Raw genomic sequence first — 57,671 nt, forward strand, 5'->3', positions numbered from 1 at the left:
CAGATGAATCTGAAATGATAAACGATGTATCCCAAAGCGTCTGTCTAGTATCCACTAAGCCAATTTGTTGTAATTTAGTTAGGCCTTGAGTGGCTATACCAGCTAAATATGAAGCCCAAAAGGTATAGCTTAACCATTCTAGTTTATTGACTGTGCCTTTAAACAGTAAAGCTAACAATGTACTAAAACTAATACAAATACCTAAACCAAATACAGTGCCAGTTATTGTTGTTGCAAGTGATTGTTGATTAATAATTATTGTGAAAAAATATAAAAAAAACTCACTTAAATGAAGAGTGGCGAACATAGACACTGATGCAAATAGAGCTAAACCTAGTGGTAAGTTTAGCGATTTTTTTGTCATGATAAGGCAGCTAGAAGCGAGTAATATGAAGTAAAGACTAAAATGTATAACACTGGCTAAAATTTCGATACCGTCGCCATCATACCAGCCACTTATATTCTCTAAATTTGTAAAAATTAAGCTTATAAATGTGATAGATATAATCAATAGACGAGTGAGATTGGCGCGGTTTACAAAATGAGACGAGACAAACGCACTAACAAAGCATAGTAAAATAAACACAGGTAAAATTTCTTTAATAAATAATATAACAGTGTTAATCAACATGCTTTGCCTCCACAATGACAATGCCTCTTGCTGTATGGGGAAAGTATTCTCCAAAATATTCGTATCGCCCTGGGAGTAGTGGGCCAATAAAAACTCTTCCTATCTTTTTTGGAAAAAGTACTTTTTCGCGGTTTAAATCAAAGCTGTCAAACTCTTCTATGGTATTATCTTGATTGATGATAAGTAATTTCACCTTAGTGTTAGCTGGGATGATAATTTCTGATGGGGTAAAAATATGATTCTTCAGCGTTAGACGGAATTCTTGTGTCGCCGCCTTTGTTTTATGGGTTATAATAAGCATTAATATTAAGGCAAATAAATTTATAGTTTTAAGTAGCATCGGATTTCTCCAAAGCCATTTGCGGGAAAGTAATTAATACTTTTAAGCCACCTAAAGATGAGCGCATCAATTCGAATTTACCGCCATGAAGTTCAACTATATGGCCTACAATTGAAAGCCCTAAACCACTACCCGTTTCAGTATGTTGCTTTATTCGATAAAACCTTTGTAGTGCATTAGTCAACTGAGAATCGTCAATACCAGGGCCTGAATCTTCTATTACTAGGATTATTTCTTTATTTTGTTTACTTGCGGATACTTGTATTTGAGAAGCTACTCCACTGTATTTGATCGCATTTTTTAACAAATTGTCTAGCATGGTTTCTAGCGAAAATTCATCAGCATTAATCATAATATTTGAGGTATTAAGAGAGATTGATTGTTGATTAATTTCTATTTGGTCATAGTTGTTGGCAATCACTTCTTGTAGTAAAGAGGTCAATTTAAAGTCAACTTTGGTAGCTATAAAATTTTCTGGTGAAGTCCTATTTAACGTGATTACTTGCTCTATAACATGTGCCATTCTATCTGTATTAGCTTCTAATTCATCTATGTGATTTTGTTCAACTGAATTTAGTTTGAAAGCAGTTTTAAGATTGTGAGCATTGAGTTTTAGTACACTAATAGGCGTTCTTAGCTCATGTGCTGCATTACTCGCCATCGTCTGTTCTCTATCAAATGCAGCGGCTAAGCGTGTCAATAATCCATTGATAGTCTCAGTTATTGGCTCTAATTCTTTAGATCTATTTTTTAGTTTGATAGTGGTTAAGTCTGATCCATCTTTGTGCTTTAAATTTTCTGATAGTTCTTTGATTGGAAATAAACTTTTATTTATCGATAATGTAACAATTATACCGATAATTGGGATTACAAATACTATAGGTAGAATCGCTTCAAGTAATACAGCCTCAATTGATTCTATGCGCTGACTAACAGGTTGTGCGACAATAACTTGAATTTCTGCTTCTAGGATTGAATAAAATCGCCACCTGTCTTCCAGAAAGCTTGTGTAGCCGAAACCAGTGACTGCATTGGCAATAGCTTGCTGTGGAGCATTTTTACTTTTGAGTATGAGTTTATTATTTTTCCATATTTGAAACGCAAATGAAGTACGGGTATCAACCTGAATATTTGATGGCTTTATCGGGCTGTTTTTTAGAGTGGTAGCGATTGATAACATTTCATCATCAAATACCTTGTTTAATCTTTTATTACTTGCTTTAAATCCTTGTAAAGCCGCACTAAATGTCGCCAAAATCACAACAGATAAGATTACAGTTAGCAAGTATCGTTGAATCGACATCTAGTTTTTACTCACCACGTAGCCAACACCTCGAACAGTTTTAATAAAATTAATTGGAAGCTTTTTTCGAATATTGCTAATGTGTACTTCAATTGTATTTGATGCGATTTCCTCACCCCATTCATATAGTTTGTTTTCCAATTGTTCCTTAGATAATATTCGACCTATATTTTCCATTAGAGATTTAATAATCATGTATTCTCTGCGCGATAAGCTAATAGGTTGTTGGTTCACTTCAATAGTGTGTGATCTAGTATCTAACGTCACCTCTTTATGGCAAATCATGAAAGATGAATGAGTACCTAATCTGCGTTCTATTACTCTGAGTCGAGCGAGTAACTCTTCCATATTAAATGGTTTTGAAAGGTAATCATCTGCGCCTAAATCTAACCCTGCTACTTTGTGTTCAACACCATCTCTAGCAGTTAAAATAAGTACAGCAGTTGAGTATTTTTGACGTTTAAGCTGTTTTAACACATACAAGCCATCTAAATCAGGCAGCCCTAAATCCAGAATAATACAGTCATATGGATTGAATTTAGCTGCTGAAAGTGCGAGTTCACCAGTTTCAGCGAGATCTATAGTGTATCCTCCATGCTTTAATGATGCCTTTAATCCATTTGCCAAATGGAAGTCATCTTCAACTAATAAAATTCTCATTTTTACTCAACTTATATAAAAGGTTTATTTTTTATTATGTCTATTTGGGATAATTGTATATTCCGATGTTTTACGCATAAAAATTATGAGCCTAATCACAGATTCATAATAAGTCATAGATAATTCGGTATCTCTATCTTTTATTTTATTTAATAAAGATTAAGTCTTCCTTAAGGTTTATTAAATATATTGATTATTAATATGAATTAGCGAGTTTAATTTTATGCTCCATAACTGTCGAATTTTAAAATATATACTGTGTTTTATCTTAACAAGCTCTTCGTTACAAGCAGAAGATATGGCCGATTCAAAAAAGGAATTAGCAGCACTTCTTGAAAAGCATCAATCTAAGGTAATTTATTTGGATTTTTGGGCTTCGTGGTGTCTACCTTGTCGTAAATCCTTCCCTTGGATGAATCAAATTCAACAAAAATATCAAGATAATAATTTCACTGTCATTAGTGTTAATTTAGATCAAGATAGGAAGTTAGCAGATGAATTCTTGTCGAAAAATGAAAATGATTTTCCTGTGGTATTTGATCCTAATGGAGAATTAGCAAAAGAGTTTAAGCTTAAAGGAATGCCAAGCAGTTTTATTTTTGATAAATCTGGACAAATAGTTAGAAGCCATGTCGGATTTTTTAACGATAAAACGGTAAGTTATGAAAAAGAATTAACCTCATTAATTTTTAAAAATGAATATTAATAAACCAAGGTACAAAATAGGAGTGTAATTATGAATAAATATGTTCAACTTTTCGTTGTTAGTTTTGTTCTTCTTTCCACAACCGCTTGCTCGTCATTAGGTGTGAAGCCTTGGGAAAGAGATTTACTGGCCAAAAAAGAAATGTCACTTAATTCGTCTCCCATTGATGCTGCTTTAGACGAGCATATTTATTTTTCGAAAGAAGCATCTAGTGGCGGGCGTAGTTTTGCTGGAGGAGGTTGCGGATGCAATTAAAAACAAAAAATATACAGCAATTATTGACTGTAGCGACATGTAGTTTATTAGGCAGTGCTGCAAGTGCGGAAGAATCAAATGCTTGGTCTTTTGATACAGCTTTAATGTATTACGGTGAAACTGACCGCGTTAGTGCTGTTGAGGGTATTATATCTGGCACTAAAGAGTATTCAGATGGACACTTTCTAAATCTTAAATTAACTTTAGATACACTTACAGGCGCTTCAGCTAATGGGGCTGTGCCTCAGGATAAAGTTCAGACTTTTACTCGCCCTTCAGGCAAGGGATCATATGATATTGGTGCCGGACAAACACCACTAGATGATACTTTTCAGGATACTCGGGTACAGTTAAACGCACAATGGACACAGCCATTAGCAGAAAATTACCTTGGCAGTGCAGGTGTGCATTTTTCTAAAGAGTATGATTATTTATCACTTGGTTTTAATGGCAATATTGCTCGTGAGCTTAATCAAAAGAATACAACATTATCTTTAGGTGTTGCTTACTCTTACGATTCTATTGATCCTGAAGGTGGTGTACCTATCGCATTTACGCCTATGTTACATAAAGGCACTGAGCCTAATCGCTTGTCTGGCAGTGAAAATAAAACAACTATAGATATGTTATTTGGTGTAACACAGATTATTAACCGACGGATGTTGATGCAGCTGAATTATTCTTACTCACAAGTGGATGGTTATTTATCTGATCCTTTTAAGGTGGTTAGTGTTGTTAATGATAATGGCGAAGCTTTAACCCATTTATATGAAAATCGCCCAGATTCACGCACAAAACAGAGTGTTTTTTGGCAAACTAAATATCATTTAACAGATTCAGTGATCGATTTTTCTTATCGTTATATGTGGGATGATTGGGATATAAGTTCTCATACTTTTGATTTAAGATATAATATCCCTTTAAGCGGAAGTTATTTCGAACCGCATGTTCGTTATTATATACAAAGCGCAGCCGAGTTTTATCGACCTTTTATGATGGAAAATGAGGCGCTAGATTTTGCAAGTGCGGACTATCGAATTGGTGAAATGGATGGTTTAACCTTAGGCGTAAAATATGGAATGCCGTTAGAAAATAATACGGAAGTGTCATTTCGATTTGAGTTGTTTAAACAAACGCCGACTAACCCCGGCTATGAAAAACCTGGAATATTGGCTAATTTAGAGCTTTATGAAAGTATTGATGCAGTCATTTTCCAAATCAATTATTCATTTTAAAATATGATAGATAGAAGTTTTAAAATTAATTCTACTCCTCATTGCCATAGTATTGTTTTTGATGCTATGGCTAGTCCCTGCGAGGTCATATTTGACGAAATCAATGAGTTAGAGTTGCATTTACTTGCAAAGCTAATTACCAAAGAAGTATGGCGTATAGAAGACAAATACAGTCGTTACAATCCGTTAAGTTTATGTTCCAAAATTAATAATAGTGGCGGAAAAAGTATATCTATTGATGAGGAAACGTCCGCGTTACTTACTTTTGCTGATCAATGTTATCTCATTAGTGATGGCATGTTTGATATCACTTCGGGGATATTAAGAAAAGCATGGCATTTTGATAAATCAGATAATCTGCCATCCAAGCAGCAAGTTGATGAACTTTTACCTTTGGTTAATTGGCAAAAGGTTCGTTTTGATGACAAAAGCATTGAATTGCCTAGCAAAATGGAAATCGATTTTGGTGGCATAGGTAAAGAATATGCAGTTGATAAAATTGCTGAATTGATAAAAACGCAAACCAAACAACCAGCCTTAATAAATTTTGGTGGAGATTTACTCGCGACTAAGCCCCGTAATAACAAAAAACCTTGGTGTGTTGGTATAGAACACCCTGCGTTTAAAAATAAAAGCAGTACTGTTATTTCATTCTACCAAGGGGGAATAGCGACAAGTGGAGATACAAATCGTTTTTTAATAAAAAATGGTAAACGATATGGCCACATTTTAAATGTCAAAACGGGTTGGCCCATTGAAAATTCCCCAAGGTCGGTTACCGTTGCAAGTCACTCATGTATAAAAGCGGGTATGGTTGCAACTTTAGCTATGCTTCAGGGAACTGATGCTGAATCTTTTTTAACGGGGAATGAATTTAAGCATTGGATACATAGAGATTAATATTTTTATCGTTTATTTCTTCTCCTAGCCGTATTACTTCTTTCAGCTCAAACTATAAATAAGTCGAATTAGTTCCGAACTGTACATCTTTATACCCAAACTACTTTAGATTTAACTATTGTATATATGATTTTTTGTATATAAAATATTTCATATGTTGTTTAGGGTGTTTAAAATGAAGAATCTTAAAAAGCAAAGTGTCCTTTTTCTCTGTACGGGTAATTCGGCTAGATCGCAAATGGCGGAAGCTTTACTCAGACATAAAGCGGCTGATATGTACGAGGTTTATAGTGCAGGCACTGAACCTGAGAGCGTTGATCCGCGTGCGATTCAAGCTTTAGAAACATTTGGCGTTGCGACAAAAAATTTAGTCGCCAAACACCTGTCTAAGTTTGAAGGTCAGTCGTTTGATTATGTGATTACCCTGTGTGATAAAGCGAGTAATGAATGCAGAAGTTTCCCCAATGCGTCGACACAGTTAGCTTGGGATTTTCCCGATCCTAAAGCTCGAGGTGGACATAATCCATTTTCGACTACGCTAGGTGAATTGAATGATCGTTTAGCAATGTTTGTGTCTGTGGAAGGAAATAATGCCAAGCAGAATATTGATAGCCCACAGATGCCGGCTAGTAATGGCAATGAACTCACTTTAAGTTTTCAACCAATCGATTTTTATAAATGTTTAACAGATGAAATACGCTTGAAAACCTTGATGCTCGCTCATTATCACGGTGAGTTATGTGTATGCGAGTTAATGGCTGCAATGGCGGAAGATAGCCAGCCAAAAGTGTCACGTAACTTAGCTGTATTGAAAAAAGCTCAAGTAATAACCGATAGAAAACATGGGCAGTGGGTATTTTATCGTATTAATCCTGCACTCCCTTTGTGGGCCAAAGCCGTGATTGCTCAAACAACAGAAAATAATATTCCGCTGATTAGTTCAGAGCTTGAACGTTTATCCCGGATGCAAAATAGGCCGGATAAAGCCAGTTTTTGCAGTAAATAAGTTTAGAAGCAGTAATAAAGGATCTCATCATGGGTATTTTTGAGCGATATTTATCACTCTGGGTTGGTTTGAGTATTGCGCTAGGTGTGGGGTTAGGCCTATGGCAGCCAAGTGTTTTCCAAACCATTGCTGGGTTAGAAATTGCAAAAGTAAATCTAGTGGTTGCCGTATTTATTTGGGTAATGATTTATCCCATGATGGTTCAAATTGATTTTTCTGCAATTAAAGATGTAGGTAAAAATCCTAAGGGTTTGATGCTAACCATTATCATCAATTGGTTGGTTAAGCCTTTTACTATGGCTGGTCTAGGTTGGTTATTTTTTACTATATTCTTTGCCGATTGGGTTGATCCCGCCTCAGCGCAAGAATATATCGCCGGCATGATTTTATTGGGTGTTGCTCCCTGTACCGCTATGGTTTTTGTATGGTCACAGCTGACCAAAGGTGATCCCAATTATACCTTGATTCAGGTCTCGGTGAACGATGTCATTATGATATTTGCTTTTGCACCGCTTTCTGCGTTTTTACTCGGGGTGAGTGATATTCAAGTGCCATGGGAAACCTTGCTTATTTCAGTTTTACTTTATGTTTTACTCCCATTAATTGCGGGTATCTTGACTCGAAAAATACTGAATAACGGCAAGCAAACACAGGTAATTAATCAATTTTTGACCAAGTTGAAACCTTGGTCTGTGGTTGGTTTATTAGCCACAGTTGTTTTATTGTTTGGCTTTCAAGCCAATACGATTATCTCGCAACCTGAAACCATAGGTTTAATTGCGATCCCATTGATCATCCAAACTTATGGCATTTTCATCATTGCTTATTTAGCGGCTAAATGGTTGCAACTGCCACATAAGATTGCAGCACCAGCCTGTTTAATCGGCACTTCTAACTTTTTTGAACTCGCAGTTGCCGTGGCTATTTCGCTTTTTGGCTTAAATTCAGGTGCGGCGCTAGCAACCGTCGTTGGCGTGCTAGTTGAAGTGCCAGTGATGTTGTCTCTAGTTTACCTAGTCAACCGGACCGGACACTGGTTTCGAACCCAAGCTTAACTTTTTAATGAACAAATTAACGGAAAAAATAATGTCACATCCTTTTGATACTTTACCGCTTGATAATGGCGCTAAGCTGATTTTTACCCCTTGCCCAGGTACCAAGGAAGCAAGTTTAACTGAATCCATTGAGGCACTTAAACAAGCCGGCACTAACATGCTACTTACTCTGATGTTTGATGAAGAAATGGCTAAAAATAAAGCCACATCTTTACCGCAGGAATGCGAAAAACAAAACATTGAATGGCTGCAATTACCTATTTTAGACGATGCTGCTCCTAATCAAGCTTTTGAGGACAGCTGGCTAGCTCAAAAGCAAAATATACTCGCGGTAATCAATAATCAGGGCACGATTGCCGTTCATTGTAAAGGCGGCTCGGGTAGGACTGGTTTAGTGATAGGACTCATACTGTTAGCTTTAGGTTACACGGGCGAACAGGCGATAAATTCAGTTCAGAAAATACGCCCTAATTCGCTTAAAAATCAAGCTCAGCTCGATTACTTTAATTCATATTTATAAACTTTAATACACAGTTCAAAGCAGATACAGACAATTAAAAATTTAGGACACATTTATGACAATTAAAATTGGTATTAACGGCTTTGGCCGTATGGGCAGGCTATCAATGCGGGCTGCATATGATTGGGATGATATTGAAATTGTGCACATTAACGATCCGGCTGGTAATGCAGAAACACTTGCGCATTTATTAGCGTTTGATTCAGTACATGGCCGCTGGCATCATGATGTGACGCATACTGGCGATGAGATTGTCATTAATGGCGAGCATATCCCTTGCACGCAAAATAAAGCGATTCAAGATACAGATTGGTCTAAGTGCGATGTCGTAATTGAAGCGTCAGGCAAAATTAAAACCAAAGCTTTACTACAAGCTTATTTAGAGCAAGGTGTTAAAAGGGTTGTGGTGACAGCACCAGTGAAAGAAGAAGGTGTACTAAACATTGTTATGGGGGTTAATGAGCACTTATACGATAAAACAATTCACCCGATAGTGACAGCAGCATCCTGTACAACTAACTGTTTAGCGCCTGTCGTGAAGGTAATCCATGAAAAAATTGGGATTAAACATGGCTCAATGACAACCATTCATAATATTACCAACACCCAAACTATTATTGACTCGGCACATAAAGATCTACGCCGAGCGCGTTCATGTGGCACAAGCTTAATTCCAACGACAACCGGATCTGCAACGGCTATTACACATATTTTCCCTGAGCTTAAAGGCAAGCTAAATGGCCACGCGATTCGAGTCCCGTTAACAAATGCATCTATTACTGACTGTGTGTTTGAAGTTGCACGTAGCACGACAAGTGAAGAAGTAAACCAATTACTAAAAGAAGCTGCTGAGAGCGAATTAAAAGGCATATTAGGCTACGAAGAACGCCCGTTAGTGTCTATTGATTATAAAACTGACCCTCGCTCAAGCATTATTGATGCATTATCTACGCTGGTGGTAAATGATACACAATTGAAAATATATGCTTGGTATGACAACGAGTGGGGATATTCGAACAGAACTGCCGAGCTTGCACGTATGGTTGGTTTAGCAGACAAAGGTTAATTGTTATGGCGCTTTTATCACTCAACAGTTTATCACCTGCGATTAAACAATACTTGGTGGTGACTGGCAATTACTGGGCATTTACGCTGACAGATGGCGCACTTAGAATGCTGGTGGTGCTGTATTTTCATCAGCTAGGCTACAGCCCGCTCAATATTGCCATGCTGTTTTTATTTTATGAAATCTTTGGTGTAATCACTAACCTAGTGGGCGGTTGGCTAGGTGCAAGGCTAGGTTTAAATAAAACCATGAATATAGGTTTAGCCATGCAAATCATTGCGCTGGCTATGTTAGCTGTACCAACTGAAATGCTGACTGTACTTTATGTGATGATTGCTCAAGCATTATCAGGCATTGCTAAAGATCTTAATAAAATGAGTGCTAAAAGCTCGATAAAACTACTTGTGCCAGCAGGTGCTGAGGGCAAGCTTTATCAATGGGTGGCCATACTAACTGGGTCTAAAAATGCGCTTAAAGGTGTGGGTTTCTTTTTAGGCGGATTATTACTGACATTAGTTGGTTTTAAAGGGGCTGTCATATTGATGGCTGCGGCATTGGCTTTAGTTTGGTTGTTTAGCTTAATCGCTTTAAAACAAGATTTAGGCAAAGCTAAAAACAAGCCTAAATTTAATGAGATTTTTTCGAAAAGCCCATCCATTAATATTCTCTCTGCTGCCCGTATGTTTTTATTTGGCGCTAGAGATGTTTGGTTTGTGGTTGCCTTGCCAGTATTTTTAGCCGCAACATTTAATTGGAATCACTGGTGGGTTGGTGGGTTTATGGCGAGCTGGGTGATTGGCTACGGCATAGTCCAGTCTTTTGCACCTTATTTTACCGGAAAAAAACAAGGTAAAACCCCAACAGGAAGAGCGGCTTTTTTATGGGCTGGATATTTAACCTTAATCCCTGCGGTTATTGCCCTAACTTTGCATTTTGACTTTTACATACAAACGTCAATTATTCTGGGTTTGCTTATTTTTGGCGCTGTGTTTGCCGTTAATTCATCATTACATAGCTACCTTATAGTGAGCTACGCGGGCAATGATGGTGTATCACTCGATGTCGGTTTTTACTATATGGCTAACGCTATGGGACGATTAATTGGAACTGTACTTTCAGGTTGGGTTTATCAATTATATGGTTTAGAAGCTTGCTTATGGATATCGAGCATTTTTGTCGCTACAGCATGCTTGTTATCATTAAAATTGAAGTCATGATTTGACCGATAATAGCTTGACCTCAAATATGGTCTCCTCCCTATTTCTAGACTAAATCATCGATAATCGCGATAGGATTAGATATGTATTTTTTGGTTGAAAATGGTGCGCTGCACCAATCTGAACTAGTAATAGTCGATATTTGGGTTCAAGCATTATTCTGATTTGTTCTTTAATATTTTCCGCTGAATTTTTTAATTTAATTTTAAAAACAATGGGTTATAATATTATTGTTATGAATTTTAATTATTGGCTAAGTTTATGCTTTATTAAACTTGCAGGGGTTCAATTAAGTTGAACCAGCATAGTGCTAAACAGATAACTAGGGTTCCGGTTGATTTATCATAATGAATCAATGTCTGGTCCGAGAGTTTTCAACCTAGCCGCATAATGACCAATCACAACGTTAGTGTTTGTGTTCTTATGTTTGCGTTAGCAAAGGGTTACACGGCGGGATAAAAGCCCGGGAGGTTCAATTTAATTAGGCTTCCTGCGCTCATAAAACCGTGTAAACTTTGGAGAACGCGACATGAAAAAGATAAAAATACTCACTTTAATCCTCGTTTTAATCAGTAGTACAAATGCTTTTGCTAAAGATAAGTTTTCCATTTGTTGGTCAATTTATGTGGGTTGGATGCCATGGGAATATGGCGACAGTTCAGGCATTATAAAAAAATGGGCAGACAAATACGATATAGAAATCGATGTAGTGCAAATTAATGATTACATAGAGTCTATTAACCAATATACCGCAGGGCAGTTTGATGCCTGTAGTATGACCAATATGGATGCTCTAACTATTCCAGCAGCTAGTTTTGTTGATAGCACTGCTTTAATCGTTGGCGATTTTTCTAATGGTAACGACGGCGTTGTGCTAAAAAACAAAACCAAACTGGCTGACATTAAAGGCCAACAAATTAATTTAGTTGAATTAAGCGTATCGCATTATCTATTAGCTCGAGGCTTAGAGTCGATAGGTTTATCTGAGCGTGATGTAAATGTGGTTAATACAGCTGATGCTGATTTAGTTGCTGCATACTCAACTAAAGACGTTACTTCTGTTGTGACTTGGAATCCTCTGCTCTCTGAAATTGAAAAACAACCGGGTGCTAACAAGGTTTTTGATTCATCTGATATCCCAGGTGAAATCATAGATTTAATGGTTGTTAATACCGACACACTCAAACAAAACCCTAATTTTGGCAAGGCTCTAGTAGGCGCCTGGTATGAAATTATGGCCAAAATGGGTGATCAAAAAGTACTAGAGCAATTAGCCACTGCATCCGGTACAGATTTAGCAGGATATAAAGCACAATTGGCTAGCACAGAAATGTTTTATCAGGCTAAAAATGCTGTTGAGTTTACAAAAAATGTAAAGCTAGCTCAAACCATGAAATATGTTGCTGATTTTTCGTTTGACCATGGTTTATTAGGCGACGGAGCACCAGATTCAGGTTTTATTGGTATACAAACGCCAGCAGCCATAATTGGTAATCCACATAACATTAAACTCAGATTTGATCCGAGCTTTATGCAAATGGCAGCTGACGGCAATTTATAAGTCTGGTTTATCTATATGAAAAAATTGATGAATTTAGAGCCGTCGCGTTCTCTTAAAGGTTTTCTTGCCATTATGCCATTCATCTTAATTTTGATGCTGTACTGGACAGCATCAAATGACAGACTGGCTGAAAACCCTTATGACAAGCTGTTGCCGAGTTTTACTCAAATCTCAGATGCAGTTGAACGCATGGCTTTTACCGAAGATAAACGTAGTGGAAAATACCTATTTTGGGATGACACCAGCGCAAGCTTATACCGGATCTGTATCGGTATTGGTATCAGTGCTGCCTTGGGGTTAATACTTGGTATGTTATCAGGCTTATTACCTCTGGTTCGCTCTGGGTTTTCTCCACTAATCACTATTGTTTCCTTAATTCCACCTATGGCCGTGTTACCGATTCTTTTTATTAGCTTTGGGTTAGGCGAGCTGGCTAAAGTTATGTTAATTATTATTGGGACCGCCCCTGTGATTATTCGTGACGTTCAGTCTCATGTGCGTCAACTGCCTTCTGAAATTTTAATTAAAGCACAAACCTTAGGTGCGTCCACTTGGTTAGTGGCCATTCGGGTGGTGTTGCCGCAAATTATGCCGCGTTTGATTTCAGCAATGAGGTTATCTTTAGGTACAGCATGGTTATTTTTAATTGCTGCTGAAGCGATTGCCGCGCAAGAAGGCCTTGGGTATAGAATTTTTTTAGTGCGCCGCTATATGTCAATGGATGTGATTTTACCTTATGTGATTTGGATAACGACCTTAGCTTTTGCAATGGATTTTAGCCTACGTAAACTGTCTGAGCTGTGTTTCCCTTGGTATCACCATCAGGAGGCTGGCAAATGAGTTTATTAAAAATTAGCAATGTCTGGAAATCGTACGGTGACGTACAAATTTTAGAGCAATTAAACCTTGAAGTAGAACAAGGTGAATTTGTTTCTATGGTTGGGGCATCTGGCTGCGGTAAAACCACGTTATTAAAAATGATTTTAGGCAGTGAACAGGTCAGCAAAGGCAAGATATTGTTGGAAGACAATCCAATACCACCCGAGCCTAACGAAGCTAGGGGCATTGTCTTTCAAAAATATTCAGTATTTCCGCATTTAACGGTTTTACAAAATGTGATGATTGCAGATGAGTTTTCGGCATCTAGCTTTTTAGGTCGTACATTTGGTAAACAAAAGCGGCTAATTATTGAAAAAGCTACTGACTTTATCCAAGCCGTTGGCTTGGCTCATGCACTAAACAAATATCCTCATCAATTATCCGGTGGTATGCAGCAGCGATTAGCTATTGCGCAAGCGTTAATGAAATCGCCCAAAATTTTATTATTGGACGAGCCATTTGGGGCACTTGATCCTGGCATTCGAAAAGATATGCACCAGCTTATTCGCAAAATTTGGAAAGAAAATAAGCTGACCATTTTTATGGTAACGCATGATATTCAGGAAGGATTTGAGCTTGGGTCACGACTTTGGGTATTTGACAAGCCACGCCAAGATCCTCAAGCACCAACTGCTTATGGTGCACAAATCACTTATGACTTACCTCTGACTAATAAAGTGCAGCAAGAAGCTGGTCATGCTATTGCTGAAAAATATACCCGAAAGGTTGTTAACATATGATTTTATATAAAGATACTTTGACATCAGGCAAACACTGGTCATTGCGAATGCGACGAGGCACCAGTTTACGTTTAATTGATAAAACCGGTGGCGCTAATCTAGGAGTATTATTTTACAACTCTGAAAACTTACTAGAGCGTTATAACGCGCCGGATACCTTAAAATGTCAGCACACTTTTAAGTTGACTCAAGGCCACTGTTTATACTCTGATATGGGGCGTATCTTCTGCGCTATAACAGAAGATAGTTTTGGCTGGCATGACACTGTGTGTGGTAATACCAATGCCGCTATGGTTGAAAAAAAGTGGGGCAAACGAGATTACCAAACTCACAGAAACGACTGGAAGCAAAATGGCAATGATGCATTTTTAGTTGAAGCCACCAAATATGGCCTAAATAAACAAGATTTAGCCGCCAATCTAAATCTATTTAGCAAGGTTGTGCCTAACAATGATGGCGATTTAACTTATGCGACGCAGCAATCGAAAGCTGGTGATTTTATTGAACTCAGGTTTGAAATGGATACGCTCGTATTGCTTCATACTTGCCCACACCCCTTAAATGAAGCAGCACAATATCCCGAATTTGAGCTTGAATATCAAATTATAAAATCAGCGCCACTGGCTGAAGACGATTTGTGTAAAAACGCTTGCGAAGAAAACCAGCGAGGTTATGAAAATAACCGTTTATATCACTTAGGTCTATAAGGAGCAGTTTTATGATTATTGAAAGTTTATTGCAAGCAGAACAAGCATTTAGCCGTGAAGTTGTTGAGGCGGGTGATTACTATCTAAAAGTAGTTAAAAAAGGCCAAACCTTCAGAATTTTAGATTTAGAAGGCAATCAAGCTGCAGATACCTTGTTTTATAACGCTAATGATATTAGTGAACGCTACAGTGCAACCGACACCATTCGAGAACAAGGTAATTTATATTTAACCTCAGGTAGTGTACTAATGTCGAATGAATGCCAGCCTATGCTTAAAATTGTAGCGGATACTTGCGGCAGACACGACACAGTCGGCGGTGCTTGTGCCACAGAAAGTAATACAGTGCGTTATGCACTTGAAAAAAAATGCATGCATGCATGCCGCGATAGCTGGCTATTAGCGATTGCCGAAAATGAAACGTTAGGGCTGACTAAAAAAGATATTACTCACAATATTAATTTTTTCATGAATGTGCCTGTCACTGCCGATGGTAAACTTACTTTTGCTGACGGTATTAGTGGCGCAGGTAAGTATGTTGAACTTGAAGCGCTAATGGATGTTGTTGTGTTAATTTCAAACTGCCCACAGCTTAACAACCCTTGTAATGCTTATAACCCAACTCCGATTGAAGTATTAATTTGGCAATAAGGTCAACTAGTCAATCAATTATAATTTTGGCTCTAAAAGCAAAATGTTTTTTCAACATGAAAAAACGCTTCAAATTAATGAAGCTTTGTATAAAAAGCAGCCACTACGCGCTGTAACCGGGACGGCCCGGCTACTAAAGTTTGATGCGGGACGACCCGCAAAGACGAGTGAAATATTATGTTTAACACTGTCCTAATCGCAAATCGAGGCGCTATTGCCTGTCGTATCATTCGCACATTAAAAAAACTTGGCATTAAAAGTATTGCCGTTTACTCACAAGCCGACAAAGAATCTTTGCATGTTACTCAAGCCGATGAAGCATACAGCTTAGGCGAAGGTGCAGCCGCGACCACATATTTAAATCAAGATAAAATCATTGAGATTGCCAATCAAACTGGCGCACAAGCCATTCATCCTGGCTATGGCTTTTTAAGCGAAAACGCGAGTTTTTCCGAAAAATTAAAACAAGAAAACATAGGTTTTATTGGCCCGCGGGCCCAGCAAATGATCGACTTTGGATTAAAACATCAAGCTAGAGATATTGCTGAAAAAGCAAATGTACCTTTAGTGCCTGGCAGTGGCTTAATTTCAGACGTTGAAGAATTAACTCAATATGCCGAAAACGTGGGTTTTCCTGTCATGCTTAAAAGCACTGCAGGTGGTGGTGGTATTGGGATGCAAAGATGCGATACAGTAACTGAACTCGAAAAAGCGTTTATTAATGTAAAACATTTAGGTGCCCAAAACTTTGCCAACGACGGTGTATTTGTTGAAAAATTTGTAGAGAAAGCTCGCCATATTGAAGTTCAAGTTATAGGGAATGGATTTGGTCAGGTGGTCACTTTAGGTGAGCGTGATTGCTCTAGTCAGCGCCGCAACCAAAAAGTAATTGAAGAAACACCAGCGCCTAACTTACCGGCTAAAACTCGCAGCGCCATGCTAGCGACAGCTAAAAATTTAATGGCTTCAATTCAATATTTAAATGCGGGTACAGTTGAATTTATTTATGACCAGGATCAAGACACATTTTATTTTTTAGAAGTCAACACTCGCTTGCAGGTTGAACATGGTGTCACTGAAATGTGTTATCAGCTTGATTTAGTGGAGTGGATGTTAAAAGTCGCTTATAGCGAGCATGTGCAAAAACAGGCATTAGATTTAACAGAATTAGACGCAATGAAACCGCAAGGCCATGCAATTCAAGCACGGATTTATGCTGAAAATCCGGTAAAAAATTTCCAACCGTCTGCAGGGCTTTTAACTCAAGTGGAATGGCCGCTACAAGATGTAAGAGTTGATCACTGGGTTGAAGCAGGATTAACGGTTTCTCCATTTTTTGATCCTATGTTGGCTAAAGTGATAGTGCATTCAGATAATCGTGATGCGGCCATTGCCAAACTGGATAAAGCCTTAACCGACTCGAATATTTATGGGGTGATTACCAATGTAGATTATGTTCAGCAAATTTTAGCTGACGATAGCTTTAAACAAGGCAAAATATTTACCCGTAGCTTAAATGATTTTCAAGCCAGCTTTGCTGGATTTGAAGTATTAAAAGCCGGCACTATGACCACAATTCAAGATTATCCGGCACGTACAGGTTATTGGGATATAGGCGTGCCGCCATCTGGTCCATTCGATTTTTATTCGTTTCGCTTAGCGAATCGTTTATTAAATAACTCAGAAGATGCAGCCGGTTTAGAAATTACCTTACAAGGCCCCAGCCTTAAGTTTTATCAGGATTGCCAAGTTGTGGTAACAGGCGCTGAAATTGAAATTAACTTAGATGACCAAGTACAAAACAATCACCAAATTATTTCAATCAAAGCAGGACAAACTTTAAAAATCGGTAAAGTGCTCGCCGCAGGTGCTCGCGCTTATTTAGCTGTCAGTGGTGGTATTCAATGCCCAGACTATTTAGGCAGCAAAAGTACCTTTACGTTAGGTCAGTTTGGCGGACATTGTGGCCGTGCTCTACGCATGGGGGACTTTCTGTCTATTGCTAAATCGTCTGAGATATTGCCTGTTAATCAAATCCCAAGAAAGGTTATCGCACCTGTAACCAAGGATTGGACAGTAAGAGTTATATATGGTCCACATGGCGCGCCAGACTTTTTTACTGAAGATGATATTGATCAAATTCAATTTCATACTTGGAAAATCCATTATAACTCAAGTCGCACAGGCATACGTTTAATTGGACCTAAACCTGAGTGGGCTCGTGAAACTGGTGGCGAAGCGGGTCTGCATCCGTCTAATATTCATGATAATGCCTACGCTTTTGGCACAGTCGATTTTACTGGCGATATGCCCGTTATTTTAGGGCCAGATGGACCAAGTTTAGGTGGTTTTGTTTGTCCATTTACCGTAATCAGTGCTGACTTATGGAAGCTAGGTCAGTTAAAAGCGGGTGACAATTTAAAATTTGAAGTGGTTGATTTAGCAAGTGCTAAGCAAATTGAAATCGCGCAAAATCAACAAGTCAATCAATTAGAAACAATCTCATGCGATTACCAAACCGCAGCTATTTCAACGCCAATTCTAGATACATTAGAAACTGACGATGGCGAACCGGGTTTAGTTTTTCGCCAAGCCGGTGATAAATTTTTATTGGCAGAATATGGTGAGCTGGTTTTAGATTTAACCTTGCGAGCTCGCGTTCAGGCATTATTAGAAGGGCTTCAAGCTAAAAATCTCAACGGCGTGTTAGAGTTAACCCCAGGCATTCGCTCGTTGCAAATTCATTATGAAAACCTAGTGTTAGATGTTAAAGACTTAATTGAAACCATAAAGCAAATTGATTTAGGTTTAGGTGATACCCGCCAGCTCAGTTTTGAGTCAAGAGTTGTTCATCTACCACTTAGTTGGAATGATAAAGCCTGTCAGGAAGCAATTGATAAATATGTGCAATCAGTCAGAAAAGATGCCCCTTGGTGTCCATCTAACCTTGAATTTATTAAGCGCATAAATGGCTTAGATAACATAGATCAAGTGAAAGAGATTGTCTTTAACGCAAATTACCTTGTATTAGGCTTAGGTGACGTCTACCTAGGCGCACCAGTTGCAACCCCGTTGGATAAATGTCACCGATTAGTGACGACTAAATATAACCCCGCGCGAACCTGGACTGCTGAAAATTCGGTGGGCATTGGTGGAGCCTATATGTGCATTTATGGCATGGAAGGTCCTGGTGGTTACCAGTTTGTTGGCCGAACTGTGCAAATGTGGAACCGTTACCGCAGTAATGAAGTATTCAACCAACCTTGGCTGTTACGATTTTTTGATCAAGTTAAGTATTACCCAGTCAGCCATGAAGAGTTAATGCAAATTCGTGAAGATTTTCCATTAGGTAAATGGCAGCCAAAAGTTGAAGCAGCTACCGTGTCTATGCCAGAACTTATCCAGCAATGGAAAGATAACGCTGACAATATTGATCGCTTCACAAAACAGCGCGAACAAGCCTTTGCTAGCGAAATGGCTGAATGGAAACGAACAGGGCAGCTTAATTATTCATTTGAAGCCGATGCAGAGCAACAAACAGAAAGCATTCAACTAGCTGAAAATCAGTATTTAATGGAGGCAACCGCTGCAGGCAGTGTTTGGAAAGTAAGTTGTCAGGCTGAGCAACAAATACAATCGGGTGAATCTATGATAGTGCTCGAATCTATGAAAATGGAAATTGATATCGCGGCTACTGAATCTGCAAAAGTTGTTAAGGTATTAGTAAAAGAAGGTCAGCAAGTTCATGCAGGTCAAGCATTAATGGTATTGGAGGAAGCTTAATTATGAATAAAATAAACTTAACTATCAGTGAATTAAATAAAGCTTATACAAGTGGCACTTTATCACCAGCAGTGCTTATTCCTGAACTTATTTCACAGGCAAAAAAACAGCAAGCCGTTTGGATCCACTTATTAAATGAGGATGAGCTGCAACCTTATTTAGCAGGCTTAAAAACTAAGTCACCTCAAACACATGCACTATATGGTGTGCCATTTGCGATTAAAGATAATATTGATTTAGCGGGTGTGCCTACCACAGCAGCTTGTGCTGAGTTTAGCTATATCCCAGAAAAATCGGCTTTTGTGGTTGAGCAATTGATAGCTGCAGGTGCCATTCCAATCGGTAAAACGAATTTAGACCAATTCGCCACTGGCTTGGTTGGTACTCGTTCACCTTATGGCGAAACACCAAATGCATTTAATCCAGATTACATTTCGGGTGGGTCTAGCTCAGGATCGGCCGTTTCACTAGCCTTGGGCACAGTGAGCTTTTCATTAGGCACTGACACAGCTGGATCTGGCCGAGTACCTGCTTGTTTTAATAATTTGGTTGGGTTAAAACCGAGCAAAGGCTTGTTATCAACATCGGGTGTGGTTCCGGCTTGTCGCAGTTTAGATTGTGTCAGTATTTTTGCTTTAACCGCGCATGATGCAAATCAAGTATTTCAAATCGCTGCGCAGTACGATAGCCAAGATAGCTTTTCGCGTAGTAACCCCGCGGCGAATCAAGCGCCGGTTTTAGCGAAAGCTAATTTTACTTTTGCTGTCCCTTTCGATGAACAATTAACTTTTTTTGGTGATCATGCTTATCAAGCTGAATTTGAAAAAGCAGTTGCAGGGCTCGAGGCGATAGGCGGCCATAAAAAGCAGCTCGATTTTTCACCTATGTTACAGGCAGCTAAATTATTGTACGAAGGCCCTTGGGTTGCAGAGCGCTATATAGCAACTCAACATATTATTGAAAACCAATCACAAGCCATGTTGGATGTCACCCGAACTATTATTAGCTCAGGGAATAAACCATTAGCAACGGATTGTTTTGCTGCGCTTTATCAGTTACAAGCACTAAAAAAACAAGCCGATTTAATTGTTGAACAGGTTGATTTTTTAGTGAGTCCTACTGCGGGCAGGCACTACAGTCGTGAAGAAATTCGCGAAAATCCAATTGGCTTTAATTCTAATTTAGGTTACTACACCAACTTTATGAACCTATTAGATTTCTCGGCCATTGCAGTGCCAACCAGTTTTACTGATAACAATATGCCATTTGGGATAACCCTATTCGGTCAGGCAATGCAAGATCAAACCTTATTAGCTTATGCTGATAAAATTATGCAGTACAATCAACTCACTTTAGGTGCAACTGATTGGCCATTTATAACTGAAAATATAAATTCAGATGATAATCCTGGTTTTATTGATCTCGCTGTGTGTGGCGCGCATTTATCTAACATGGCGCTTAACTGGCAGTTAATTGAACGTGACGCCCAGTTAATCGAAACCACAACCACAGCTAGTGCTTATCAAATGTATGCCGTACCTGGGCAAGTAGAGCGTCCAGCATTAATACGTTCATCCGGTGAAACCCAATCATTTGAAGTGGAAGTGTGGCGCATGCCGACTGAACATTTTGCTTCTTTTGTTCAAGGGATTGCTGCACCTTTAGGGATAGGCAAGGTTGAGATGAAAGATGGCCGTTTTGTCAGCGGTTTTATTGCAGAAAGTATAGCGCAAAGTGGTGTCAATATTAGTCAGTTTGGGAGCTGGCGAAAATATATTGAACAGAAATAAGACTTTGACCTATCGGCGTACTTGCCTTTGTTTATAGTTGAAATTTCAGCCCAAAGAACAATGTTTATTGTCATATAGTTTTGAACTCAAGCTAAACAACCCCATGGATGGGGTAGGTTGGGCGGTGTTGGAGATCAAGCCTTAATTTAACGCCGTGTTTTATATTGGCCTTTAATATCCTTATTTACATTTTAAACTAAAGCGAAATAATTCATCATATGAATATTAAGGTTATATTAATTTAACTGTCATTTAGTCAAATTGTCGATATAATGAGCGTTATTCTTAATTTTTAGCAACTAGGTAATCTCAATGGAAAATAATGCCCAATTAAGTACAGATGAAACAAAGTTATATTTTGCACGCTATTTAAAACAGTTGCGCAAACAGGCTAATTTATCTAAAGAAGCATTATCTTTATCCAGTCATGTTTCGGAAAAGGCTATCAAAAAATTCGAACGCTCAGGTGACATAGATTTTGCTGATTTAATTAAGTTATGGGCGAAATTAGATAATTTAGAAGCCTTGGACAACTTAGTTCTCACACAAGCGCAAAAAGAAGATATAAAAACAAGCCATCATTGTATCGATAACATACTCACTTACGGTTTATAAACAATTCTTAGGGATCACTTTTTGGTGATCCGCTAGCACTCAATTCATATAAGGGTCAGCCTTTATCAGTCCGGTTTTTGGTGTTTTTTAAGCAGTCAGCGTAAGTCTTTGCCAGTACTAAAATAGCTTGTTCAGTTTTGCCCAAATCAGTTTCGGCTATGGTTAAGCGTACGCAATTTTTATAGGTCCCGTTCATCGAAAATATATCGCCAGGGGCGACCGAAATACCTTGCGCCAATGCAGAGTGATAAAATGTGATTGCGTTAAAATGTTCAGGCCCTTCTAACCATAAAAACAGTCCGCCTTTTGGTAAAGTAAATTGAATTGATGGATCAAAATAGCGGCGAATTAATTGAGCCAGATGGTTTAACCTTTGTTCAATCGCAACTTTTAATCGTTTGATGTGCGCCTGATAACCTTCGCTAAATAAATAATCAGCTAACCCGACTTGAGGTGGTAAAGACACTGTCAGGTTTTGATTTAATTTACGTTTAATCATAGCATCAAATTTTAATTCGCTAGACAGCCAGCCAACACGATAGCCCGATGCTAAAGGTTTAGAAAAAGAGCCTGTATAAACGATATAATTAGGCGAACTCGATACATAGCTATAGACCGGACTGGTTTGCTCGCCGATAAATCCTAATTCACCAAAAGCATCATCTTCAATACTGGGGATTTGATAGTGTTGAATTAAATCGGCTAGTTTCTGTTTTACTTTTACCGATAAATTAAAGCCAAGTGGGTTATATCCAACCGAACTAAAAATAAAGGCTTGAAAGCAATTTTGCTGCATGAGTTGCTCTAAATACTTTAAATCTGGCCCTTGACTGGTACATGGAATTTCTAAAATTTGACGCCCAGAGTGCTGAATTGCCATTAATAAACCGCTGTAACAAGGTGTTAATATGGCGACCACATCACCGGGTTTAGTCAGCTCCAAAATGGCTAAGTTCACCGCTTCTAAGCAACCATTGGTTATTAATAATTGTTCGGCTTTAATATGGCAATTACGTTGTAATAATCTTTCACTAATGGCTTGGCGTAAACTTAAAAAACCTTGTTCATTGCCGTAACTATATGCCGCAGCAGGTAAACGGCGATTTGCTCTGTGCAACGAGCGCTGAAGCTCTTTGATGGGTAATAATGATCCCGGTAAAAAACCAGCACCCAAATTAATCATGTTAGGGCGCATGGCGTTTTTGAGAACTTCAAACATAACATCCGAGGTATCATGAGTAACTAACTCTGCGGTTGGCTTATCTGTTATCTTTTTATTAGTGTTACTCGTCTCATCTACACACAAAAAATCACGAACAAAATAACCAGACTTAGGTTTAACACCAATTAAGCCTTGCTGTTCAAGCAAATTATAGGTTTTAGTCGCTGTGCTTAAACTAATATTATGATGATGCGCAAATTTACGTAACGACAACAATAGACTACCTGCCAATAGCTTGTGCTGACGGATATCACTTGCAATTTGATAGGCCAAGGTTTCGTATTTAAATGCCATATTGATTTACCACAGTTATTTACCTCAGATGTTCACCATAGAGGCTTGCCATTTTGCGTTGTAAATTATTTCGCTTCAAAGCCAGAATAAAAATCTGTACTGCATTATTTTAATTTTATTGTATCTGTTTTGCTTGGTAAAACAAATTTATGCTGGCAACCAGATTAAAAACATTAAAGGCAAAGTGGATGCAAAATACATTTCTCAGTCATTTCTTCGGACATTTAAATCTTCCATATTCTAACTGGGCAAATAAATTGCCATATTTATGGGCGTTATTAGGTATAAGTTGTTTTGCTTTTACCTTTCCTGTAACCAAGTTTGCGATGGCCGAATTAGATCCGGTTTTTATAACTGTTATGCGGGCTTTTATTGCGAGCCTATTTGCGATTGGCTATTTAGTCATTCATAAAGCGAGACGACCAACCAGCCAGCAAGCTATTCAGCTTAGTTTAACCGCGCTCGGCATTGTTTTTGGTTTTCCGATATTAGCCTCTATTGGGATTAAAACGACGAGTGTGAGCCACGCAGGTATTATTTCTGCCTTGCTGCCACTTGCGACAGCTATTGTGGCTAGTTTGATCACTAAAGAAAAAGCTAAGATCAAATTTTGGCTTTGCAGTGGCATGGCTGCATCCTTGGTAATCTTGTTGAGTTTTAATTTTGAATTAAGTCATATCAGCACATTATCAAGTCTAAACACAGGTGATATATGGTTATTTTTGGCTTTGCCATTAGGCGCTTTTGGTTATGCTATGGGAGGGCGATTAGCGCAAAGTATGCCGTCTACTTTGGTGATTTGCTGGATACTCGCGATCAGCTCACCTGTTAGTGCTATATTAACTCTGTATTTAATGCCGGATAATTTATGGCAAATTAGCTTACCGACAGTTGTTTCGATTTTATATCTTGCTTTATTTAGTCAGTTACTCGGGTTCGTTTTTTGGAACAAAGGGCTAGCCCAAGGCGGCATTACTAAAATGAGCCAATTACAATTGTTACAACCATTTGGTACTTTACTCGGTGCGGCCGTTTTAATTGGCGAAGCGCTGACTTTTACACAACTCAGCGTATGTGCAGGCGTAGTAGGCTTGATATATTTGGGTAAAAAATAATTAACCTTCATTCGGGATAGCAACTTGCTTCCTAGAGGCATTTTTCCTGATAACAGAGTTAAATTAGTTAATTTCTTATCTGGAGTTATGCTTAAATAAGCTACATTTGTATTGTCTATGTAGCTTATTTGATTTAAGACTTTTCAATTCAGTTAATAACTTGGTTGGTTTTATTATCTGAAACCGCTAATTTATAAATTTTCCTGTTTTTGGGCACTCTTAAGCTTAGCGCCACACCAAACACCACCTAAGCTCGCGGTTAAATCTATCCAATCAAAAGATCGCGAAGCGATAAAGATTTGACTAAATTCTTCACTAGTAGCTAATAAGCCGATTAACAAAAAAGCTAACGAATAATGTTTGCCATAAATAAAAACCTGTTTAGCGTTAATTCCAATATTTGTGCAAATTGTTATCAGTAAAAAAATGAGAAAGTGACCTATTTTGTCGCCAAAAGGAATAGCAGCTACAAATTTAAAAAGCATTAATTCAGCTCCATTGTTTGCTGCTGAAATCACCCAAACAATGAAGCCAATAAAACTAATACTTAAAGCTCTAGTCCACATTGTTTGGTTTCTCATTTGGGACTTGTTTTGGCGCTAAGCTTGCCAAATTGTCACTCACTTGATACCAGTCAATATTACGAGTGACTATCATAATAATGGTGAGGACGATAAAAACTAAAGCTGATCCCATCGCAAGGGCAAAATCTTCAGCGCTAATAATGACATATAGCACAGCATACAAAATACCAATAGCAAGCGCACATAGACTAGCTCTTATCAAACTCTTTAATACAAAGTACAAATAAAACATTAGCAAGCTGACGCAGGCAAAACTAGCGATAGCGTAGGCTGTTATAAAGGCAATATGTTCAGACAATGAAAGCAGGAGTAGATAAAAAATGGAAATACTTAGTCCGACTAAAGTGTATTGAATAGGGTGAATTCTTAACTGTTTAACCACTTCAAAAATAAAGAAAGCAATAAAGGTTAGACCAATAAATAAAATGCCATACTTTGTAGAGCGTTCAGATTGTAGGTAAACATCAACAGCCTCAATATGCTTTATGCCCAAGGCACTATTCAACAGTGCTTTACATTCTCCATTCGCGCAGTCATCCAGCTTATTTTGTATATTGCTCGCAAATGAAGTGACTTGCCACTGGGCTTGATATCCAGCGTCAGAAATGGAAAGCTTGGTCGGTAAAAATTGACCTGTAAATTGAGGGTGAGGCCAGTTTGATTTAGCTGTTATAGATACATTATTCCCGACTGGGACAAAAGCTAGTTGCTCCATGCCCCTGAGATCAAATTCGAATTCTAAAGTTAAATTGGTTAAATCAAGTTTCTTTAGGTCACCTATTTGAGCGTGTAATCCGTTTTGATACTTCTCTAGCTTGCTTCCCGGATAAAACTCAAATGTTTGATTTGCCAATTTAAGATTTGGTACTCTGTTGATACCGCGGGGATCCGAAACCATGACAGAAATGTAAGCTGGCTCGAATTTCACCTTTGCACCGTCAGTTAGCGTTTGAGTAGATAAAATTTGTTTAATTTGTTCGCTGGCTAACTCAGCTTTAATCTGAATTTTAGAAGTATATACTGGGATTGAATAAATACCTTTTTGTCTTGCCGAATCCAGAGTATCGACAGTAATTTGTGTCGTCTTGGGTTTTAAAAAATAGCTTTTCTGGATGCGGTAAGGTTTTTCAACCATTTTCTCTGCTTTTGAGTCATATACAAATTTAGTCCCTATCATTTCGTACGGTATAACCAAAATGGGGGCGACTACTTGTTGTCGGCCAGTCCAACTCTGAGCGACACTTTGGGTTGCTTCAGCTAAAAACCTTTGTCTATCTCTGATTTGATCACTCACCATAGCCAGAGGAATTAATAAGACCAAACTGATAAAAATTATAATGACAATTTTGGTTGTTAAGTTTTTTTGTATTTGCTTCATTATCTGCTCCATCATTTATTGATAGGGCATAAGTTAGCAATGCAATATGGTTTACATATGTGGTTTATGTGTGTTTTGTGTGTGCCGCTAATTTAATTTTCTGGCTAAGGTTAGTTGCGCGCAAACGCCATTCGGCGCTTTGTTTTTGATGACAAAACTCCCTTTATGTAGCTCAGCTATTTGCTCCACAAAACATAAGCCTAACCCTGAACTTTTTTTGCCAGTTGCAGGTCGGGGAAGTGAGTAAAAACGAGAGAGAACTTTATCTAGCGCATAATCTGGTATGCCGGCACCTTGATCTTCAACTTTAACTACAATTTGAGAGTCGGAGAGGGAGCATAGCTGAATCTTAATGCTTGAATGTTCTGGACTAAAGTCAATTGCGTTTTGCAGTAAATTGTCGATAGCTTGAGCTATTAGCAAGGCATCTGCTTGCATATTTGGTTGCGGTGAATACTCAACGGATAGCTCGATTGATTTAGTATTAAGTATGAATATTTTGCTTTTTACGACTTGATCGACCACTTGGTTTAAATCTATTTGGGTGAGCTCAGTTAATTTATGCTGTTTCTCAAGAGCAGCCAGTTCTAATAATTTATTGACTAAATTATTGATTCTATTGGTTTCTGTTTGAATATTTTGGACAAAATGATTTAAGTCTTCTTTAGACATGTCTGCACTAATTAACTCACTTGCGCCTTTAATTGCAGATATTGGGCTTTTCAATTCATGCGTTAAAGTATGGACATAGTTTTCAACATATTCTTTGCCTGCTAGTTGCTTACGCATATTTTCCATTGCCTTTGCTAGCCGAGATAGCTCTTTTTCTGCTAGCTGAGGTGGAGAGCTTCTTTTACCTTGGGCAACTTCATTTGCGTATTTAGCTAATTTTCTAATTGAATGAGTTAAGCCGTAAGCAAGCGCCAAAGTGATAACGAAAGAACTTAGAATTAACCATATGCCTTGGTTTTTTAGTTTTTTTCTTACTTTGTCGATAAAAGGCTGTACTGAAATATTGGGTTTAGCCACAGTGACAACGCCGATTATTTCATCTTTGATTATAATGGGTGCTGCGACATGCATAATAGAACTTAAATCGTCGCTTGGATCTGCTTTAGTACTTCTTGCTCCATAGCGTCCAAGCAGAGTTAAATAAACATCATTCCATTTTGAGTAATCGGCACCCAGATCCACACCAGTTGAGTCATACCTAACTATGCCTTGGTTATCTGTTACGTAAATTCTTAATTTACTATACGTTTTTTGTGTATTAAAAATGTTAGCTTGATAAGCTCTGTTTTCTAACCTTGCAATTGATGCTTGAATACTTGGGCTAATCCTTAGCTTATTATTCGCTACAAAATCATCGGTGATCAGCTCGGCTACAAGGTTTGCCATATCAATGAGTGCATCTTCTGTTGATTGCCTGTAGCCTGGCTTTATTTCAGACATAAATGCATTAAACAGCAAATATATGGCTAATGCTAAAACAACAAAATAGGCAAAAAATATCCGGAAATTAAGACTCAAGATCTTTTCCTAATGGCTTTAAACTGTAACCAACGCCGCGGTGTGTCATAACTGGATCATCATTTGGATTAATAGCTTTAAGTTTAGCTCTAATTGTTTTGATATGAGTATCAACTGCTCGATCATAGCTTTCTTCTGGCATATTCCAAACGGATAGCATTAGTTGCTCACGGGTGAACACTCTTTCTGGAGACTGTATTAGCAGAGCTAGAATGCCGTACTCGTATAAGGTTAAGTCCAGTATGACTGATTGGTACTTTATTTGACGTTTTTCTGGATCTAGGATAAATAAAGTTTCGCGATTTTCTGCTTTTTGCTTGTCTAGTGTGTCGGATATATCTAGTCGATTTCGTCGAATGATTACTTTAATTCTTGCCGCTACTTCACGCGGGCTAAAAGGTTTTACAACGTAATCATCACCACCTATTTCTAGACCGACTACTCGATCTATTTCGTCACCGCGAGCGGTTAAAAATAAAATGGGCACATCAGATGATTTTCGGATTTCTTTACAGACTTCAAAACCACTGATGTCAGGTAAACCCACATCTAAAATAACTAAGTCGAATTGCTGCTGTAAAGTGCACTCAATAGCTTGTCGCCCTAAACTTACCCATTTAACCTCGAAACGTTCATTTTTCAGAATATAAACTAAGTTATCTGCAATGCTAGGTTCATCTTCTACGATTAGTATTTTGGGCTGCATGTATGTGGGTAAATTTATTGATATTTTAACTCAATATAGCAAGCTTGTTATCTAAAAAATAGTAGGCTAATTGATTAAATCAATACTTTATTCGTTTAATTTCAGTCTTTACCTAAAAATATTAGAATGTAGGAACCAACCCTAAATTAAAGGGTTGATTCAATCAGGTTAAATTTAGTTATGAATTTTTTGGAAGGGAATGCTCAGCGCCTTCTTTCATGTAAGCTTGTTGAAATTCAGGCAAGTTAGAGACTTTTTGGGCTAGGTTTTTGACGTTAGATCCTAGCTTAATCTCTAGTTCGGGAAATACATTGCCCCAACTGGCATATATGGTGACTAAGTAATCAATGACAGAAACCTTGTCTCCTAAGATAAAGTCGCTCGATTCTAATTTAGTATCGACAATTTTCCATAGTTCGCTTAATTGCTTAGCTAAAGCTTGGTAGTACTTATCTTTCACTTCTCCATCTTGCATGAATTTCAATCCTGAAAATAACTTACCGTAGGCAGGGTGGAGGGTGGCATAACAAAATAACAACCAATAATGAAACTCATCTTCGTCACCCCAAGTGCTAATTGGAATATTGTGTTTTTTCAGCAAATACAGAACAATTGCGCCTCCTTCTGTCAGTCGTTTTTCACCGTCTTGCAAAGCTGGAACTTGCCTTGTCGGAACAAGTAGGTGATAGTTTTCAACATCGCTGAAATGAATAATTTCAACAGTTTGATCTAGTTTGTTGAGTAAGGCATGTATTGCTGTAGAACAGCTGCCAGATAAAGTATATAAAGTGTACATTTTTTCTCCTAGTTAGATTTTCGGTATGTCTTTACATCTGTACCGCCAATGCCCCAATTACTCATTGGGACCTCATCTATTACAACAAAAGTTGTGTTGGGGTCTTTGTTGAGCACTCTTGTTAAAACGTCGGTACATTCTGAAATTAAAGATAGTTTTTGTTTTTCAGATACATTTTCATCTGTAATTTGGATGGTCACGATTGGCATGAGGTTTCTTCCTGGATTGTGTAATCAAAAACTTTGCTGATAATCAACCAGCGATTATTGAGCTTGATCACAGTTAATAGATCGATGAAGTTTTTCGGTGCTATGCTGCATTTAACTTTAATGGAGGCGGTGGTTTCACTGGTGTAGTCGATAAATAAAATCTCATCTGTGCGACTTTGTTTGAGGCTAGCCGGTGAAGCTCTATTAGAGACCAGTGCGAAGTATTCTTGCATGTTTAAATTGGTTAACTGACCAGAACTTGAAGTGGTATATCTGGCTTGGCTATGGAAGATCTGCTTTAAGCGTTCAACATCACTGTAGTACAAGGCATCAAAGTACAACTCGATTAATTTGCTGATTGCTGCTTGGTCTTTGCGGTTAGTGTTAAATGTCACTTTGCTTTCCTTAAAGTAGTTGATTGCTTGTTGAATGCATCTTGTTGGGCAGTGTACAAACGAAAGGACTAGTGATAAATTCTCAAAAAATACAAACTGGATCTGCAAAAATGCACAATTGGGATGACTTTAGATATTTTTTGTCGGTTGTTAAAACGGGGAGTTTTTCACAATCTGCCATTGAGCTTGGGGTTAATCACTCTACGGTATCGAGACGAATACAAGCTTTAGAGTCAAGCCATGGTGTAAAGCTATTGGAGCGAACTCAAAAAGGTTATCAAATGACAGATGCTGGGGCATCTGTATTGGATTTAGTTGAGGCGATGCAGCAAGCAAACTTAGGTGCATCTCGCGTCTTATTGGGTCAAGATGCTCGCTTGTCGGGTGAGATAAATTTGACTATGCCACATGAGTTATTTGACTATTTATTAGCTAAACCGCTGCAAAATTTTAATCGCATATATCCAGATATCCGGCTAAATTTACAGGTTTCTAGAGGTGTAAGAAATATGGCTAATCGTGAAGCTGATATTGCGGTTCGTATTACGGCTTCACCACCAGAATACTTGGTTGGGACTTGCGTTAGTCATATTCAACACGGATTTTATAAACATAAAGATCTAGAGGTGGGTTCATCCACCCCTTTGATAGTGTGGGAGCGAGATGATTCATTACCTGCTTGGGCAAATGATTTAAAGTCGCCAGAGATTATTATGCGCGTAGATCACTTAAACTCCATGTACCAAGCCGTTAAAGCGGGTTTTGGCGTGGCGCGAATGCCATGTTTTATGCCTGATATGGTGGGGGATGCTGACATTGAAAGAATGCCAATTGCCGTGCCAAGATCAAACTGGGGAATATGGATACTTAATCATGTAGATTTAAGACATACAGCAAGGATAAGGGCATGTCGAAAGCATCTGCAACAAACGCTTGAATCTCATATTCCTTTGTTTCTTGGTAAGCTTTCGGAGTCATGTTAAGCACTTGGGTTGAACTAAAATTTTGGTCTTAAGTTGATATACCATTCAGTTTTTCGCTGTTAAACAACATTACTAGTTTTTCACAAACTTAGGATTTAGCTCTACCCAATCGTCTATGTCTCGTTTTAAATCAGGAAATGGGTATAGGGCTCGGTCTAATTCGCCCGATGCTTTTAATAAAGTTAAACCTTTATTTAGCGCTTCTGAAATTTGTTTTGCGTTTGGGTATTTTTTCGAAATGATAAAATGTCGTGCTGTATCAAACGTAATTTTGACACCTCTAATTGGGTATAAAGTCACTTTATTAAGGCAGGGGATAGCTAAATTAAAGCGACCGACCATAGCAAGCTCTCCTAAATAAAGATCGCCGCGCTCATTGGCTAACATTTTACATCGGTTAGCGCTTTCTGATGCGTCATTTTTAGGTATGCCTAACTTGGTCGCTATTGCCCAATCATGCTTCCATTTTTTCGAAGTGAGTATCGAAAACTTAGACAATACGGTTAAAGGCGATTTGCCCTGTGCGAGCGCCTCAGCAATGTCTTGTTCTATGCCAACTCTCTTTTCTTCTGTGGTAAAAAAAGCTTTTACAAACTGCCCAGGTTTAAAAATAGGCGGAGACATGTAAAACAGATCAGTATCAATTTCATCCCGCCAAACTGAAGTACTAGACAAGGCCGCATATCCCTTTTCAGCCGATACGATAGAGCGGGTGTAGTTAGCCGAAGGTTTAAACAATATTGGACTATTTAAACCGCCTAAGCGCAATGCTTTGCAAATTAATACCAATTCGATACTTAACCTTGATGCATTATGTCCCTGATATATATCTACCGACATGCAATCACGGCCTTTAAGCCATAGGTTGTAGTTTTTTTCTTGCTTAGTATCTACAGCGAGTAAAATTTCTTGCGCAACGCCTAGCCTAAGATTAAATGCTAAAGTTAAACTGAACAGCCAAAACATTAAATGAAATCGCACAATTAACCTCGTTCAATTAAACCGGTGAGCATTGTCGCTAGTTGTAATAATTTGTTCTAGCTAAATACATTAATGCACTAGGTCAAAATTTAGCCTAGCTAATCTCGCAAAAATTTAGATAGCTGAGAGCTGAATATTAGTGCCTAGGGTCGATAAGTATCCGCAAAAAACGGCATAAGACACTAAGATTACCTTTGATAAAATTATGGTTTACGAATAGGAAATACGCAACCATTAGTTAGGCTGCTATCAGAGTGATATTACAACGGTGTTTAATCTTTAAATTAAATATGACCGTTATTCATTTAACTATCTAAAGTAAATTAGTTTAGGTATGTAGGTATTAGTGCTGTTGATTATTTCACTAGTGTGTTTTAGCTGAAACATGGGTATAAGCTAAGGTTTCCTTCGCCTCGTTTATGTGTTGGTAGAGGTTTTTTTAAATTAGCTCATATGGAATTTTTAGGTAATAAATCTAGTTATTGTATGTAGTTAATCGATTTTTAAGCACTGAAAGTCATATTTTAAAGCATTAAAAGTTGTATTTTAAAGGTTAATAAGCTGCGGCAAGTTAGAGTCTTTATAAATCTAATAACTATAATGAGCTGTGTATGCTTTTCTCTATAATGAAATACGTTTTTGCTGTTTTTCTCCTGGCGTTATTTGGTAATCAAAGTGCTGCGATTGCTAAAGAGCCAACCAAACCTAATCTTGTGTTAGTGATGGCGGATGACATTGGTTTAGGAGATATTGGTTTTTATCATCAATTATCTACAGGAAAGCAACCTGTTGTTGCAACGCCTAATATAGATGAATTGGTAAAAACGGGTATGCGTTTTTCTGATGCACATTCGCCTGCATCCTTATGTGCCCCATCGCGTTATTCTATGTTAACGGGCAATTATCCTTTTCGGAGCGGAAAAATTAATGGTGTTTGGACGCCTCACGCAAAAAGCGGTATAGAACCCAATGCAACCACAATCGCACGTATCGCTAAAGCGGGTGGCTATAACACCGCCTTTTTTGGTAAATGGGGTTTGGGTGAATCATGGTTAAAGCAAAAATATGATTATCAAAAATTAGATCGCGGTGCCTTATATTTTGGTTTCGATTTTGCGCTTGAGTTGCCTGACGGTATTCAAAATAGCCCTTTAGCTTTTTATCTTCAGCAACAATTTATGCCGATTAATTTAGCTTCCCAAATAACAGAGATTCCGCTAAAGCAAACTCAATTTACCGGTAAAGGAGGGCGTACGTTAGCTGCTAAAATGTTAGGTGATTCATATTGGAACCCTATGCTAGCAGGCCCTATTATTGCTAACAGTGCCGTGCGTTATATTGAACAGCAAAATAAAACTAAACCGTTTTTTATTTATTACAGCACTCAAGCAGTACATATACCGCATACACCACCAATTGAACTCGATGGCGTAAAAATTAAAGGAGCAACACCTAGTTCGTTTGGCGATATGATCCTTGAGTTAGACGTGCAAGTCGGTATGTTAATCAAAGCGCTTAAAAAGCAAGGTCTGTACGAGAATACCTTGTTTGTTTTCACATCAGATAATGGTGGCTTACCTAATAAATATGCGAAAGAGTTAATGCAGTTAGGTCATGCTTCAAATTTGAATTTAAGAGGTAATAAAGGCGCTGTTTATGAAGGGGGTCATCGCGTTCCTTTTATTGCTGCTTGGCCAGATAAAATACCAGCTAACAGCGAATCAAAGGCATTAATTGTTGGGCTGGATATGGTGGCGACAATTGCTGCGCTATCTGGGCAAAAAATAGATCCTTCACTCACAAAAGATTCCTTGAATTTATTACCTATATTTACCAATACACAGGCAAGTGAACAACGATTATATATATCGCACCAATCTAAAAGCGGCCCTTATTTCGCTATTAGACAAGGCAGCTGGAAGTTAATTATGAAAACCTCCAGTGTTAATAATTTAAAGGATTTGCAACCCTATGCTTTGTATAACCTAAAAGAGAACATCACAGAAAACGAGTCAGGCAATCTAATTGCGGATCCAAAGCAAGTATCGCGGATTCAAACTTTATTTAATTTATACCTTGAACATCGAACATCAGGCAATCCATCTGTTATTTCGGTCGACTAAATATCCCAATTCACTTTATACATTAAGTTTACAAAAACACATGAGGCTTTATATGACTAGAGAAATATCGAGACGAAGTGCGCTGAAATTTGCAGCAGCAGGCATGGTTGCAACAAGTATAGGCTGTAAAAATACGCCAGATACCTTAACCTCACCATCGTCTGAAAAATTATCAACACCGATGCGAGATAAATGGGGAAACACGCACGATAGAACTTGGCTTGGTGGTGAATATTGGGCTAATCCAATGGAAGATTGGTGCATTGTAAATGGCTGGGCTGAATGCAAAAGTACAGATGGTAACCGCAGTATTCATTCATTAACACATAGGTTAATCGACGCTAAAAAAGCGTTTAATGTTTCTGTTAATGTTGAAAAAACGGTTGAGAATAAAAACGATGGCGGAGCAGGTATTCGCTTAGGTATTAATAACGAAATAAATGAATACCGCAGTAGCTGTTTTGTACAGCGTGGTTTAGATGTTGGTATTATTGACAACCACCTTGTGATAGCAAATAAAAAAACACCTTTCAACCTTGTAGTAAATAAACAAGCAGTACGGCTCGACCTGTCAGCTCAGCCACAATATGGCGCGGTGCTATTAACAGTGAAAGCTAGCTTGTGTGAGACAGGCCAGCTTATCGGGCAACTTACTCATTTGGTGCCAGCCAATGAAGTTGTGGGTAATCTTGCTGTTGTGAGCAACTTTAAGCTTAAATCAAAAGCAGGCCAGCAAGGCGGACGTTATCGTTTTTCTCATTGGCTGTTATCTGGTGATGCGTTTGAAGTATCACCCGAACGAAAATTTGGCCCTATTTTATGGACCATGTACTCGCTTAGTGACTCGCGGGGGCCAGATGGCTTTGTTATGAAGTTAAGCGCTTATACCGGCCCAATGGGAAAACATGATAATCAACACATTGAATTACAAGTTAAACGCTCTGGGCGCTGGGTATCGTTAGGAACACAACCATTAGACACAGACGCTTGGGTAGCTAATTTTAGAGTAACCAACTGGAATGAAAAATCAGAGCAAGCTTTTCGAGTTATTTACAATGAAAAGCGGCGAGACGGCAGTGAAGTACCTGATATATATAGTGGTTTAATTAAAGCAAACCCTGTTGGCCGACCACTTCGAATGGCGGCATTAACTTGCCAAAATGATTACAGTTTTCCTTACGCCCCAGTCGCTGAGAATGTTAAAAAGCTAAACCCTGATTTAGTGTTTTTTTCTGGCGACCAAATTTATGAAAGTCATGGCGGGTTTGGCATTATTCGCGAACCATTTGAGCCTGCTATTCATAACTACTTAAGGAAATTTTATCAATTTGGCTGGGCGTTTCGCGATGTTATGCGAGATCAGCCCACTATTTGTTTGCCGGATGATCATGACGTATTTCAAGGAAATTTATGGGGTGAAGGTGGCTTACCTAAGAAGCACCCTGAATTAGATCCTACGGCTTCGTTTCTTGGCGGATACATTGAGCCGGTGCGGTTTGTTAATGCTGTGCATCGAACTTGTGTGAGTCATCATCCAGATCCTTATGATCCAACCTCTAATCCAAGCGGCATTAGCTGCTACTATAGCGACATGGTTTATGGTGATGTTGGTTTTGCTATTTTGGCCGATCGACAATGGAAATCTGGGCCTGAACAAGCTGGTGTTGTAGTTGGGGAAACCGGGGTTGGGGAAGATCCTAACTTTATTAATCCAGAAATTAACCCTAAAAATCCAGTGTTGCTAGGTCAACGGCAAGAAGCTTTTTTGGCCCAGTGGGGCAATGATTGGCGGGGGCATAAATTAAAAGCTGTACTTAGCCAAACCGTATTTGCGGGCATTTCAACGCATCAACCATCGCCAGAGCGTTATTTAAAGTACGATTTTGATAGCAGTGGCTGGCCTGGACCTGCGCGTGATCAAGCCGTTTCTATTATGCGAAAATCTAAAGCATTACACATTTGTGGAGATACGCATTTAGCTTCATTAGCTCAATATGGTGTAGAGAAACAGCGAGACAGTAATTGGTCATTTTGTACCCCTGCGATATCTGCTGGCTGGCCGCGTTGGTGGCTGCCAGACCAAGTTGCTATGCCACATAAAAATCGCCCACAGCATGGTTTAGCGCAAACTGGTGAATTTATCGATGCTTTTGGCAACAAAGTTTATGTATATGCGGTAGGCGTACCTGAAGTAGGACAGTCTAAAAATCGCTATGTTAAAGCCCATGAAAAAGGCAGTGGCTTTGGTTTTATTACTTTTGATACTGATAAATTAACCTACACCCTTGACGCGTATCGATATTTAATTGATATCAATATTGATAGCCCGGTTAATCAGTTTGATGGTTGGCCAGTTACTATTCATCAAGAAGAAAATATAGGGGTAAATCGCTTGGGTTAATTATCGTCGCTAACCCTGTGCAGTGAGCAAAGGGTTAGCGATATAAAATATAGACGCAATTAGCTTTAACTATCTGCTTTAGCTTTTTGCTGATAAGATTTTGGCGTTAAACCGGTTTGCTTTTTAAACACGGTAGAAAAATAATTTGAATTATTGAAACCGACATCATACGCCGTTTGTGTTATTGATGAGTTTAATAACAACTGCTTCGCTTTATTAATTCTTACATCGATTAAATACTGATTTATAGTTTGCTGAGTTTCTTTTTTAAAGGTCGCCATTAAATACGAATGGCTAACATTGAGTGATTCTGCAATTGAGCTAATTGATAATGCTTGGTGGTAGTGCGCTAAAATATATTTCTTCGTGCTTTCTACAAGTGGGTTGGTTAGCTCAATACTGGTATTTTGTTTACAAATACTCGCAAGTCTAAGTGCTTCCTCACGTAATACAGTGTTTAATTGTTCTGTAGACTGGCATTTGTCGATATCTTTGCCTTTATGTTCTAATTGTTCAATCAGCTTCTTCGCATTGCCGTGATGTAAAATAACCATGTCATATAATAAAAATAGCATTTCACGAACCCGAGCTTTAAGTAAATCGGGTTGCTGATTCGCAAACTTATTCAGCTCTTCGACAAAAATGGAGGTGGTATCGGCAATCAAGCCAACACTTGCATTTTTAACTTGATCCAGCAATTCACTTTGTTGTCGAAAAGGATAATTTTCACTTACGGTTTCAGGGTACAGTTCTGTAACCGATAAACCATTGCCTGATGCTGCATATTGCACAGCGGCTAATTGTTTTTCGTAAGCATAACTATGTTGTAATTGATGGTGAGTTTTTTGAATATCACTAAAGATAGCCCAAGCCCAAATAAGCGCAGTTAAACTCATACCTGCGTAATATAAAGCCCATGCCTTTAATAAAATGCCTAAACAAAGAAAAAAGCAAAAATTAAACGCACCATAAATGTATATATTGGCTTTATTGTTAGTTTGGTTTCGTTTCAATAAATAGATACAAGGCAGGGTTAAAATTAAACTAACTAACAATATATGGCTGTAATAAATATGGTTAGCGGTTAAACCGAGCTGTGATTCCCAATGAAAAATAGGACTTATATCAAAGTAAGTTTTAGGGTAAGTAATCTCAAAAGTTAATGCATGAAAGCACGACCAGATAGAGCCCAAAATGTAAGGTAATGATGTTTGCCAATGCTTTAAATGATAACCAGATTGTATAAACAAGGCTTGAGTTAAAGCTGGAACGCCTAGTGAAAACAGTAAAAAATTACAGCTAATGTGGAGCAATATTTTACCTTGTTCGAAAGGTAACATACTGAGAATAGGTCCAGATAAATAAAATATCACAGTACCAAAAAATAAGCTGTAATAGCGATAAGACAGACCAATGCGTGAGCGTACTAAAGTAAAATAAGTGAGCACCATGGCAAAGATAATAGCAGCAGAAAAGGTGACAACACCTACAGAAAATAAATGCCAGCTTATCTGCATTGTCGAAACCTTAAAATTGGATGAACTAAGCTTAATGACATGGGCTTACCGTATGATAAATTCATAAATTATGGGCTAAAAAATGTTGAAAGCAAAATCAAAAAATCATGTTTTGGTATTATGATTTAACAAATATGAGTTGAAATAGAAGCAATTAAATCAGCTAGCTCAATATTAGTTTTAATCTGTTACAGTTTAAGCTGAAGCCATATGTATGTGAGATAATACTTGTTATCTTATTTTTCAATTAAATATTGGTTAACACCAGAGAAAATTACATAGAAAATCAATACGTTGCTGTTGTAGGTTATCATATTGTAAATGTCATCTAAGCCACATTAAAAGCTTGCACATTCTCTAGAACAATTAAAGCTATTGCAAGATAGCGGCATTATTGCTGTGCACTCGAAAATGCTTGAGCGCACCGATAGAGAAAGGTTGACCTCGCATGGCTTCATCAAAGGAGTCATGCGAGGTTGGCATATTCCTTCAAGCCCAGATGAACGATAGTACCGCTTGGAATACGTTTTTTGGGGATATTTGTGGAGCGCTAAAAGCATAACCCAAAGCTAGTCTCGCCTTGGGCTAATAATTTATTTTTAAAGTTAGGTTAATCCTCTATTCCTTTGGTAATTGCCTGACTGATTAATTTAAAGTTAATTGGTAAATTTAAATTAACATCCAATTGCAGTCTTCTTGCTATGTCCGAAGCAGAAATTAGACCGCGTAGGGTATTACCTTTTTCATCTGTGATTAAAATGTGTTGTTCTGTACGGTCTTTTAAAAAATGTACAAGCGTTTTAATTGAAATATGCTCTAAAGCAGACCAGTCAATCGATTTTAAAGTTGCTTTCATACGCATAAAATCGGTCACTATCAGCTCAGATCTATCAACGCCAATCGCAGCTTTTTTGATAATCTCTTGATCATTTAAATCGTTAAAACTTAATGTCCCAATAAAATTGTCCGCTTTATCTAGAACAAGCTTTAATTTTACATGAGCTTTTTTCATTAAGTATTCGGCTTCGACCGCTTTGGTATTTGAGTCGATAACGAGTGGTCTATTTATTTTAAAGTCAGTGGCAATGTCTGTCGCTTTAGAATGAAGTGATATTTCAGACGCTTGGTTAGGCCACTCAATTTTGGATATTTCATTGCATGCTAATAATGATAATGTAGTCATTTCTTCTTACCTTTATTTAATAATTAAAATTTGGGATAAACCCCTGTATTCAGGCAAATGAAGAAATTGGTGGTGCTCGGATTAAGTTTCCTAAAAATATTGTTAAAGTTGAGTCAAAACGATAAAGGTTAGTTGCTCGGTTTTGCGAGGTAATGAAATATAAATATATTTTTTGAGGTAAATATTTCTTATCTTGATCTTCGTCTTCGATATTCCAATCAATTATCGGAGCGGATTTAGTGTCACTGACCAAGCTCTGAAACTTTTCATTATAAGTTTGGGCTTGCACATCGCCCAAAACGATAAGCGAAAAACAAATAAAAAATAGATATTTAGAGAGCAATCTCATTTATTTCCCTTATCTTCTTACAACATAAACTCAGTCTAAATATACAAAACAATCTTTGCATTAACCCATCATCAAAATAGATATTGAGACTCAAAATATAAAAGCAATGGGTAAATTAAAAAAATAATAAACTTAATTAGGTTTGACCGAAATATATGAGCCTTAAGGCTTAATCGTGTTGGGACTAGTTTTGGTGTAGGTCAAAAATTTCAACCTATTAAACCCAAATTAATTCTCAGTTTTTGAGTGTTGTCGGCTCTAATCAAATCGCAAGGCGCTGCCGTTATTTTTTTACTTGGCTTTTATATGTAAATTAAGTAATAGGCATTCATCGGGTTTTTAAATTAGTATTATTCGAATTTTAAAATAGCGGACGGATTAGAGTTGGTCTGGTCGTTTAATGTAATTTTAGCTTACTGCGGTGCTCATCTACGATACTGTCGACTTTGGATAGGTTATATAGTTTTAGAGACCCTTATTGTTGACGTTTGTGTTTACTTTAGTATACTTAGATTATTGATGTAGCAGACATGTTCTTTACATGACATCACGTAACCTCTAAGAGGTCGAGGCAGTGTCCGGTAATGACGTTCTGAATCCAAGATAATATCTTGGCGAAGGCTCCCTAGATGGAGCCTTTGTTATTTTTGGCACAAGGAAAATATAGATAAGTGGCAAAAAAGAATTTATTTAATCTACCTGATAATGAAGTTCAACAATGGAAAAGCTTCAATGATGGTATTAATGAATACCATTTTCATCATTTAAATTCATGTAAGCACTTATTTACTCATCCTGAACGTAATGAGAACTACACTCTATACTTCACTTTCTCACATCATGTATTTACACGAAGTATAAAAGAGAATGAAAACGTAGATCCTGCAAAAATTTATCCTTATCCATCAGATGAGAGAGCGTTTGATGCGAATCGCTTTAAATTATCTAAGCACTTACCTGACATAGTTCAAACGTTACCTAATCAATTTTGCTATCACGGAGGCTATAGCCGTTACTGTAGCTGTAAAATATCTCAAGAAGATGGATCTGATATTTTTTATCAAGTCGTTTATCGTGTCTGGAAAGAGCGAGGTAAAATGAGATTCCATATAGAGAGTGCATATCCACTGCAGGAAAGTTTGGGTAAAGTGAAAAAAGTAAATTTTTGGGTTATTTGTCATAACCTTCTTCGAGGGAAAAAGCTACCTCAGCCAGCAAAGTAAGCTAATACATATGAGCCTCTGGTTGGTCAATTGGTAATAGTGATTTATTCGGCAATTTTTCGGTTGTCGAATCCAAGTTAATCAGCAAAATAATCTACTTAGCTAATCATTTTAGTTGCCAGGCCACTCATGAACTGGAGCAAATCCAGTTCATGTCGTAAGGCGCGTTGGTGTACCTATATTGTGGTGCCCATTGCAACTACTCAATCACTTTTTGTAATACCAGTAATTTATTAAAGCCTAAATCTTTAAATGTCACTTCAATAAATTGATTGGTATCTAAGGTCTTTACTGTGTATTGAGCTTCGTATACGTGGCCAGATTTGGTATCAATAGAAATATTTTCAATTATAGCTGTACTATATTTAGTACCAGAGCCATGATTTGCATATGCAATATCTATTAGGTGTGTGCCCGGAGATACTCTTACAGCCATATTGCCACCATGAGTCGAATTCGTAAGTGTTTTTTTCTTATCGTCAACTCTTGTTATTAGAGACGTCCCATATGGACTAAAGTGTCTAGACGCAATAATTAAAGCTGGGAGCTCATTGGATTTCAAATTTTGATAATTTTCTATTTCCCGTACGCCAGCGCAGCTAACTAATGTCAGTAAAAATATAGCAATAAATAAATTTTTCATGAAACACCTTTTATGTTTACCGAGTGAGCTGATTACTCTGCACATTGTGTAATTCCCATTTATTCATTATTTAATTGGGCAGGGAGTTTACGTGTTGTAATATGCTAGCCTCGGTATTTTATTTAAGACAAAAATACTCTAAACCTATTAGCGATTAACTTAACTCCATCATTTACACTAGAGAAATATTTAACAGCTAATTAACCAAAATGTTACAGGCCATAGTAAAAAGTTCATATACAAACTCTCAAATATAGAATATTAATTTTAAAAATTTGCTTATTGAAAATTAAAGCCACTCCAATTTATCGAACGCTTGGTTGACCTGATTGCCTTTAATTCATAGGGATTTATTTCCTTAACGACAAGAAAGCTGCAGTACTTAACCCTCTACTTCCGACAACGATGGTTTTTAGAAGAAATCAGGCGAGTTAACTCAATGTTCCTTTTCAATAAACGACAGATTAAACTTAAGTCATGTTTAGGTGAGGTTCCTCTTTTTTTGGCAATTTACCCATGATGTATTTGAAAGTTTTATTTTTAATTGTATGTATTTCGGCGTGCTCACATCGGCCTAATGTTATTGAATATACAGCGGACTATTCAGGCACTGGAGAGCATTCAGTTTATGTAGTTAGTCACGGTTGGCATACAGGTATTGTGGTGCCCTCGAAACATGTATTTGCAGGCATCCCGAGTTTAAAAGAAAGGTTTAGACATAGTACATATATTGAATTTGGCTGGGGAGATAAAGGGTTTTATCAGGCTAAAGAAATAACCACTGGCTTAACACTTCAAGCCATATTTATTCCAACTGAATCTGTTGTTCATGCTGTCGGGATTAAAGACGATGTGTTTGTCTATTTTTCAAATAGTGAGATTGAAAAACTATTGCTAACCGACAAAGAGTTAGAGTCATTAATTCAGTTTATATCTGGTAGTTTGGCTAAGGAAAACAATGCCTTAATACCAACTAAAGCTGGCATTTACGGTGATAGTCAATTTTACAAAGCTATTGGAGATTATCATTTATTGAATACTTGTAATAAATGGACGGCTAAAGGCTTGCAAAGCTTTGGCATGGATATCTCCCCAACCTTTAAATTAACATCAGACAGTGTGATGGATTCTCTTAAGCTGAAAAATAAACCTTAACTGTCTTAAGGTTTATTATGTAGCGCTAAAAGCATCGCCTAAAACAGCAACTATATTGGCTGCTTCCTAAATTGCCGAACGTCAGAAATTCAACCTATTAAACTTAAGTTAAGCCTCAGTTTTTGAGTTTGGTCCGCTCTAATCAAACAGCGTAGCCGTCGCCGCTACTTTGTTACTTCACATTCTAAGCTGCAAATAAGTGGATGGTATTAATAGAGTTTTAAAATTAGTATTATTCTAATTTCACAAGAGCGGACGGATTAGAGTAGGTTTGGCCGTTTAATATAATGTTATGCAAAAGGGATATTCATTTTATGAAGGAAGTTTCAGGCTATGTTTTTTCAAACGAGTGTAGTTTCTTGAAAATTGCAGATTTAGTATATGATTCTGATGAAATAATTGAGGAGTTGGTTCCTGCTATAGTTGCAAATTATGCCTTTTCTGTTGAGCTTATGCTTAAATCTCTGGATGTTAATTATCAAAATGTTGGTGGTCCTAGTGCTGGTTTATTACCGTCTACCGAAATTGAAACTAACATTCGTGGCCATAAGCTCGCTAATATTTTTAGTCAATTACCACACGACTCCAAAGAATTGCTAAAAAAGGCATTCAAAGAATGTACAAAAGAAGAAATTGAACCAATTTTAGATTTATGTAATAACGATTTTGCTTTAATTCGCTATGCTCACGAATCTCAGTCTAAAAAAATCTATCGTATAGGTAAATTAAGGTTGCTTGCTCAAGGCGTAAATCAAAGTATTCGAGAATATTTTGCATAATAATGCCTGTCATGTAATGGTTAATTGAAATAAAATATAAACATAGTGTGTATCTCTAATTGTTTGTTTTTGAACAGTCGTAGCAAGAATGCTAGGAAGTAATTCAGTATCGTTTGGGGATGGTAGGTCGGCCTGCAACAGTGTCGAATTATATGTGGAGCTGTAATCACTCTTTATTTTGACTGGTTAATCTTGTCAATGAGTGGATGTTAAGGAGTAAATTGTGAATTGTATTAAAAATTATGTTGCTGCTGGCGCGTTAATGTTTTCATGTGCGGTAAATGCCGAAGTGGTTAATATTGGGATGTGGCTAACGAAGGATGCTATTGAAAAGCATGGTGAGGAGACGCTAAGAAGTTGGGGAGAAACTCAGGTGCTTCAGTTGAATCATGCTTTAAAAAAATCAGGTATAAATGAGTTAACATTTCAAATATCTAGTTTCTTTACTTATGATCAAAAGGTTGATACTTCGAACAATGTTACTTTGGTAAGAGAGATTCAAGATGATATTCAGTATGCCTACTATGTCGGTTCTGGATTTAAAAATCTTGTCTCTCATTCTAAAAACCCATATAGAATCGACATGGTTTTGCTTGTGACCAATCAAGATCCAAACAAAAGTAATCGAGTGGGTTTCTCTAATGGATTAAATGATGGTAGCACTTATTTTTTAAGTGACGCTACACTTAGCCGAGACTATTTAGTTGCTCACGAAGTTGGACATAGTATAGGAGGACATCATGACGATGCTACAGCTTATTTTTCAGATGTTGTTCATCCTCATGTATGTGGTGGTGCGACAACAATAATGGCGGTAGATAATCCGAAGCGAGCTAAGTACCCGAATGGATATTTTTCTAATGCCGATTTAGTTGTGAGTGGTCAAAGCTGTGGTGTAAATGGTGAAGCTGATTTTGTTGGGTATATCAAAGATGCCTTACATGAACACTCAAAATATAGCGATTATGAGCTAAGCCGAGGATACGGTGTCCATAGACAAAGTTTTAGTTATAAATATCCACTTCTTCATCGATGGACTGCTGAAGATATGCCAGAAAAAGCAACAGTTGAAATTTCAGCGGGTGCGATTGTAAATGAGTCACAAGGCAAGTTTGTAGTTGATGTATCTTTATCAGAAGCGGCGGATACAGACACAAGTGTTGAGTTGAAAGTATATGCTATCGATGAATCTTTGCTTAACACTCAATTTGTACAAGTTGTAATTCCTGCTGGTGCAACACACGTAGAGAAAACATTTAATTTTAATAATGACAATGTTTACAGTCGTGTAGAAAGAAAAGTATTCGTTCAAGCCCAATACCCTAAATGGTTAAAAGTATCTCAGGATAATAATTTAACGACTACAGTTATTGAAGAAGATGAATTGCCTAACTACGGTTCTTTTAAGTTTGCTGCAACTGATATTGAAATTGCGGAAGGTGAGCAATCAGAGCTATTGATTGTTAGAGAAAATGGGGCAGATGCACCCGTGACTGTCAAGTTAACAGTAAATGGTGAATTTACGGTTAATACACAAACAATCGACTTTGGTATTGATGAATATAGTAAAACCGTTGTAATTACTGCTACTGACAATGAGCATGAAAATGATGTTGTTGGAGAGATCGAAATTGATGGTGTTTCAAATGGTGTAATATCCAATGATTCCACTGCAAAATTAACGTCTCTTGATGACGATAAGTACGGTGTGGTTATGCTCAGAACGGCTAAGCTTACAGACGATTACAAAACGATTGTTGCGACTTTGGAGCGTACTGAGGGCACAACAGGTGATGTAACCGTAGTCGTAAAAGCAAGCGGTACAGGTGTTGAATCAGCAACTAAAAACGCAACGCTGCAAGATGGTCAAAACAGCGTTACCGTATCATTCTTGCCAAATTCAGAGGGCGGAAGTGCGAAAATTGAAATCCAAGAGGCTGGCAAGGCTAAGTTAGACACCAATAATTACCAAGTAAGTGTAACGATTGATAAAAAGCCTGAGTCATCTTCTGGTGGTGCATTTGGTTACTTCCTATACCTTTTGATGTCATTAACGTTTTTGAGATTGAATAATATAATATCTAGAGACTAGTTAGATGAGTACTACTTACACTCAGCTTCCTGCTTCTCTATTTGAGCGTGAAGCCAAAAGCGGTAAAGGTTAGATTTCTCGAAAAAGGTTATTGAAATAAAGCCTGATTTTATCAATAAATCAGGCCTTACTTTTTTGGGCTACTCAATATAAATAATGGGCTTGACTAGTGCCTCTGTAAATTATCCCGAATCCAAACGATAAACAAGCCGGTATGTCATGACGTTAAAACCTAAATAATATCGCAGTCTTCATTTGGCTGATGCATTAGCAAATATCTATTCTTGAATATAAAGATTGTATGTTGATGCGTAATGGTTCAAAAAATGCTTTTACTGTGTGTGGAATTTCTGTTTAAGTTATTGATATTTAAAGGCTATTTTAAACTGATTTTGTCAAGCTATGCTTGAAACAGAAAAAATATTATGTTGATACAACCAAATACTGACAAATTATATATTTATAATATCCATTATTTCAATGCATTAAAAAATTACAACCATAAGATGACAAATAAAAATACAAGCATAAGCTGACAATTTTTATGTAATAAAAAACCTTTTGTAATTAAATTACAAAAGGTTTAAACAGTGAAGCTACCTATGCGGCAGATTGTTATTAGTTGTGGCTGATTACTTCCAGGCCTTTTATTAGCTGTCTATTCGACAGTTATGGTGATTATAGTCCCCTTTTTGTTGTGAGACAATTAGCTTAGTTGGTTGAACAAGATTATATAAAACTACTTCTGGTATGCAGTAAATACTAGGTAATATTGTGATTATTACCCTTGTTTACACTCTTTAATTTCAACAAATTTATCTTCTGGGATAGCGTCCATAGGGACGTTAGCTGCTGAAATTCGAATACGTACGCAAGTCTGCTTGCTGTCATCAAACACCCAACCATCTTTCTCGGCTACCAAGGATTGTAAAGCACTATCCACTAGCCTAATCATCAGCCGATGCGCTAGCGTTGGAGCTCCCTCAAACATTTGCATAGGAAAATTAACGAAAACTAAATTTAGTTCAATTTACGCTTAGCCTATTTTGGCTAAGCTAACGACGGGTATTCCGACAAAGCGGACGTTGAATTTTTGTTGATCCTTACGTCAACTAGTAGCCATAAGCGGAAGTTGACCTTAACACTTTACTAGTAATTACTATGAATTTTAGTAATTACTATTTTTCTTGGTAAAACATTGCTTGAATGTCAAAAACGGAGTCTTTCAAGTCGGTGTCACTAATTGCTTATTTATTAAGTCTATTCTTTGACTGCTAATTTTGATCGGATCTATTCTGGTTTAGTTTGGATAGTATGCTAATTTCAATGGACTCTACACCTGAGTATAGCCTTCCACACATACATCATAACTCCTTGATAAGTTAACAACTACTAGACACCACCCAACTGAATAACAAGCAGCAAGTGAGCAGAAAAGACTCTGCTTGATCTAGATATAAGAAATATATTTAATAAATAGTATCTAAGGCAAGCGCTAACTTGTCTTAGATACACTCATCTGATAGTGACCAATAAAGAATTATTCTGAAGGAAAATCAGCTTTAAAAACTTAATGATAACTTCGGTGAATCTGCAGAACGCTTCTAAAAAGCCACTACCCGTTGGTGTTAATCTCTATTAACCTCAACGGGTAGTCCTAAAAAGTGTCCTGATTTAGATGCTCAGAACACTTATCAGCTGCCTATGCGGCAGGACACTTCAAATCACTCTATGTATGTTGGTTATCTATCTTATTAGCTGCCTATGCGGCAGGACACTAGAATTGAATGTTTTTAATTCTAGTGGTATTAATAGTTTAGGCTAATAATTCGTAATTAACCAAAATATTTGACGGAAATTATTTACTCTTAGATTCAGAGGCTTGAATACTAGGGAAATTTTTAGGTACTGGGTTTGCTATTTGTTGATTGGTGGAGAGTCCATACGAATTGAATTTGTCTGTATTGCTTTCAGAAAATGTTTTTTTCTGAATATGAATTGCGTAATTGTTTTGGTTCCCTTTGCTTGTCATTGGTATTTTATGGGAAAGTTCAAATTCGCGTAACTGAGTTTGCCGAATTTTGGGAGTGTATAGTTCCCCTCGTTTTTCAGCTCGGCTTAAAAATCTCTTTAACTTACGTTTTTGAGCTGTTGGAGTGATTTTATCAAGTTGTTGATTTCTAAAAAATAATACTGAGTTTTCTTTAGTTAGCTCACAAACTTGAATTTGACTGATTTCAAAGTATTTTAACTGCTGCATATCTCTAAAATATTTTTGATTAGCCAAAAATTTAAGTGAACTAGCGTTAGCAGATATAAAAGCCAAACTCCTACCAATTGATTCATTGCTCCATTGAGGAAATGAAACACCAATGTCATGTATTTCGTTGTGGTGATAAAAACCGTGCAATATTTTGAGACACCTTCCGATTAAAAAGCTTTCATTAATATCACTACCAATAAACGAGATTATAAAAAAATATCTTTGCATTATTTATCTTCCTAATTGAAAAAGTCCGCCTTTGACTAAATTAGCAGCAAGAAAATGGGCATCATACTGTGTTTCAAGATTTTCTTTACCCAATTGCTGTGTGATTTTTTCTGTACGCATCAGTATTGTATAGATGTCACTTCCTGTTTCTGGATGGCGAACACTCGTGTTTCGTTCTTTGATTACCCCAAAGGCGCCAACCCTGATTCTATTTTCTGCGTTTAGGTACCAATCATCTATCATCGCTAAGGCCGCGCCTATTTTATACGAACCTAAAATCGGGGTTCTATTACCGCCAATAACTGTGTCTTGATACACCCGTCCAATGGGATTGCCTTTGTCTGTAAACGCTTGACTTGGGTGTATTTCCTGAAGTAACGATGGTTTTATCTTCGCCTCTACCTCTAAAAATATACATTTTTGGGGATTTATGAGTGCTTCTGAGGTAATTGTTAAAAGTTCTTCATACCCATCAATATTATTTGGAAAATTATCATCAAACTTGTGTAAATTAACATTTTCAACGATAACTGATACACCTATATGTGATGTTATTTTTATATCAATACTTGGCGCATCAATATTTCTCCAAAGCCAAGCACCATTTAGTAAGTTTTCGATATATCGCTTTGCTAAGTAGCGGTATCCGCCTGCATTCTCATATTGAATTGAGAATTGCTTGAGTGCTTTGGCGACATCATCATCATTACAGTTTGATGGGGTTATTGAATTCGCATTTATGCGTAATGAAAATTTACACAATAAAGTTTCACAGTCATAAGGAACATTACAATATTCAACAGTATGCGGGTTCCCTTCAACCAGTTTTGCCACATTGGCCGTTGGCTTTATTGAAGTATCTTTATTAAATGCTTCTGACGCGCTTGATTTTTGTCCGATTAATTTGACCGTTGAAATAGATAATGGTGTTTTATTGCCTTCAGCATCCACGGCTAAAAATATGGCAATACTTGGTGACAACGAGCGAGTATAAGCTAATTTATTAGGTAGTCTCATGATGCATGTTCTCCAGTTTATGTAATAGATTAATTTCATATTCTGATACGTGAAGTGACCAAAATAACCTCGAATAATTAGTGCCATAATTAAAACTAGTTAGGTTTGCAATACTTAAAACATTTTCGGCAAAAGCATGCTTTAAGTTATCAATAACGCCAAGTTTATTGGTCGGAACTTCTAAAAATAAATATCCTGAATTAATCAAAATTAAATTACGGGAAAAATTAGCAGCGTTTAATAAGTCTTCTATCGTTGTTTTTTCAATTTGATAAGGCGAAAGCCATTGACCATTTTTATCAGGTATAGCCTCAACTATTTTTTCAAAATTATTTATTTGCTGGAGAAGAGACAAATCGTCAAGGTTAATATGCACTGAACCACCGCAAAAATGGGTCGGCAAACTATTAATTAATATATCAGAGGGTAGATTTTCGCTGTTGTTCATTTTGATGACTACACTGATGCTCAGATCACATTCAACAGAATCAACTAATCCAGGTGATACTAGTTTATTGTTAGATGTGAGTTCAAGTTCTTTTGTGTATGATCTGTTGGCTAAACAATATTTGTGTATGCAAATGGCAAAATCACTGAGTTGGACTTTGAGGTTATGTAAATTATTAATATTCAACTGAAGCTTATGAATAAAACCGGAAATACCTGTTAAGGATGGAAAACCAACGGCATACCCAGAATTTAGAGCATTCGCATCATTTATCTGTAAATTGGGAAGTAGAAGAAAATTTTGGTTTTTAGAGTTGTTCTGGGATGTTTTACCTATATTTGAACTGAGATTGGCAGTGTTGTTAAAAGCTCTGGTAAAAAGTTTAGTAAAGTAGGGATTGTATGCATATTGAGACAATTTATTGTGATAGCTGAGGTCTAGGTTAAATAACCTGACTAACTCATGGGTTGTCGGCTCATTATCTAGCCTGCGACATTTAGTTTTTAACCATTGTGTTAAATTAACTGTGAGACTTTCCATCATTTTCTTATTCAGCTGGACACGAGTATTTGGAGTAACTAAACCATCGTTCAAATTACGGTAACTGTGCATAATTTCATTGAATTCAAATCTGTTCCACTTGGTTGTTTTATTTGTATGTTTAAAGTTAAGCTTTGATGGTAATGACTTAAATAGTTTAACTTTTCCGCCTGTACTTGCTGCTAACGATCCAACATTAGCAGAACGCTCCATACTGTAATTCATAGACGATTTATAGTTTGATATGCAATATTTATGAACTTGAGACTGAATAAAATGCGATATTACAGGGGTTAAACTGATATATTGATTTTGCCCATTTGGAAACCTAAGCTGTGGGAAAAAATTAGCTTCAAGATCATCAATCGTTTGATTATTCGTTATCCCATCAAGCTCATTCTTCATTAAATCTAAATTACATTGAGATAAGCCCAATTCTAATAATTGATTTTCTATTATTGTATTTCTATCAATTAATGCTTTACCAATACAGGTCAAATGACCTTGAATTAAAAATTCAGCACACAAAAATATTGAAGCATTAACGTCTGAGGCGGTTTGAGCATAACCTTGACGATTCTGATATGGTTCTTGGCTAAATTGATACTTTAATGGTTTTAATCTTAAGGTACCGTGTGCTCTATAATCTGGAAATTTAAGATTGTGAGAGTGTCTATATTTGAACGTGTTCAGGCTGCGTTTAATAAACTTGTCGTTTGAAAGTTTAGCCAGTGCCTGCTCTTTGTCTAGTACATTATCAACTAAGTCCAATCGTTCGGTTAAATTAATCAGCGCGCAACAAGCTAAATCTGGGCTATTTGTTATATCTACAAATGGAGTAACGGCTGAAAAAGCACGTTTAAATGCTCTATTTCTATCTTGAATATCTTTAATTTTAGCTATCTCATCAAAGCTGTTCATCACCACCTCGACGTTATAATTGAAAAATTTGAATATTCAGTTTGATAACCAGCCTGCCATAGGCAATAGAGATCACCCAACTCAAAAGCAGGTTGGTTTATATTTAAAAATCCTCCTGATTTAATCCGAATGCCCGAGCTAAGCTCCCCTTGTTCAACCAAAGCGGCTATTTGCTCTGTTGACGTATTTAGCAACAAAGCTGCTTCAATACTATTAATTTTAAGCTTAAGAAATTCATTATTTTCTGATATTAAATTGTCATCAAAATATTTGTAAATTTCGGTTAATACTATGTTTTCACTTAACCTTGCAGAAGGTAGTTTTGCGCTATTGGATAATAGCTTTCCAAATACATCACTGAACGATGCATCCGATATGGGTTTTAGTCCATATTCTGAATAATGCTCCCATTGATTTTTCAAATACTTTTGAAAGCTGCTGGGCCACTCAGTAAAAAAATTTATAAATACTTCAGATTCAAATTCAGCAAGCGTAAGTTGGTGTAATTTTAACCACCATAGAATCAAACCAAATTTATGACTGTCCTTAACATTTGGTAAATTTTTATGAGTGCCAGCTAACCAATGACTAAGCTCAAAATCGTTATGGTTTTCCTTAACGCCTTCCAAATTTTTATATTCATGGCCACAACACTGACAAACACCTAATTTATGATCTGAAAAAGCGGAAATTATTTCGCCACAACAGCAATTCTCGATAAGTTTTATTTTATGCTTATGACATGTGTTATAAGGCCAAAACGCCCAAGTTTGTCGAATATAATTTGATTCTTTCAGGCACTCAGGGCAAACACCCGGTTCGGTTTTAACGAACATTCTGGGTAAAGTCATACCATTTCTAATTATGGCTGTATTCTTACCACAGTAATGGCTTGGGCTGCGAAAAATGGATAGTGAGATTAAAGGAAGTGATTCTTGATTAGTCAATTTACTGAGGTACGTAAGTGCTTTTACTCGTAAACCACTGGAATGATTTGCAAGATATGGGTTTATTTTTTCGAGTTTATTAGGAATATTTAGATAGCGTAATTCTGGTTTGTCTAGCGTTCGCCTAATCGCTGACCAAAAGCTACTAGCTTTAATGTAGCCATTATCTTGTGCCAGTCGCATTAAATAGCTTTCGAGAGACTCATCTATGTAAGGAATAGTTCGAATTAACAGCACACTAATTAATCTGTTTGAAATAAATATAAAGTTAGTTGATTTAATTAAGTATTTACAAATTAAAATGAAAAAACTTTAAATTAAGAGGTTTTTTTTCGATACTGCTTAACTGCTTGAAAATCGAGCAAATCAGTTAAGTTATAGTTTATTAAATGAGAGATTAAAATTTATTTTATGTCCAACTAATAATGATACATACTAAATCATATTTGAATATAGTAAGTAGCTGAATCAATTTTCTAACATGGACGAATTTAGTTTTGCATAAAAACAACGCTTAGCTTATATCGATTTTAAGCTCTATTTCACTACAAATTTGTTGATCAGAATGTCAAAGACAACGCTGCTCATAAGCCGTGGAGTTGTCACAAAGCTCCTCCGGGTGCAAGCTGGGAAAATAAGCAAGCTCACAAAGAGCTTGCTCAGTTAATAACTTAGATGCTTTAAATCTCTTATCGGTAGGGTAATTTACACTTTCCCAATTGAATGACCCTTTAAAAAAATGTGTTCAAAAGTCATTCAAAATTGGGAAGCCTATCGGCTATCAACCAAATAGGTTGCAGGGTTATCTTAATTGTTAGTTTTACTATCAACTAGCTTAAAGTGGCTATAAACAATCTTATAAAGCACAGGTAAAACAACTAATGTAAGTAGTGTTGAAGATATAATACCACCAATAACTACCGTAGCTAATGGTCGTTGTACTTCTGCACCAGTTCCTACATTTAGTGCCATTGGAATAAAGCCCAAACTTGCCACTAGAGCTGTCATTAATACAGGCCTTAATCTCACCGTTGCCCCTTCAACAATTGAGTTTATCAATTCTCCTGTTTCTTGGAGTCGCTGTTTTATAAATGACAACATGACAAGCCCATTTAATACTGCAATTCCTGAAAGGGCGATAAAACCAACTGCCGCTGAAATTGATAGTGGCATATCTCTAAACCACAATGCCAGAATTCCGCCTGTCAATGCTAAAGGCACACCGCTAAAAATGATGAGAGCATCTTTCACTGAGCTAAATGCGACAACCAGTAACGTCAAGATTACAAATAATGTTACGGGAACTACGATCGTCAAGCGTTGCGTCGCACTTTCAAGTTGTTCAAACGTACCACCATATTCAAGCCAGTAGCCTGCGGGTAAATTAACATTTTGTTGAATTTTTTGTTGGGCCTCTTGTACAAATGAACCTAAGTCTCGCTCCCTAACATTTGCAGTAACAACGATTCGGCGCTTACCATTTTCACGGCTTATCTGGCTTGGAACTGTTGTATAGCTAAGAGTTGCTACTTCTTCAACAGGAACAAACTCTCCATTTGGAGTGGTTATTGGCAATTTTCCAAGTTGGGCTAATTCAGTTCTAATTAGTTCTGGATACCTAATAATAATCTCAAACCGACGATCTCCTTCAAAAATGAGGCCTGTATTTTCACCTGACATTACAGTTTTCAACCAATATTGCAGATCCGAAACATCTAACCCATATAGGGCTAATGCTTCCGGTTTAGGGTTGACAGTAAAGATAGGAATATCATCAACTTGCTCTAATCGCGCGTCAGCAACTCCTGATATGGTATTGAGCGTACTTAGAACCTCTTGAGCCGAAGTGACTAATTGGTCTAAATCATCTCCATACAACTTAATGCCTACATCAGCTCTTACGCCACTAATTAGCTCGTTAAACCGCATCTGGATCGGTTGTGTAAATTCATAATTATTACCTGGGATTAAACTTAATCCCTTTTCCAGTTTTTCGACAAAATCAGCTTTAGTTGAACTAGGATCCGGCCACTGGTCTCTTGGTTTTAATATTAAAAACGTATCGGTCACATTGGGGGGCATCGCATCTGTAGCTACTTCAGCGGTTCCAGTTTTTGAAAATACAGTCAGAACTTCCTCATACTCCATTATTTTCTGTTCTAGAACTTTCTGCATTTCCATGGCTTGATCAATACCGGTACCCGGAATACGCATCGCATGAAGCGCAATATCTCCTTCATTAAGTTGCGGAACAAATTCCGAGCCTAATTTGCTCCCCAGAAAAAAACTAAAGCCAACAAGTATTACTGCACTACTTACAACGAGCCAGCGTAGTTTTAAAGCCCACTTCAACACGGGGCGATATACTGTTTTAGCACCAATGATAATCGGACTTTCTTTTTCGCTGATTTTACCTTTCAAGAACAAAGCAACAGCCGCGGGTACGAGCGTGAAGGTAAATACCATTGCAGATAATAGAGCGATGATGACAGTTGCAGCCATTGGGTGAAACATCTTCCCTTCCACACCAGTTAAGGTGAATAAAGGCACATAGACGATAGTGATGATTAATACGCCAAAAACACTAGGACGTATGACTTCATTACTGGCTGAATAAACAATATCTAAACGTTCTTTAATCGATATTTTATTTCCATTGCGCTTTTGATTTTCTGCTAAGCGTCGAATGCAATTTTCAACTATGATGACTGCGCCATCAACAATTAAGCCAAAATCTAACGCGCCTAAACTCATTAAGTTTGCAGAGACTTTGGTTTGAACCATACCAGTAATGGTTGCCAACATGGCAAGAGGGATGACTGCTGCTGTGATTAAGGCCGCCCTTATGTTTCCGAGAAGGGCAAACAGGACAAAAATGACCAGTAAAGCACCTTCTATCAGGTTTTTCTGTACCGTATTTATGGCTTTATCCACTAATGTCGTCCTGTCGTATAACGAAACTATTGACACACCCTCAGGTAAGCTAGGTTGGATATCTCTAATTTTATCCCCAACGGCTAACGCAACAGAGCGAGAGTTTTCGCCCACGAGCATCATTGCTGTACCAATCACGCTTTCGTTGCCTTCCTGAGACGCTGCACCTGTTCTCAACTCTTTACCTATGGCAACTTCAGCTACATCTTTAACTTTGACAATTGCTCCGTCATCGGTCCTTACAATGACGTTCTGAATGTCTTCAATCGTTTCTAATTGAGCTTGAGAACGAACAAGTATTTGCTGCCCATTGTTTTCAACAAAGCCCGCTCCTTGATTTGCATTGTTTCGCATTACTGCATTAGAGAGTGCTTTATTGGTTACGCCATAATGCAACATCTTTAATGGATCGGGGTTGATGTGGTATTGTTTCTTGTAACCACCAATCGCGTTGATCTCTGTTATTCCTTTAACTAATGCAAGTTGCGGTTTTACGACCCAATCATGGATCTCCCTTAATGCCATTGCATCGTATGGTAATCCATTTTTCTGTTTTGCATTTTCATCGGCACTAACACTATACATGTATATTTCACCAAGCCCTGTCGCAATGGGGCCCATTTCGGGTTCAATACCAGAAGGTAATTGTTCTTTAATCGAGCCAAGCCGCTCATTTATCAGGTTTCTCGCAAAATACAGATCTGTACCTTCTTCAAAAACAACCGTAACTTGAGAAAGCCCGTAACGAGATAGTGAGCGAGTGTAAGCAAGCTTGGGTAAACCAGATAAACCTGTTTCGACTAAAAAGGTAATTCTTTGCTCTGTTTCTAATGGAGAGTAACCTTGCGCTTGCGTGTTTATTTGAACTTGTACATTCGTAATATCCGGTACAGCATCAATAGGTAGCTTTTGATAATTCCACATCCCCAAAGCAATAATTATCAGTGCCATTAATAGCATTGTTCCGCGTCTACGGATGGATAAATCTAAAATCCAGGTGATCATACGCACACCTCAAGTAGGTCAACAATAAAATACTTGGAAAAAGAATTAATGATCATGTCCAGCCTCCGATTTTTTTAAGTCGGCAACAAGTAAATAACTGTTTTGACTAACAACTGTTTCACCAGCGCTTAATCCATCGATAACTTCGACATTGGTAGAGTCTGATGCGCCAGTTGTAATGGTTCGTGGATGGTATTGGTTTTGCTCTTTGATGAAGACCACTGTATTACCCTCAAATTCTTGAATAGCTTCTTTTGGTACTATGATTTTTGAAGAAACTAAATTGGTAGTAACGCGGGCTTGCACGGCAGCACCAATAGGCCATTTATTAGATTTGTTGACAATTTTCGAAAATGCGAGTGAATAGGGTTTATTCTCTAAAGATGGGGTTAAATAGCTAATTTGGGCTTGTTGTTCAACTTCTGTGGTATGAATAACGACCTTTTGCTTTGGGGTAATCATATCCATCTGACTTGGGAACACTGCTAATCTAGCCCATACTAAGTCAAAGTTGGCGATTGTAAGTAAGCTTTGACCATTCGTAAGCTCACCAACATTGGCTTGTCTTGCAATAACTCGTCCAGAGTATGGCGCTTTAACAGAATAATGATTTAAGCTTTCATTGGACTCAACCACTATAAGCGTTTCACCTTTTTTAACTTCATCTCCGATATTCGCATGTATCTCCTTAATAACGCCATTAAAGCGTGCTTGGACTTCTGAAATGGAGGACGGGTCTGCTACAATTTTTCCGTATAAAATTGCCTCTTCTCGAATATCACCACCAGTGGCAGTGATTGTTTTGATACCATTTTTATTTGCTATTTCAACTGACAAAGATACAAACTCGTCTTCGTGACCATCTTCGTGACCATCTTCGTGACCATCTTCGTGACCATCTTCGTGACCATCTTCGTGACCATCTTCGTGACCATCTTCGTGACCATCTTGATATTGCTCACTTTGATTAGAATCATGAATATGTTCATGGCCTTCTTCAGCGGAAATCGTAACTGAAGTAAAGCCCATCATCACAATTAGCGCTAAGTTAAATAGGCTCGTTGGGAGCTCAAAAATTTTATTCTTTTTCATTAGTAATTCTCGATAATATTGGAAAGTTGGGCATCAGCCTTACTTGGAAAATAAGAGGAAATTAAAGGAATGCCAGATAGTGCTTCAATTGATGCAATTTGCTTATGAATTTCACTTGCTGAAAAAATAAGTGCGTATTGCATCTCTATGAGTTCTTCTTGCGAAGAGATTAATTCAAGATAGCTGAAGCGCCCCTCTGAATAGCCTTGCTGTACTAACTCCAACGCCTTTTCTTGTGGAGGAATAATGTAGGACCGTAAAGACTCAACCCTGAGTTGGGCTTCTTCCTGAGCTGAAAATAGACTTGTGAGCTGACTATAAATCGCTCGAATACTGGATTGTTTTTGTTGCTCAATCTCGTCTAGCTTGGCTTTTTGTGATTGATAGCTCCCTTTATTTCTATTCTCTGTGAAGAGGGGCATACTAAATCCTGCTACTAATGCAGTGTCATTGCTTCCTTCAAACCGTTTTATACCGGCACTCCAAGAAATATCAGCGTAGTTTTGGGTCTTACTTTGCTGCAGTTGAGCTTGCTGAATTCTAGATTGTTCTGCATAAGCCATAATATGCGGGCTTTGAGATAGCTGCTCCATGATGTAGTCGAGAGAATTTACTTTCGGGAATGCAAACAAATCTCCGGATACGCGAGAAAATCGCGGTGATTGTTCGCCCCACATAATGGCTAATTTACGCAGGCTTGCTTTAAACTGCTTAGTAATTGTTAAAGTTTCTAACCTAGCAAGCGCAAGAGCAGCTTCAGCTCTTTTTAGTTCCGAAGACGGAGTAGAGCCTACCCTAACTCTTTTTGAGACCGTTTGATAAGTTTGTTGGGCTAATTTTTCAGCATTTTTATTGACAAGCATAATCTGCTGCAAAGTTAAAACATCGATATATCTTTTAGTTACTTCACCTAATATTCCTAATGTTTGTATCTTTTTGTCGACAGTCAAAGCCTGTTTTTGTGAATTAACCAAGCGTTTCCTACTATTAACTTTATCA

At 37.5% G+C, this 57,671-nt stretch carries 50 protein-coding genes and 1 riboswitch (2 of these 51 cut by a window edge); of the genes, 25 read left to right on the forward strand and 25 right to left on the reverse strand.

Going from position 1 to position 57,671, the window contains the following annotated elements; translation table 11 throughout:
• The 4 genes in view from XM47_RS00860 to XM47_RS00875 are tightly spaced (each overlapping or abutting the next) and all read right to left on the reverse strand, a layout consistent with a single transcriptional unit that may run on beyond the window.
• Nucleotides 1-631 carry the 5' portion of an FTR1 family protein gene (locus tag XM47_RS00860; protein WP_048688292.1) on the reverse strand. It extends 164 nt beyond the left edge of the window, so the window shows 631 of its 795 coding nt (coding positions 1-631); its start codon is at nucleotides 629-631; the stop codon falls past the left edge of the window.
• Nucleotides 621-971: a cupredoxin domain-containing protein gene (locus tag XM47_RS00865; RefSeq protein WP_078061790.1), complete on the reverse strand. Its 351-nt coding sequence runs from the start codon at nucleotides 969-971 to the stop codon at nucleotides 621-623. The genes XM47_RS00860 and XM47_RS00865 overlap by 11 nt, the downstream gene beginning before the upstream one ends.
• Nucleotides 961-2,274 (reverse strand): sensor histidine kinase, encoded by a 1,314-nt coding sequence (locus XM47_RS00870; protein ID WP_048688294.1) that lies wholly within the window; start codon nucleotides 2,272-2,274, stop codon nucleotides 961-963. The genes XM47_RS00865 and XM47_RS00870 overlap by 11 nt, the downstream gene beginning before the upstream one ends.
• A complete protein-coding gene (locus XM47_RS00875) occupies nucleotides 2,275-2,934 on the reverse strand; it encodes a response regulator (protein ID WP_048688297.1) in 660 nt (219 codons plus the stop codon). It lies immediately after the preceding gene.
• A gap of 298 nt (nucleotides 2,935-3,232) precedes the next feature.
• Between XM47_RS00875 and XM47_RS00880 the strand changes: the two genes are divergently transcribed.
• The 17 genes from XM47_RS00880 to XM47_RS00960 all read left to right on the forward strand — a co-directional run bounded on the left by XM47_RS00880 (nucleotide 3,233) and on the right by XM47_RS00960 (nucleotide 21,619).
• Nucleotides 3,233-3,640, forward strand: a complete 408-nt coding sequence (locus XM47_RS00880) for a TlpA family protein disulfide reductase (RefSeq protein WP_053084484.1) — start codon at nucleotides 3,233-3,235, stop codon at nucleotides 3,638-3,640.
• A gap of 30 nt (nucleotides 3,641-3,670) precedes the next feature.
• The gene (locus XM47_RS00885) at nucleotides 3,671-3,895 is read left to right on the forward strand and encodes a DUF4266 domain-containing protein (protein ID WP_048688299.1); all 225 of its coding nucleotides are present in this window, start codon (nucleotides 3,671-3,673) and stop codon (nucleotides 3,893-3,895) included.
• The gene (locus tag XM47_RS00890; RefSeq protein ID WP_048688301.1) at nucleotides 3,886-5,130 is read left to right on the forward strand and encodes a DUF3570 domain-containing protein; all 1,245 of its coding nucleotides are present in this window, start codon (nucleotides 3,886-3,888) and stop codon (nucleotides 5,128-5,130) included. The genes XM47_RS00885 and XM47_RS00890 overlap by 10 nt, the downstream gene beginning before the upstream one ends.
• 66 nt (nucleotides 5,131-5,196) lie before the next feature.
• Nucleotides 5,197-6,030 carry an FAD:protein FMN transferase gene (locus tag XM47_RS00895; protein ID WP_245623394.1) on the forward strand — a complete coding sequence of 278 codons (834 nt, stop codon included), beginning with the start codon at nucleotides 5,197-5,199 and terminating at the stop codon, nucleotides 6,028-6,030.
• A 175-nt stretch (nucleotides 6,031-6,205) separates the two neighbouring features.
• A complete protein-coding gene (locus tag XM47_RS00900) occupies nucleotides 6,206-7,036 on the forward strand; it encodes a metalloregulator ArsR/SmtB family transcription factor (RefSeq protein ID WP_048688307.1) in 831 nt (276 codons plus the stop codon).
• A gap of 29 nt (nucleotides 7,037-7,065) precedes the next feature.
• Nucleotides 7,066-8,091 carry an ACR3 family arsenite efflux transporter gene (arsB, locus tag XM47_RS00905; RefSeq protein WP_048688310.1) on the forward strand — a complete coding sequence of 342 codons (1,026 nt, stop codon included), beginning with the start codon at nucleotides 7,066-7,068 and terminating at the stop codon, nucleotides 8,089-8,091.
• 31 nt (nucleotides 8,092-8,122) lie between these two features.
• On the forward strand, nucleotides 8,123-8,611 hold the full coding sequence (locus tag XM47_RS00910; RefSeq protein WP_048689155.1) for a phosphatase domain-containing protein: 489 nt from the start codon (nucleotides 8,123-8,125) through the stop codon (nucleotides 8,609-8,611).
• Nucleotides 8,612-8,666: 55 nt separating this feature from the next.
• Entirely contained in the window at nucleotides 8,667-9,677 is a 1,011-nt protein-coding gene (locus XM47_RS00915; protein ID WP_048688313.1) for an ArsJ-associated glyceraldehyde-3-phosphate dehydrogenase, read from the forward strand.
• Between the two features lie 5 nt (nucleotides 9,678-9,682).
• Nucleotides 9,683-10,894 (forward strand): organoarsenical effux MFS transporter ArsJ, encoded by a 1,212-nt coding sequence (gene arsJ / locus XM47_RS00920; RefSeq protein ID WP_048688315.1) that lies wholly within the window; start codon nucleotides 9,683-9,685, stop codon nucleotides 10,892-10,894.
• A 311-nt stretch (nucleotides 10,895-11,205) separates the two neighbouring features.
• Nucleotides 11,206-11,366, forward strand: a riboswitch (guanidine-I (ykkC/yxkD leader).
• Nucleotides 11,367-11,423: 57 nt separating this feature from the next.
• Complete coding sequence (locus XM47_RS00925) at nucleotides 11,424-12,455, forward strand: putative urea ABC transporter substrate-binding protein (RefSeq protein WP_048688319.1); 1,032 nt, start codon at nucleotides 11,424-11,426, stop codon at nucleotides 12,453-12,455.
• Between the two features lie 15 nt (nucleotides 12,456-12,470).
• Nucleotides 12,471-13,295, forward strand: a complete 825-nt coding sequence (locus tag XM47_RS00930; RefSeq protein ID WP_048688322.1) for an ABC transporter permease — start codon at nucleotides 12,471-12,473, stop codon at nucleotides 13,293-13,295.
• A complete protein-coding gene (locus XM47_RS00935; RefSeq protein ID WP_048688325.1) occupies nucleotides 13,292-14,074 on the forward strand; it encodes an ABC transporter ATP-binding protein in 783 nt (260 codons plus the stop codon). The genes XM47_RS00930 and XM47_RS00935 overlap by 4 nt, the downstream gene beginning before the upstream one ends.
• Complete coding sequence (locus XM47_RS00940) at nucleotides 14,071-14,781, forward strand: urea amidolyase associated protein UAAP1 (protein ID WP_048688327.1); 711 nt, start codon at nucleotides 14,071-14,073, stop codon at nucleotides 14,779-14,781. Before XM47_RS00935 ends, XM47_RS00940 begins: the two co-directional genes overlap by 4 nt.
• An 11-nt stretch (nucleotides 14,782-14,792) precedes the next feature.
• Nucleotides 14,793-15,431 (forward strand): urea amidolyase associated protein UAAP2, encoded by a 639-nt coding sequence (locus XM47_RS00945; protein ID WP_048688330.1) that lies wholly within the window; start codon nucleotides 14,793-14,795, stop codon nucleotides 15,429-15,431.
• Between the two features lie 177 nt (nucleotides 15,432-15,608).
• Complete coding sequence (gene uca, locus XM47_RS00950) at nucleotides 15,609-19,214, forward strand: urea carboxylase (RefSeq protein WP_048688332.1); 3,606 nt, start codon at nucleotides 15,609-15,611, stop codon at nucleotides 19,212-19,214.
• Nucleotides 19,215-19,216: 2 nt separating this feature from the next.
• Nucleotides 19,217-21,004, forward strand: coding sequence for an allophanate hydrolase (gene atzF / locus XM47_RS00955; protein WP_048688335.1), 1,788 nt, complete (start codon nucleotides 19,217-19,219; stop codon nucleotides 21,002-21,004).
• Nucleotides 21,005-21,316: 312 nt separating this feature from the next.
• A complete protein-coding gene (locus XM47_RS00960; RefSeq protein WP_053084485.1) occupies nucleotides 21,317-21,619 on the forward strand; it encodes a helix-turn-helix domain-containing protein in 303 nt (100 codons plus the stop codon).
• A gap of 55 nt (nucleotides 21,620-21,674) precedes the next feature.
• On the opposite strand, the gene XM47_RS00965 is transcribed toward XM47_RS00960, so the two are convergent.
• Nucleotides 21,675-23,135 (reverse strand): aminotransferase-like domain-containing protein, encoded by a 1,461-nt coding sequence (locus tag XM47_RS00965; RefSeq protein WP_048688338.1) that lies wholly within the window; start codon nucleotides 23,133-23,135, stop codon nucleotides 21,675-21,677.
• Nucleotides 23,136-23,323: 188 nt separating this feature from the next.
• Between XM47_RS00965 and XM47_RS00970 the strand changes: the two genes are divergently transcribed.
• On the forward strand, nucleotides 23,324-24,250 hold the full coding sequence (locus tag XM47_RS00970; protein ID WP_048688341.1) for a DMT family transporter: 927 nt from the start codon (nucleotides 23,324-23,326) through the stop codon (nucleotides 24,248-24,250).
• A 191-nt stretch (nucleotides 24,251-24,441) separates the two neighbouring features.
• On the opposite strand, the gene XM47_RS00975 is transcribed toward XM47_RS00970, so the two are convergent.
• From XM47_RS00975 to XM47_RS01005, 7 genes are all read right to left on the reverse strand, one after another.
• Nucleotides 24,442-24,735 (reverse strand): VanZ family protein, encoded by a 294-nt coding sequence (locus XM47_RS00975; RefSeq protein ID WP_172656484.1) that lies wholly within the window; start codon nucleotides 24,733-24,735, stop codon nucleotides 24,442-24,444.
• Nucleotides 24,736-24,805: 70 nt separating this feature from the next.
• Nucleotides 24,806-26,212 (reverse strand): cell envelope integrity protein CreD, encoded by a 1,407-nt coding sequence (creD, locus tag XM47_RS00980; protein WP_048688346.1) that lies wholly within the window; start codon nucleotides 26,210-26,212, stop codon nucleotides 24,806-24,808.
• Nucleotides 26,213-26,299: 87 nt separating this feature from the next.
• Nucleotides 26,300-27,742, reverse strand: coding sequence for a two-component system sensor histidine kinase CreC (creC, locus tag XM47_RS00985; RefSeq protein ID WP_048688350.1), 1,443 nt, complete (start codon nucleotides 27,740-27,742; stop codon nucleotides 26,300-26,302).
• Entirely contained in the window at nucleotides 27,732-28,448 is a 717-nt protein-coding gene (gene creB, locus XM47_RS00990) for a two-component system response regulator CreB (protein ID WP_048688352.1), read from the reverse strand. Before creB ends, creC begins: the two co-directional genes overlap by 11 nt.
• A gap of 178 nt (nucleotides 28,449-28,626) precedes the next feature.
• Nucleotides 28,627-29,244, reverse strand: coding sequence for a glutathione S-transferase family protein (locus XM47_RS00995; protein ID WP_048688356.1), 618 nt, complete (start codon nucleotides 29,242-29,244; stop codon nucleotides 28,627-28,629).
• Nucleotides 29,245-29,252: 8 nt separating this feature from the next.
• A complete protein-coding gene (locus XM47_RS01000; RefSeq protein WP_048688358.1) occupies nucleotides 29,253-29,453 on the reverse strand; it encodes a tautomerase family protein in 201 nt (66 codons plus the stop codon).
• Nucleotides 29,441-29,848, reverse strand: a complete 408-nt coding sequence (locus XM47_RS01005) for a nuclear transport factor 2 family protein (protein WP_048688361.1) — start codon at nucleotides 29,846-29,848, stop codon at nucleotides 29,441-29,443. Before XM47_RS01005 ends, XM47_RS01000 begins: the two co-directional genes overlap by 13 nt.
• A 71-nt stretch (nucleotides 29,849-29,919) precedes the next feature.
• Between XM47_RS01005 and XM47_RS01010 the strand changes: the two genes are divergently transcribed.
• A complete protein-coding gene (locus XM47_RS01010; RefSeq protein WP_245623395.1) occupies nucleotides 29,920-30,831 on the forward strand; it encodes a LysR family transcriptional regulator in 912 nt (303 codons plus the stop codon).
• A gap of 72 nt (nucleotides 30,832-30,903) precedes the next feature.
• Here the strand turns inward: XM47_RS01010 and XM47_RS01015 are convergent, their stop codons facing one another.
• Nucleotides 30,904-31,812 (reverse strand): hypothetical protein, encoded by a 909-nt coding sequence (locus tag XM47_RS01015; RefSeq protein WP_149865423.1) that lies wholly within the window; start codon nucleotides 31,810-31,812, stop codon nucleotides 30,904-30,906.
• A 611-nt stretch (nucleotides 31,813-32,423) separates the two neighbouring features.
• Here XM47_RS01015 and XM47_RS01020 point away from each other — a divergent pair.
• The gene (locus XM47_RS01020) at nucleotides 32,424-33,935 is read left to right on the forward strand and encodes a sulfatase family protein (protein ID WP_078061794.1); all 1,512 of its coding nucleotides are present in this window, start codon (nucleotides 32,424-32,426) and stop codon (nucleotides 33,933-33,935) included.
• Between the two features lie 52 nt (nucleotides 33,936-33,987).
• Nucleotides 33,988-36,336 carry an alkaline phosphatase D family protein gene (locus XM47_RS01025; RefSeq protein ID WP_048688371.1) on the forward strand — a complete coding sequence of 783 codons (2,349 nt, stop codon included), beginning with the start codon at nucleotides 33,988-33,990 and terminating at the stop codon, nucleotides 36,334-36,336.
• Between the two features lie 65 nt (nucleotides 36,337-36,401).
• On the opposite strand, the gene XM47_RS01030 is transcribed toward XM47_RS01025, so the two are convergent.
• The 3 genes from XM47_RS01030 to XM47_RS01040 all read right to left on the reverse strand — a co-directional run bounded on the left by XM47_RS01030 (nucleotide 36,402) and on the right by XM47_RS01040 (nucleotide 39,385).
• Nucleotides 36,402-37,853 (reverse strand): helix-turn-helix transcriptional regulator, encoded by a 1,452-nt coding sequence (locus XM47_RS01030; protein ID WP_048688375.1) that lies wholly within the window; start codon nucleotides 37,851-37,853, stop codon nucleotides 36,402-36,404.
• Nucleotides 37,854-38,463: 610 nt separating this feature from the next.
• A complete protein-coding gene (locus XM47_RS01035) occupies nucleotides 38,464-39,036 on the reverse strand; it encodes a CBS domain-containing protein (protein WP_048688378.1) in 573 nt (190 codons plus the stop codon).
• Between the two features lie 49 nt (nucleotides 39,037-39,085).
• Nucleotides 39,086-39,385, reverse strand: a complete 300-nt coding sequence (locus XM47_RS01040; RefSeq protein ID WP_048688381.1) for a hypothetical protein — start codon at nucleotides 39,383-39,385, stop codon at nucleotides 39,086-39,088.
• Between the two features lie 671 nt (nucleotides 39,386-40,056).
• Here XM47_RS01040 and XM47_RS01045 point away from each other — a divergent pair.
• The gene (locus tag XM47_RS01045) at nucleotides 40,057-40,608 is read left to right on the forward strand and encodes a heat-shock protein (protein ID WP_048688384.1); all 552 of its coding nucleotides are present in this window, start codon (nucleotides 40,057-40,059) and stop codon (nucleotides 40,606-40,608) included.
• Nucleotides 40,609-40,807: 199 nt separating this feature from the next.
• Here the strand turns inward: XM47_RS01045 and XM47_RS01050 are convergent, their stop codons facing one another.
• Nucleotides 40,808-41,251, reverse strand: a complete 444-nt coding sequence (locus XM47_RS01050; RefSeq protein ID WP_048688388.1) for a hypothetical protein — start codon at nucleotides 41,249-41,251, stop codon at nucleotides 40,808-40,810.
• Nucleotides 41,252-41,767: 516 nt separating this feature from the next.
• Here XM47_RS01050 and XM47_RS01055 point away from each other — a divergent pair.
• From XM47_RS01055 to XM47_RS01065, 3 genes are all read left to right on the forward strand, one after another.
• Nucleotides 41,768-42,406, forward strand: coding sequence for a TIGR02117 family protein (locus tag XM47_RS01055; RefSeq protein WP_077066425.1), 639 nt, complete (start codon nucleotides 41,768-41,770; stop codon nucleotides 42,404-42,406).
• Nucleotides 42,407-42,720: 314 nt separating this feature from the next.
• A complete protein-coding gene (locus XM47_RS01060; RefSeq protein ID WP_048688393.1) occupies nucleotides 42,721-43,185 on the forward strand; it encodes a hypothetical protein in 465 nt (154 codons plus the stop codon).
• 223 nt (nucleotides 43,186-43,408) lie between these two features.
• Nucleotides 43,409-45,277, forward strand: coding sequence for a zinc metalloprotease (locus XM47_RS01065; protein ID WP_048688396.1), 1,869 nt, complete (start codon nucleotides 43,409-43,411; stop codon nucleotides 45,275-45,277).
• Nucleotides 45,278-46,058: 781 nt separating this feature from the next.
• Here XM47_RS01065 and XM47_RS19075 read toward each other — a convergent pair.
• From XM47_RS19075 to XM47_RS01105, 8 genes are all read right to left on the reverse strand, one after another.
• Nucleotides 46,059-46,274, reverse strand: coding sequence for a cyclic GMP-AMP synthase DncV-like nucleotidyltransferase (locus XM47_RS19075; RefSeq protein WP_048688398.1), 216 nt, complete (start codon nucleotides 46,272-46,274; stop codon nucleotides 46,059-46,061).
• 861 nt (nucleotides 46,275-47,135) lie between these two features.
• The gene (gene cas6f / locus XM47_RS01075) at nucleotides 47,136-47,768 is read right to left on the reverse strand and encodes a type I-F CRISPR-associated endoribonuclease Cas6/Csy4 (protein WP_048688399.1); all 633 of its coding nucleotides are present in this window, start codon (nucleotides 47,766-47,768) and stop codon (nucleotides 47,136-47,138) included.
• A 3-nt stretch (nucleotides 47,769-47,771) separates the two neighbouring features.
• Nucleotides 47,772-48,785, reverse strand: a complete 1,014-nt coding sequence (gene csy3 / locus XM47_RS01080; protein ID WP_048688402.1) for a type I-F CRISPR-associated protein Csy3 — start codon at nucleotides 48,783-48,785, stop codon at nucleotides 47,772-47,774.
• A complete protein-coding gene (locus tag XM47_RS01085; RefSeq protein ID WP_048688405.1) occupies nucleotides 48,772-50,694 on the reverse strand; it encodes a type I-F CRISPR-associated protein Csy2 in 1,923 nt (640 codons plus the stop codon). The genes csy3 and XM47_RS01085 overlap by 14 nt, the downstream gene beginning before the upstream one ends.
• The gene (locus tag XM47_RS01090; RefSeq protein ID WP_077066426.1) at nucleotides 50,694-51,878 is read right to left on the reverse strand and encodes a TniQ family protein; all 1,185 of its coding nucleotides are present in this window, start codon (nucleotides 51,876-51,878) and stop codon (nucleotides 50,694-50,696) included. The genes XM47_RS01085 and XM47_RS01090 overlap by 1 nt, the downstream gene beginning before the upstream one ends.
• A gap of 570 nt (nucleotides 51,879-52,448) precedes the next feature.
• Complete coding sequence (locus tag XM47_RS01095) at nucleotides 52,449-55,580, reverse strand: efflux RND transporter permease subunit (protein WP_048688411.1); 3,132 nt, start codon at nucleotides 55,578-55,580, stop codon at nucleotides 52,449-52,451.
• 45 nt (nucleotides 55,581-55,625) lie between these two features.
• Nucleotides 55,626-56,672 (reverse strand): permuted SH3 domain-containing protein, encoded by a 1,047-nt coding sequence (locus XM47_RS01100; protein ID WP_048688414.1) that lies wholly within the window; start codon nucleotides 56,670-56,672, stop codon nucleotides 55,626-55,628.
• Nucleotides 56,672-57,671 carry the 3' portion of a TolC family protein gene (locus XM47_RS01105; protein WP_078061796.1) on the reverse strand. 341 nt of this gene lie beyond the right edge of the window, so only the last 1,000 of its 1,341 coding nucleotides appear in the window; its start codon lies beyond the right edge, outside the window; the stop codon is at nucleotides 56,672-56,674. Before XM47_RS01105 ends, XM47_RS01100 begins: the two co-directional genes overlap by 1 nt.

The organism is Catenovulum maritimum (genome assembly GCF_001050375.1).
Lineage (GTDB): Bacteria > Pseudomonadota > Gammaproteobacteria > Enterobacterales > Alteromonadaceae > Catenovulum > Catenovulum maritimum.

Bases quoted from the DNA above. Each gene is read 5' to 3' on its own strand.
- XM47_RS00865 (WP_078061790.1), bottom strand. From the start codon at position 971: ATGCTACTTAAAACTATAAATTTATTTGCCTTAATATTAATGCTTATT.
- XM47_RS00870 (WP_048688294.1), bottom strand. From the start codon at position 2,274: ATGTCGATTCAACGATACTTGCTAACTGTAATCTTATCTGTTGTGATT.
- XM47_RS00875 (WP_048688297.1), bottom strand. From the start codon at position 2,934: ATGAGAATTTTATTAGTTGAAGATGACTTCCATTTGGCAAATGGATTA.
- XM47_RS00880 (WP_053084484.1), top strand. From the start codon at position 3,233: ATGGCCGATTCAAAAAAGGAATTAGCAGCACTTCTTGAAAAGCATCAA.
- XM47_RS00885 (WP_048688299.1), top strand. From the start codon at position 3,671: ATGAATAAATATGTTCAACTTTTCGTTGTTAGTTTTGTTCTTCTTTCC.
- XM47_RS00890 (WP_048688301.1), top strand. From the start codon at position 3,886: ATGCAATTAAAAACAAAAAATATACAGCAATTATTGACTGTAGCGACA.
- XM47_RS00895 (WP_245623394.1), top strand. From the start codon at position 5,197: ATGGCTAGTCCCTGCGAGGTCATATTTGACGAAATCAATGAGTTAGAG.
- XM47_RS00900 (WP_048688307.1), top strand. From the start codon at position 6,206: ATGAAGAATCTTAAAAAGCAAAGTGTCCTTTTTCTCTGTACGGGTAAT.
- arsB (WP_048688310.1), top strand. From the start codon at position 7,066: ATGGGTATTTTTGAGCGATATTTATCACTCTGGGTTGGTTTGAGTATT.
- XM47_RS00910 (WP_048689155.1), top strand. From the start codon at position 8,123: ATGTCACATCCTTTTGATACTTTACCGCTTGATAATGGCGCTAAGCTG.
- XM47_RS00915 (WP_048688313.1), top strand. From the start codon at position 8,667: ATGACAATTAAAATTGGTATTAACGGCTTTGGCCGTATGGGCAGGCTA.
- arsJ (WP_048688315.1), top strand. From the start codon at position 9,683: ATGGCGCTTTTATCACTCAACAGTTTATCACCTGCGATTAAACAATAC.
- XM47_RS00925 (WP_048688319.1), top strand. From the start codon at position 11,424: ATGAAAAAGATAAAAATACTCACTTTAATCCTCGTTTTAATCAGTAGT.
- XM47_RS00930 (WP_048688322.1), top strand. From the start codon at position 12,471: ATGAAAAAATTGATGAATTTAGAGCCGTCGCGTTCTCTTAAAGGTTTT.
- XM47_RS00935 (WP_048688325.1), top strand. From the start codon at position 13,292: ATGAGTTTATTAAAAATTAGCAATGTCTGGAAATCGTACGGTGACGTA.
- XM47_RS00940 (WP_048688327.1), top strand. From the start codon at position 14,071: ATGATTTTATATAAAGATACTTTGACATCAGGCAAACACTGGTCATTG.
- XM47_RS00945 (WP_048688330.1), top strand. From the start codon at position 14,793: ATGATTATTGAAAGTTTATTGCAAGCAGAACAAGCATTTAGCCGTGAA.
- uca (WP_048688332.1), top strand. From the start codon at position 15,609: ATGTTTAACACTGTCCTAATCGCAAATCGAGGCGCTATTGCCTGTCGT.
- atzF (WP_048688335.1), top strand. From the start codon at position 19,217: ATGAATAAAATAAACTTAACTATCAGTGAATTAAATAAAGCTTATACA.
- XM47_RS00960 (WP_053084485.1), top strand. From the start codon at position 21,317: ATGGAAAATAATGCCCAATTAAGTACAGATGAAACAAAGTTATATTTT.
- XM47_RS00965 (WP_048688338.1), bottom strand. From the start codon at position 23,135: ATGGCATTTAAATACGAAACCTTGGCCTATCAAATTGCAAGTGATATC.
- XM47_RS00970 (WP_048688341.1), top strand. From the start codon at position 23,324: ATGCAAAATACATTTCTCAGTCATTTCTTCGGACATTTAAATCTTCCA.
- XM47_RS00975 (WP_172656484.1), bottom strand. From the start codon at position 24,735: ATGCTTTTTAAATTTGTAGCTGCTATTCCTTTTGGCGACAAAATAGGT.
- creD (WP_048688346.1), bottom strand. From the start codon at position 26,212: ATGAAGCAAATACAAAAAAACTTAACAACCAAAATTGTCATTATAATT.
- creB (WP_048688352.1), bottom strand. From the start codon at position 28,448: ATGCAGCCCAAAATACTAATCGTAGAAGATGAACCTAGCATTGCAGAT.
- XM47_RS00995 (WP_048688356.1), bottom strand. From the start codon at position 29,244: ATGTACACTTTATATACTTTATCTGGCAGCTGTTCTACAGCAATACAT.
- XM47_RS01000 (WP_048688358.1), bottom strand. From the start codon at position 29,453: ATGCCAATCGTGACCATCCAAATTACAGATGAAAATGTATCTGAAAAA.
- XM47_RS01020 (WP_078061794.1), top strand. From the start codon at position 32,424: ATGCTTTTCTCTATAATGAAATACGTTTTTGCTGTTTTTCTCCTGGCG.
- XM47_RS01025 (WP_048688371.1), top strand. From the start codon at position 33,988: ATGACTAGAGAAATATCGAGACGAAGTGCGCTGAAATTTGCAGCAGCA.
- XM47_RS01030 (WP_048688375.1), bottom strand. From the start codon at position 37,853: ATGCAGATAAGCTGGCATTTATTTTCTGTAGGTGTTGTCACCTTTTCT.
- XM47_RS01035 (WP_048688378.1), bottom strand. From the start codon at position 39,036: ATGACTACATTATCATTATTAGCATGCAATGAAATATCCAAAATTGAG.
- XM47_RS01040 (WP_048688381.1), bottom strand. From the start codon at position 39,385: ATGAGATTGCTCTCTAAATATCTATTTTTTATTTGTTTTTCGCTTATC.
- XM47_RS01050 (WP_048688388.1), bottom strand. From the start codon at position 41,251: ATGAAAAATTTATTTATTGCTATATTTTTACTGACATTAGTTAGCTGC.
- XM47_RS01055 (WP_077066425.1), top strand. From the start codon at position 41,768: ATGATGTATTTGAAAGTTTTATTTTTAATTGTATGTATTTCGGCGTGC.
- XM47_RS01060 (WP_048688393.1), top strand. From the start codon at position 42,721: ATGAAGGAAGTTTCAGGCTATGTTTTTTCAAACGAGTGTAGTTTCTTG.
- XM47_RS19075 (WP_048688398.1), bottom strand. From the start codon at position 46,274: ATGCAAATGTTTGAGGGAGCTCCAACGCTAGCGCATCGGCTGATGATT.
- cas6f (WP_048688399.1), bottom strand. From the start codon at position 47,768: ATGCAAAGATATTTTTTTATAATCTCGTTTATTGGTAGTGATATTAAT.
- csy3 (WP_048688402.1), bottom strand. From the start codon at position 48,785: ATGAGACTACCTAATAAATTAGCTTATACTCGCTCGTTGTCACCAAGT.
- XM47_RS01085 (WP_048688405.1), bottom strand. From the start codon at position 50,694: ATGAACAGCTTTGATGAGATAGCTAAAATTAAAGATATTCAAGATAGA.
- XM47_RS01095 (WP_048688411.1), bottom strand. From the start codon at position 55,580: ATGATCACCTGGATTTTAGATTTATCCATCCGTAGACGCGGAACAATG.
- XM47_RS01100 (WP_048688414.1), bottom strand. From the start codon at position 56,672: ATGAAAAAGAATAAAATTTTTGAGCTCCCAACGAGCCTATTTAACTTA.